This is a genomic window from Micromonospora craterilacus (genome assembly GCF_003236315.1).
Lineage (GTDB): Bacteria > Actinomycetota > Actinomycetes > Mycobacteriales > Micromonosporaceae > Micromonospora > Micromonospora craterilacus.
Genome location: NZ_POTY01000007.1, coordinates 1 through 57671 on the forward strand (window position 1 = coordinate 1; position 57671 = coordinate 57671).

The 57671-nt window shown below is 68.8% G+C and carries 51 protein-coding genes and 3 pseudogenes (1 of these 54 running past the window's edge); 32 read left to right on the forward strand and 22 right to left on the reverse strand.

Annotated features, from left to right (window positions below; translation table 11 throughout):
- The 9 genes and pseudogenes from C1I95_RS02485 to C1I95_RS02530 form a co-directional block, all read right to left on the reverse strand.
- Positions 1 to 220, reverse strand: a pseudogene (locus C1I95_RS02485) (hypothetical protein); the annotation flags it as partial.
- A gap of 25 nt (positions 221 to 245) precedes the next feature.
- Positions 246 to 3440: a family 43 glycosylhydrolase gene (locus C1I95_RS02490; RefSeq protein ID WP_438941273.1), complete on the reverse strand. Its 3195-nt coding sequence runs from the start codon at positions 3438 to 3440 to the stop codon at positions 246 to 248.
- A gap of 75 nt (positions 3441 to 3515) precedes the next feature.
- Entirely contained in the window at positions 3516 to 8252 is a 4737-nt protein-coding gene (locus tag C1I95_RS02495; RefSeq protein ID WP_233513329.1) for a galactose-binding domain-containing protein, read from the reverse strand.
- A 176-nt stretch (positions 8253 to 8428) separates the two neighbouring features.
- Positions 8429 to 10351, reverse strand: a complete 1923-nt coding sequence (locus C1I95_RS02500; RefSeq protein WP_111212110.1) for a glycoside hydrolase family 127 protein — start codon at positions 10349 to 10351, stop codon at positions 8429 to 8431.
- 2 nt (positions 10352 to 10353) lie between these two features.
- The gene (locus C1I95_RS02505; RefSeq protein WP_111212111.1) at positions 10354 to 11268 is read right to left on the reverse strand and encodes a carbohydrate ABC transporter permease; all 915 of its coding nucleotides are present in this window, start codon (positions 11266 to 11268) and stop codon (positions 10354 to 10356) included.
- Positions 11269 to 11272: 4 nt separating this feature from the next.
- A complete protein-coding gene (locus C1I95_RS02510) occupies positions 11273 to 12190 on the reverse strand; it encodes a carbohydrate ABC transporter permease (RefSeq protein ID WP_111212112.1) in 918 nt (305 codons plus the stop codon).
- A gap of 108 nt (positions 12191 to 12298) precedes the next feature.
- Complete coding sequence (locus C1I95_RS02515; RefSeq protein WP_233513330.1) at positions 12299 to 13585, reverse strand: ABC transporter substrate-binding protein; 1287 nt, start codon at positions 13583 to 13585, stop codon at positions 12299 to 12301.
- Between the two features lie 118 nt (positions 13586 to 13703).
- Entirely contained in the window at positions 13704 to 15212 is a 1509-nt protein-coding gene (araA, locus tag C1I95_RS02520) for an L-arabinose isomerase (protein WP_111212160.1), read from the reverse strand.
- A gap of 465 nt (positions 15213 to 15677) precedes the next feature.
- Positions 15678 to 16706, reverse strand: a complete 1029-nt coding sequence (locus tag C1I95_RS02530) for a LacI family DNA-binding transcriptional regulator (protein ID WP_267900685.1) — start codon at positions 16704 to 16706, stop codon at positions 15678 to 15680.
- A 565-nt stretch (positions 16707 to 17271) separates the two neighbouring features.
- Between C1I95_RS02530 and C1I95_RS02535 the strand changes: the two genes are divergently transcribed.
- The 3 genes from C1I95_RS02535 (at position 17272) to C1I95_RS02550 (ending at position 20027) form a co-directional block, all read left to right on the forward strand.
- Positions 17272 to 18219 (forward strand): NADP-dependent oxidoreductase, encoded by a 948-nt coding sequence (locus C1I95_RS02535; protein WP_111212116.1) that lies wholly within the window; start codon positions 17272 to 17274, stop codon positions 18217 to 18219.
- Positions 18220 to 18475: 256 nt separating this feature from the next.
- Positions 18476 to 19003: a CGNR zinc finger domain-containing protein gene (locus tag C1I95_RS02545; RefSeq protein ID WP_111212118.1), complete on the forward strand. Its 528-nt coding sequence runs from the start codon at positions 18476 to 18478 to the stop codon at positions 19001 to 19003.
- A 76-nt stretch (positions 19004 to 19079) separates the two neighbouring features.
- Complete coding sequence (locus tag C1I95_RS02550; RefSeq protein ID WP_233513332.1) at positions 19080 to 20027, forward strand: aminoglycoside phosphotransferase family protein; 948 nt, start codon at positions 19080 to 19082, stop codon at positions 20025 to 20027.
- A 34-nt stretch (positions 20028 to 20061) separates the two neighbouring features.
- Here the strand turns inward: C1I95_RS02550 and C1I95_RS02555 are convergent, their stop codons facing one another.
- Entirely contained in the window at positions 20062 to 21438 is a 1377-nt protein-coding gene (locus C1I95_RS02555; RefSeq protein WP_111212119.1) for a transaminase, read from the reverse strand.
- Between the two features lie 191 nt (positions 21439 to 21629).
- Between C1I95_RS02555 and C1I95_RS02560 the strand changes: the two genes are divergently transcribed.
- Positions 21630 to 22091, forward strand: coding sequence for a hypothetical protein (locus C1I95_RS02560; RefSeq protein WP_111212120.1), 462 nt, complete (start codon positions 21630 to 21632; stop codon positions 22089 to 22091).
- On the opposite strand, the gene C1I95_RS02565 is transcribed toward C1I95_RS02560, so the two are convergent.
- Complete coding sequence (locus tag C1I95_RS02565) at positions 22088 to 22867, reverse strand: phosphodiesterase (RefSeq protein ID WP_111212162.1); 780 nt, start codon at positions 22865 to 22867, stop codon at positions 22088 to 22090. The genes C1I95_RS02560 and C1I95_RS02565 overlap by 4 nt on opposite strands.
- Positions 22868 to 22977: 110 nt before the next feature.
- Here C1I95_RS02565 and C1I95_RS02570 point away from each other — a divergent pair, with 110 nt between their 5' ends.
- Complete coding sequence (locus C1I95_RS02570) at positions 22978 to 23559, forward strand: hypothetical protein (RefSeq protein WP_146605616.1); 582 nt, start codon at positions 22978 to 22980, stop codon at positions 23557 to 23559.
- A 370-nt stretch (positions 23560 to 23929) separates the two neighbouring features.
- A complete protein-coding gene (locus tag C1I95_RS34715) occupies positions 23930 to 24439 on the forward strand; it encodes a hypothetical protein (RefSeq protein ID WP_146605617.1) in 510 nt (169 codons plus the stop codon).
- Positions 24440 to 24631: 192 nt separating this feature from the next.
- Here C1I95_RS34715 and C1I95_RS02580 read toward each other — a convergent pair whose 3' ends face one another.
- A complete protein-coding gene (locus tag C1I95_RS02580; RefSeq protein WP_111212123.1) occupies positions 24632 to 25231 on the reverse strand; it encodes a hypothetical protein in 600 nt (199 codons plus the stop codon).
- 186 nt (positions 25232 to 25417) lie between these two features.
- Here C1I95_RS02580 and C1I95_RS02585 point away from each other — a divergent pair, with 186 nt between their 5' ends.
- Positions 25418 to 26644 carry a trypsin-like serine peptidase gene (locus C1I95_RS02585; RefSeq protein WP_111212124.1) on the forward strand — a complete coding sequence of 409 codons (1227 nt, stop codon included), beginning with the start codon at positions 25418 to 25420 and terminating at the stop codon, positions 26642 to 26644.
- Between the two features lie 202 nt (positions 26645 to 26846).
- On the opposite strand, the gene C1I95_RS02590 is transcribed toward C1I95_RS02585, so the two are convergent.
- Positions 26847 to 27416 (reverse strand): TetR/AcrR family transcriptional regulator, encoded by a 570-nt coding sequence (locus tag C1I95_RS02590; RefSeq protein WP_199523574.1) that lies wholly within the window; start codon positions 27414 to 27416, stop codon positions 26847 to 26849.
- A gap of 111 nt (positions 27417 to 27527) precedes the next feature.
- Here C1I95_RS02590 and C1I95_RS02595 point away from each other — a divergent pair, with 111 nt between their 5' ends.
- Positions 27528 to 28457 carry an SDR family NAD(P)-dependent oxidoreductase gene (locus C1I95_RS02595; protein WP_111212126.1) on the forward strand — a complete coding sequence of 310 codons (930 nt, stop codon included), beginning with the start codon at positions 27528 to 27530 and terminating at the stop codon, positions 28455 to 28457.
- On the opposite strand, the gene C1I95_RS02600 is transcribed toward C1I95_RS02595, so the two are convergent.
- Positions 28449 to 29054 carry a YdeI/OmpD-associated family protein gene (locus tag C1I95_RS02600; protein ID WP_111212127.1) on the reverse strand — a complete coding sequence of 202 codons (606 nt, stop codon included), beginning with the start codon at positions 29052 to 29054 and terminating at the stop codon, positions 28449 to 28451. The genes C1I95_RS02595 and C1I95_RS02600 overlap by 9 nt on opposite strands.
- A gap of 509 nt (positions 29055 to 29563) precedes the next feature.
- On the opposite strand from C1I95_RS02600, the gene C1I95_RS02605 reads away from it, so the two are divergent.
- Together C1I95_RS02605 and cpt are read left to right on the forward strand one after the other, a co-directional pair.
- A complete protein-coding gene (locus C1I95_RS02605; RefSeq protein WP_111212128.1) occupies positions 29564 to 29851 on the forward strand; it encodes a hypothetical protein in 288 nt (95 codons plus the stop codon).
- A gap of 272 nt (positions 29852 to 30123) precedes the next feature.
- Positions 30124 to 30651: a chloramphenicol phosphotransferase CPT gene (gene cpt / locus C1I95_RS02610; protein ID WP_199523575.1), complete on the forward strand. Its 528-nt coding sequence runs from the start codon at positions 30124 to 30126 to the stop codon at positions 30649 to 30651.
- A 194-nt stretch (positions 30652 to 30845) separates the two neighbouring features.
- Here cpt and C1I95_RS02615 read toward each other — a convergent pair whose 3' ends face one another.
- Both C1I95_RS02615 and C1I95_RS02620 read right to left on the reverse strand, forming a co-directional pair.
- Positions 30846 to 31073, reverse strand: coding sequence for a hypothetical protein (locus C1I95_RS02615; RefSeq protein WP_111212129.1), 228 nt, complete (start codon positions 31071 to 31073; stop codon positions 30846 to 30848).
- 208 nt (positions 31074 to 31281) lie between these two features.
- A complete protein-coding gene (locus tag C1I95_RS02620; protein WP_111212130.1) occupies positions 31282 to 31965 on the reverse strand; it encodes an alpha/beta fold hydrolase in 684 nt (227 codons plus the stop codon).
- Between the two features lie 149 nt (positions 31966 to 32114).
- Here C1I95_RS02620 and C1I95_RS02625 point away from each other — a divergent pair.
- The 4 genes and pseudogenes from C1I95_RS02625 to C1I95_RS02640 all read left to right on the forward strand — a co-directional run.
- Positions 32115 to 32336, forward strand: a pseudogene (locus C1I95_RS02625) (mycothiol transferase); the annotation flags it as partial.
- Positions 32337 to 32412: 76 nt separating this feature from the next.
- Positions 32413 to 33396: a hypothetical protein gene (locus C1I95_RS02630; protein ID WP_146605618.1), complete on the forward strand. Its 984-nt coding sequence runs from the start codon at positions 32413 to 32415 to the stop codon at positions 33394 to 33396.
- A 105-nt stretch (positions 33397 to 33501) separates the two neighbouring features.
- Complete coding sequence (locus C1I95_RS02635; protein WP_111212164.1) at positions 33502 to 34146, forward strand: DNA alkylation repair protein; 645 nt, start codon at positions 33502 to 33504, stop codon at positions 34144 to 34146.
- Positions 34147 to 34322: 176 nt separating this feature from the next.
- A complete protein-coding gene (locus C1I95_RS02640) occupies positions 34323 to 35423 on the forward strand; it encodes a hypothetical protein (RefSeq protein WP_146605619.1) in 1101 nt (366 codons plus the stop codon).
- Between the two features lie 204 nt (positions 35424 to 35627).
- Here the strand turns inward: C1I95_RS02640 and C1I95_RS02645 are convergent, their stop codons facing one another.
- Positions 35628 to 36626 (reverse strand): hypothetical protein, encoded by a 999-nt coding sequence (locus C1I95_RS02645; protein ID WP_111212133.1) that lies wholly within the window; start codon positions 36624 to 36626, stop codon positions 35628 to 35630.
- Positions 36627 to 37052: 426 nt separating this feature from the next.
- On the opposite strand from C1I95_RS02645, the gene C1I95_RS02650 reads away from it, so the two are divergent.
- Positions 37053 to 37520 carry a cyclic-phosphate processing receiver domain-containing protein gene (locus tag C1I95_RS02650; protein ID WP_438941274.1) on the forward strand — a complete coding sequence of 156 codons (468 nt, stop codon included), beginning with the start codon at positions 37053 to 37055 and terminating at the stop codon, positions 37518 to 37520.
- A gap of 309 nt (positions 37521 to 37829) precedes the next feature.
- A complete protein-coding gene (locus tag C1I95_RS02655) occupies positions 37830 to 38270 on the forward strand; it encodes a hypothetical protein (RefSeq protein WP_111212134.1) in 441 nt (146 codons plus the stop codon).
- Between the two features lie 191 nt (positions 38271 to 38461).
- Here C1I95_RS02655 and C1I95_RS02660 read toward each other — a convergent pair whose 3' ends face one another.
- On the reverse strand, positions 38462 to 38713 hold the full coding sequence (locus tag C1I95_RS02660) for a hypothetical protein (RefSeq protein ID WP_199523576.1): 252 nt from the start codon (positions 38711 to 38713) through the stop codon (positions 38462 to 38464).
- Between the two features lie 99 nt (positions 38714 to 38812).
- On the opposite strand from C1I95_RS02660, the gene C1I95_RS36875 reads away from it, so the two are divergent.
- Positions 38813 to 38938 carry a hypothetical protein gene (locus tag C1I95_RS36875; protein ID WP_267900686.1) on the forward strand — a complete coding sequence of 42 codons (126 nt, stop codon included), beginning with the start codon at positions 38813 to 38815 and terminating at the stop codon, positions 38936 to 38938.
- Between the two features lie 9 nt (positions 38939 to 38947).
- Positions 38948 to 39556, forward strand: coding sequence for a class I SAM-dependent methyltransferase (locus C1I95_RS02665; protein ID WP_199523577.1), 609 nt, complete (start codon positions 38948 to 38950; stop codon positions 39554 to 39556).
- 110 nt (positions 39557 to 39666) lie between these two features.
- Here C1I95_RS02665 and C1I95_RS02670 read toward each other — a convergent pair whose 3' ends face one another.
- Positions 39667 to 40746, reverse strand: coding sequence for an epoxide hydrolase family protein (locus C1I95_RS02670; protein WP_111212136.1), 1080 nt, complete (start codon positions 40744 to 40746; stop codon positions 39667 to 39669).
- A gap of 113 nt (positions 40747 to 40859) precedes the next feature.
- Here C1I95_RS02670 and C1I95_RS02675 point away from each other — a divergent pair, with 113 nt between their 5' ends.
- Positions 40860 to 41327, forward strand: coding sequence for a MarR family winged helix-turn-helix transcriptional regulator (locus C1I95_RS02675; RefSeq protein WP_111212137.1), 468 nt, complete (start codon positions 40860 to 40862; stop codon positions 41325 to 41327).
- A gap of 386 nt (positions 41328 to 41713) precedes the next feature.
- Here C1I95_RS02675 and C1I95_RS02680 read toward each other — a convergent pair whose 3' ends face one another.
- Entirely contained in the window at positions 41714 to 42919 is a 1206-nt protein-coding gene (locus tag C1I95_RS02680) for a DUF2786 domain-containing protein (protein ID WP_111212138.1), read from the reverse strand.
- Between the two features lie 557 nt (positions 42920 to 43476).
- On the opposite strand from C1I95_RS02680, the gene C1I95_RS02685 reads away from it, so the two are divergent.
- The 12 genes and pseudogenes from C1I95_RS02685 (at position 43477) to C1I95_RS02740 (ending at position 54348) form a co-directional block, all read left to right on the forward strand.
- Positions 43477 to 44271, forward strand: a complete 795-nt coding sequence (locus tag C1I95_RS02685; RefSeq protein ID WP_199523578.1) for a TetR/AcrR family transcriptional regulator — start codon at positions 43477 to 43479, stop codon at positions 44269 to 44271.
- Positions 44268 to 45041 carry an SDR family NAD(P)-dependent oxidoreductase gene (locus tag C1I95_RS02690; RefSeq protein WP_111212140.1) on the forward strand — a complete coding sequence of 258 codons (774 nt, stop codon included), beginning with the start codon at positions 44268 to 44270 and terminating at the stop codon, positions 45039 to 45041. The genes C1I95_RS02685 and C1I95_RS02690 overlap by 4 nt, the downstream gene beginning before the upstream one ends.
- On the forward strand, positions 45038 to 45916 hold the full coding sequence (locus C1I95_RS02695; protein ID WP_111212141.1) for an ABC transporter ATP-binding protein: 879 nt from the start codon (positions 45038 to 45040) through the stop codon (positions 45914 to 45916). The genes C1I95_RS02690 and C1I95_RS02695 overlap by 4 nt, the downstream gene beginning before the upstream one ends.
- A 16-nt stretch (positions 45917 to 45932) precedes the next feature.
- A complete protein-coding gene (locus tag C1I95_RS02700) occupies positions 45933 to 46673 on the forward strand; it encodes an ABC transporter permease (RefSeq protein ID WP_111212142.1) in 741 nt (246 codons plus the stop codon).
- A gap of 1251 nt (positions 46674 to 47924) precedes the next feature.
- Positions 47925 to 49298 (forward strand): hypothetical protein, encoded by a 1374-nt coding sequence (locus C1I95_RS02705; protein ID WP_146605620.1) that lies wholly within the window; start codon positions 47925 to 47927, stop codon positions 49296 to 49298.
- Positions 49299 to 49567: 269 nt separating this feature from the next.
- Positions 49568 to 49680: pseudogene (locus tag C1I95_RS02710) on the forward strand (VOC family protein); the annotation flags it as partial.
- A gap of 51 nt (positions 49681 to 49731) precedes the next feature.
- Positions 49732 to 50502, forward strand: coding sequence for a VOC family protein (locus C1I95_RS02715; RefSeq protein ID WP_111212144.1), 771 nt, complete (start codon positions 49732 to 49734; stop codon positions 50500 to 50502).
- Positions 50503 to 50956: 454 nt separating this feature from the next.
- A complete protein-coding gene (locus C1I95_RS02720) occupies positions 50957 to 51598 on the forward strand; it encodes a DUF4291 domain-containing protein (RefSeq protein WP_111212145.1) in 642 nt (213 codons plus the stop codon).
- Between the two features lie 191 nt (positions 51599 to 51789).
- The gene (locus C1I95_RS02725) at positions 51790 to 52239 is read left to right on the forward strand and encodes a hypothetical protein (protein ID WP_233513334.1); all 450 of its coding nucleotides are present in this window, start codon (positions 51790 to 51792) and stop codon (positions 52237 to 52239) included.
- A 126-nt stretch (positions 52240 to 52365) separates the two neighbouring features.
- On the forward strand, positions 52366 to 52956 hold the full coding sequence (locus C1I95_RS02730) for a DinB family protein (protein ID WP_111212146.1): 591 nt from the start codon (positions 52366 to 52368) through the stop codon (positions 52954 to 52956).
- A gap of 193 nt (positions 52957 to 53149) precedes the next feature.
- Positions 53150 to 53905, forward strand: a complete 756-nt coding sequence (locus C1I95_RS02735) for a metallophosphoesterase (protein WP_111212147.1) — start codon at positions 53150 to 53152, stop codon at positions 53903 to 53905.
- Positions 53906 to 54009: 104 nt separating this feature from the next.
- The gene (locus C1I95_RS02740) at positions 54010 to 54348 is read left to right on the forward strand and encodes an Imm51 family immunity protein (protein ID WP_233513335.1); all 339 of its coding nucleotides are present in this window, start codon (positions 54010 to 54012) and stop codon (positions 54346 to 54348) included.
- Between the two features lie 279 nt (positions 54349 to 54627).
- On the opposite strand, the gene C1I95_RS02745 is transcribed toward C1I95_RS02740, so the two are convergent.
- Both C1I95_RS02745 and C1I95_RS02750 read right to left on the reverse strand, forming a co-directional pair.
- A complete protein-coding gene (locus C1I95_RS02745) occupies positions 54628 to 55683 on the reverse strand; it encodes a hypothetical protein (protein ID WP_111212149.1) in 1056 nt (351 codons plus the stop codon).
- A 234-nt stretch (positions 55684 to 55917) separates the two neighbouring features.
- Positions 55918 to 56910 carry a hypothetical protein gene (locus C1I95_RS02750; RefSeq protein WP_111212150.1) on the reverse strand — a complete coding sequence of 331 codons (993 nt, stop codon included), beginning with the start codon at positions 56908 to 56910 and terminating at the stop codon, positions 55918 to 55920.
- A 328-nt stretch (positions 56911 to 57238) separates the two neighbouring features.
- On the opposite strand from C1I95_RS02750, the gene C1I95_RS02755 reads away from it, so the two are divergent.
- Positions 57239 to 57671, forward strand: the 5' portion of a protein-coding gene (locus tag C1I95_RS02755; RefSeq protein ID WP_146605621.1) for a hypothetical protein. It continues 284 nt past the right edge of the window; only the first 433 of its 717 coding nucleotides appear in the window; the start codon lies at positions 57239 to 57241; its stop codon lies off the right edge, out of view.

A 57671-nucleotide genomic window follows, 5' to 3' on the forward strand; every position in this document is an offset into this window, starting at 1 on the left:
CCAGCAGGGTCGAGCCGTCCTCGGCCAGCGCGACCGAGTCACCGGCGATCGACATCGCCAACACACCCGGCTCCCTGATCGGCTCGATATCCACCGTCACCCGCACATCCGACTCGTCACCAGGCTCCGCCAACGCCGGCGACCCGATCGCCACCGAACCGGCCAACATGGCACCCGCGGCACCCGCCGCGAACAGCCGCTTACGATTCCACACGTTCATCTCGATGCTCCGTTATCACTCGTGGTTACTGGGCTTGACGGGGGTCGGCGGCGCAGTCGACGCCGGAGTACTGCTCGGTGACGACAGTCGTCACGTCCTTGCCGTTGACGGCACCGGTGACCTGGACGGTCGCCGAACCGGCCGGCACCGAGCCCGCCCGGGTGGCGAACTGCTGGAAGGCGTTCCCACCCGGCGCCACGTTCGCGACGGAACGCTCGCCGTACGCGGTCTCCAGCGTGATGCCCACCGCCGCGGTGTGGTCGTTGCGCGCCTGCACCGCGACGTACGCCTTACCGGCGACGCACCGCGCCTGCACGGTCACCGTGACCGGCAACTTGGGCTGGACACCCGGGTCGTCGGCGAAGACCCGCCAGTCCGTGATCGCAACTGCGGAGTAGGTGGTGCCGTTGCCGTTGGCCCGGATCGTGGCCCGCACCCGCGAGGTGGTGACGGGGTCGAAGGTGACGCTGTTGAACGCGGTCGTGCTCGTGCCGTAGTTGGACGCGCCGGTCACGTCCCGCCAGGCCGAGCCGGCCTCGTCCCAGTACTGCAGCACCCACCCGTCGGGCTGGGCGACACCATCGCCGGAACCCTGGTTGGAGTCCCGCCAGAACTTCAGCTCCGTGCCGACGATCCGCACCGGGCGGGCCCAGTCGTACTGGACCCACTGGGTGGCCGGCCGGGTGCCGGACCAGGTGCCCCAGATCTGCGCCTGGCTCGGGCTCGCCGGGTCGGCGCCGTCGTTGAGCGCGGTGATGCTGTTCCAGCTCGCCGTGTAGGAGGCGGTCGGGGTCGCGATGGGCGCGATGTTGCCCGTGAGCGGCCCGGACAGGTCCGCCGGGAGGACGACCGACTTGGCGGTCTCCAGGTTCCCGGCCACGTCGAGCGCCCGGAACGACACGGTGTGCCGGTTCGAGTCGGGTGCCGTGATGGCACCGCTGTACGTGGTCCACGCACCGGTGCCGATGGCGTACTCGATCCGGGCGACGCCGGAGGTGGCGTCGGTCGCGGTCACCGTGACCGAACGGTTGGTGCTGTTCACGGTGCCCGTGCTGACCGGTGCGGTGGCGTCGATGCGTACGGCGAGGTTCGCCGGCACCGAGACGTTGCCCGCACGGTCGGTCGCGGTCGCCGTGACGGTGTGCTGCCCGTCCCCGGAGACGTTGACGTCGACGAACCGCACGTCGTTGGCGACGGTCGGCTGGCCGTTGTTCACCCGCGAGGAGATGCTCAGCCGGCCACCACGGTCGTCGACACCGGCGACCCGCACCCGCACCGCCGACCGGAACCAGCCGGCGCTACCGGCGCTGCCACTGGGCGTGAGCGTCACCGTCGGGGCGGTCTCGTCGCCCTCGGTGTCGTCCGGAGAGATCACCGTGACCTGCGCGGAGACCCGCCCGGCGGCGTAGCCGAGCACGGTGCCCTGGATGGTGAACGTCCGAGGCGCCGCGACATCCTCCGGCTTGACCGCGTCCCAGTAGACCGGCACCCGCAGCGTCTCGCTGCCGAACGACACCGGAAGGGTGTCGGGCAGGTCGGTCTCGCCCACCTCGACCGTCAACGCGGGTGCGGTGACGGCGGTGCTCGGCTGCGCGGCGAGGATCTTCCACTCCTCGACCGCCACCGCCGAGTAGGTGCTGCCGTTGGTCGACGCGTCGAACACCGCGCGGACCTGCGTGGTGGTCACCGGGTCGAAGGTGGTGTTCTGGAAGCCCTGCGTGCTGGTCGGGAAGCCGCTCGGGTTCGGCACGTCGGCCCACTGGCCGGTGTCGAGGTTCCAGTACTGGATGCGCCAGCGGGCCGGCGCGGCCACACCGACTCCGCTGCCCTGCGGCTGGTCGTTCCAGAAGTCGATCTGCGAACCGGAGATCCGCATCGGCTGGTCCCAGGTGTACTGCACCCACTGCTGGGGCGGGTTGTTGCCGGTCCAGGTGCCCCACATGTCCGGCGGCAGCGGGTTCGACCGGACGATCTCGTCGTTGAGCGCCTTCACCCAGTACTGGGTGGGTACCGGCTCGTTGGAGACGGTGACCCTGGCCTCCTGGGCGATGTTCGGCCGGGGGGTGAGGTCGCGTCCCTTGGCCGGCGTCGGCGTGACGAGCTTCATCCGCGGCGGGGTCTGCGTGTCGTCCCACTCGACCGGGTCGATCGCCACCGAACGACGGAAGTGGCCGCCGCCGACCGCGTCGGCGGTGTGGTACGCGAGGTACCACTTGCCGTTGAACTCCAGGATGCCCGGGTGGCTCGTGGTCGAGGAGACCGGCCGGAGCATGGTCCCCCGGTAGGTCCACGGCCCCTCGGGCGACGACGCCGTCCCGTACGCGATGCAGGCGTGGTAGTTCGCCGGGGTGCACTGCGAGGTCGGGCCGGCGTTGTTGCCGGCGTACGCCATGTAGTAGGTGTTGTTGCGCTTGAAGATCCAGGCGCCCTCGAAGAAGCCGGTCAGTCCCGTGACGGTGCGCGGGCTGCCGATCGTGGTCTTCATGTCCTGCTGGAGTTCGAGCATGCGCAGGTTGCTGAACGAGCCCCACCAGATGTACACCCGCTGGTTGGGGGCCTGCCCGTCGATGAGGATCGTCGGGTCGATGTTGTGGATGGTGTTGGCCGTGGGCACCCGCTGGGAGATGATCGGCCCGCCTGCGTGGTCGGTCCACGGGCCGGTCGGGCTGTCCGAGACGGCCACGCCGATCGCGAACTTGTCGGACGCCGGGCTGTTGCGCTCGTGGATCGGGACGTACCAGTAGTAGCGCCCGTCAATGCCCTGGACCACCTGACCCGCGTACGCCCGTCCCGCCGTGGCCCAGGCGAAGACCGTTTCCGGACGCATCAGCGACGGGAAGTGGGTCCACTCGCCGGCTTCGACGTCGGTGGTCCGGAACGCACCCCACTCGTTCATGATGAAGTCGTTGGTGGACGGTCCGGCCTGGTCGTGGCCGGTGTAGATGTAGAGCTGGTCCTTGCCGGTGTCGTTGCCCGGCGCGCCGGCCTTCACGACGACCGGTGCCGGGTCGGCCGAGTAGTAGCTGCCGTCGCCGAGGATGGGATTGACGGTGTTGGTGAAGGTGCGCGACTCGGGTTCGGCCGCCGAGGCCGGGGCAGCGACCCCGACCAGACCGCCGGCGACGAGCCCGGCGACCGCGGCCACGGAGAGCATCCGGCGGAACCGGCCCGACGGCCGAAGGGATAGTGGGGCGGCGCCGCGTCCCACGGTGGTGTTCACGGTGTCGATCTCCTCACTGTTGCGCAGGGGGGAGGGGTGGTGGCGGCGCCGGGAAGGCGCCGCCACCACAAAGGGTCAGCCGCAGCTGAGCGCGCCGAACGGCGCCGGGATCTCGATGGTCGTCGGCACGCCGTTGAACGTCCCGGTGACCTTCACCGTCGCGGTTGCGGCCTGCACCGTCTTGGCCCGGGAGTTGAACGACTGGAAGACGGACTTCCCGGGAGCGACGTCGGCCACCTTGCGCGACCCGTACGGCGTGACCAGCTCGATGGTGAGCGGCACGTCCTCCGCGTTGCGCGCGTTGACCGAGACGTAGACGTTGGCGCCGGTGCACTGGGTGCGCGCCTGCACCTCGACGTCCCAGGTCGGGACCGCCGGAGGGTTGCCAACGGTGAGGGTCAGCGTGGTCCGCGTGGCGCCGGCTTCGCTGACGTAGTCGGGCAGGATCAGGTCACCGATGATGGTGTAGCGACCCTCGGTGTTGACGATGTTCGGGTCGAACCTCCAGTTGACGCCGATGGCCTGGTTGTCCCGCGAACCGTCGTTGTAGGAGACCTCGATCTTGTTGGGCAGGTAGGGCTGCTCGCCCACCTCGACCTTCTGCTCGAAGGACTCGGCGCCCTGGATCGAGATGCCGCCGGTGGACATTTCCGGCCGCACGTACACGCGGGCCTCGGCGATCAGGCCGTACGCGTCGTTGGTGCCGTAGACCACGAACGGGTCGACGTTGGTCTCCGCGACCATCTCAGGCGTGATCGTCTGCCAGTTGAACGCGACGTTGCCGCGAGCGCCACTGGCGTAGACCGCGTCGAGCGTGCTCGGCAGGGTCGGCACCTGGCCCACACCGGTACGGATCAGCACCGGCGAGCGCACCGAGTCGACGGTCTCGCCGTTGGCGCGCCAGCGCAGCACGCCCGTGCCCGCACCGCTGCCCTGCACGCCCCAGATGCGGATGCGCAGGTAGCTGGTCGTGATCGGTTCGAAGTTGAACTTGTTGTAGGTGTTGGTGGCCAGCCCACCGGCGTACGTCGACCCACCGGTGAGGGTGACCGGCGTCCAGGTGGTGCCGTTCGTGGAGCTCTCGATGGCGTAGGTGGTCGCGTTCGGCCGACGGGTGCCACCGTTGTCGTCGTACCAGTAGATGTCGGTCGAGGAGAGGCGCACCGGTGCGCTCCACCGGTACTGGATCCACGCCGTGTTCGCGACGCTGGTGCCGTTGGCCGGCTGACCCCAGTTACCCCAACCGTTCCCGGCACCCGGGTTCGAGTTGGCCGGGTTGCTGGCCTCGTTGACCCGCGAGTGGTTCTCCCACGACGCGGTGCCGCTGGTGCTGACCGTCGCCGAGGAGCCGAACTCCGCGGAGACCTCCCGCTTGGCGAGGGTCACCGCCACGGTCACCTCGGACCGCTTCTCCCCGTCGTTGGCGAAGAACCGGAACACGTAGTCACCGGCGACCGTGCCGGTCACCCGGGTGGCGAGCGCCTTCGAGTCGGCGAAGATGACGCCCGCGCCCTGCGGCGCCGAGACGGTCTCCCAGCCGAAGGTGAGCTCGCTGTCGTACGGGATGCCGTCGTCGGTCGCCGTGCCGACCAGGCGGGTGGACAGGTTGCCGTCCGCCGAGCCGTCCCGGGTGGCGGTGACGACCGGTGCCTGGTTCGAGACCTCCGGTACGTCACGCCCCGAGTCGAACACCTGGATCTCGGAGATCGCGGTGAAGAAGGTCGGGTTGTTGGTGAACGCGATCCGCACCTTGTTCGAGGTCACCTTGTTGAAGAGCGCCTCGTTGAACTTCGCCGACGGGACGGTCGGGCTCTTGAACTGGCCCGGCACCTCCTTCCAGCCACCGCTGCCGTTGGGCACCTGGATCCACCAGCGCGACGGCTCACGGTAGCCACCGGCCTGCCGGTCGCTGACGAAGGTCACCTTCACGTTGTCGAACGACTTCGCCGAGCCCAGGTCGAGCTCGATGTAGCCGTTGCGGTCGGTCGTGCCGTAGTTGCCCCAGTACGGCTCGTTGGCGGTGATGCCGTCGGTCACGGCGGCCAGCGACACCGGCCGCTCGGTCTCCTTGATCGCGCCCGGCGTGTAGTTCATCGAGGTGGTGCTCCAGCCCGGCGTGTGGAACTGCCGCCACGGCGTCGGCCGCACGCCCTGCTGGGTGTACGACGAGCTCAGGGTGGCGCCCTTGGCCAGGTTCGGCGCGTTCTCGGTGAGGTCGATGCCGGCCGTCTTGAGGTAGCTGACGACGCGGTCGTCCTCGATCTGGGTGTTCACCGCGCTCGGGAAGGTACTTCCGGTCGCCGCGGTGAAGGTGACGGTCAGACCGTCCTCGGCCTGCACCTGGTTGGTGTTCGGGTCGTAGGTGAACTTGCCGAGCTTGTCGGTGCTGACCTTCTTCTCGCCGTTGAGGAACAGGCTGTAGCCGGCGCCCAGGCCGTACTTGCTGCCGTCCGGGTCCCAGACGATGGTCACGTCCTGCCCGTGGTAGCGCAGGTTGTTGGCCATGAAGTGGTCGTAGCCGAACTTGATCGGCCACAGCTCGATCTTGTCATCGGAACGCGGCTGGATGCCCGCCATGTCCTCGATGAAGATGTAGTTCATGTTGCCGAGCATGATGTGGTTCGGGTTGTTGCGGTTGTAGGTCTTCGCGGTCGCGTTCCAGTTGGAGTAGTACTCCGCCTGGTTCGCCACGCGCATGTCCGCACTCGGGTAGATGCTCCACGCCATCCAGTCCAGCAGCCGCTTGGCGTAGGTCGGGGTGACGTACTTCTGCTCCGGGTCGTAGTGGCGCAGCGCCGACCGGACACCGCGGTACTGCACGGTGAAGTTGATGTTGGAGAAGTTGTTCGAGCCGCCGATCCCGTAGGCCGCCCGGTCGTACTGGTTGGCCGTGTAGAACGGGAAGATCGGGAAGTTGTCGCCGTAGGTCAGGAAGCGGAAACCGTCGACGTACTTCTGCCACTGGTCGGTCGGGATGAGGTTCTCGGCGTAGATGTCGTAGAGGTTCGACTCCTTGGCCGGGATCAGGTTACGAGCCGAGGCCGGCAGCGGGTTGTTCCGGCCGTTGGAGCTGGCCGCGCTGGTGGCGCCGTGCGACGTGCCGGCCAGGAACATCCGCATGTCCGGGCTCCACAGCCGGTTGAGGATCGCGTCGCGGATCTCGTCGGCCTTGGTCCCCATCTCGTTGACCTTGGCCTGGTCCGCGTCGGAGATCTGGTAGAGCTGCCGGGCCGCGTCCAAGGCGCCCCACACGTACGCCGACTCCGGACGCTCGATCGTCCGCGCGCCGGGTGCGCTGGCGTTGCTCTTCGGGTAGCCGAACGTGATCGCGTCGGCGTCGTTGCCCGGCATGTAGTTGGTGTCGTAGGCGATCAGCTTGTCGTTGTTGCCGTCGTAGTGCTCAAGCTGACCGACGCCGTCGCCCTCGAAGTACTTGGCGAACTTGCGGGCGATGTCCTTGCCACCACCGTGCACGTTGTAGGCCTCGAGCCCGGCCGTGCCGATGTACTGCGAGTAGTGGTTGTTCCAGCTCGTGTGACCGGGGCTGTCCAGGAACGCCGAGGAGCCGGACAGTTCACCGATGTTGAGGATCTGCCCGTACGGCAGGTACGGCGTACGCAGCCACTTGGTGTCCTGCAGGTGCATCGGCTGGGTCAGCGCGACGGCGTTCTGGTAGAGGTTCACCCCCTCGATCGTCGTCGGGTACTGGTAGACGTGGCCGGACGCGTTGGCGTCGAGGCTGTTGTAACGCTCGCCCCACCAGCGGTAGACGATCGCCTTCTCCAGCGCGGGGTCCGGCACGTTGATGTACGGGACGTCCTGCGCCCAGCGGCGGTTGAACTCGGTGATGCCGGAGCGCACGGCCTCGGCCGGCGACTTGCCGGCGTACTCCTGGTAGCTCTGCACCGTCTTCGGCAGGGTGGCCGAGGAGACGGCACCGACGACCGACAGCGACACCGAGCCGCCGGCCGGCACGGTGATCTCGCGGTCGAGATTGCTGCCGCTTCGGGTGAAGCCGGCACCGCTGAGGTCGATCTTGATCGAGTCCCACGCGGTGTCGACGAGCCCGTTGTTGGAGCCGCTGGTGATGTTGCGGCTGCCGGTGAGCGAGTTCGTGCCCGGTCCGGCCTGGGTGGCCAGCGGCGAGGCGGCGCGGACCGTGAAGGTCGCCGCCGAGGTGCCCGGGTTGGTGAAGTCGATGGCGGTGACCGCGACGTTGTCGTAGGTCATGAACTTGGTCAGATCGGCGCTGACACCGGTGGTGCCGATCGTGTAGCGGCTCTTGGCGTGGCTCGGCGCGTTGAACCGGTTGGCGTTGACCTCGGTGACGGTCTGCCCGGGCACGGTGACCGTGTACAGGTTGCCGAGGTTGTTCGGGCCACCGACGTACGCGCTGCCGGCGAAGCCCATGATGGTGAAGTTGTTGTTGCTCGCACCACGCATGTACAGGGAACGGCCTCGGGTCATCAGCACCGCTGACCCGAGGGTTCCCTGGACGCCCAGAATCCGGTCGAGGTAGTAGTCCGTGCCGCCGGCGGCCAGGTCCTTCTCGAAGATCGACTGGTGCATGTTCCCCGCGCTGAACGGCACACCGGGCCGCAGCTGGTTGGCGACGTCGCCAACGTTGCTGTAGACCGGGTCGCCGATCTCCATGACGTGGTTCTGCCCGTTGGTGTAGACACCAACGTCACCCTCGTTGCCGGGCAGGATCGGGCTGGCGGCGTGGGCCGGGGACGGTACGCCGACTCCTCCCACCACTAGCGCGGCTAGGGCCGCCCAGAGGGGCGCCCTCCTCACGCGTCTACGGCTCATCTTTCTTTCCTCCTTGTAATCGGTACGGCTCGGTGACGACGGCGACGTCACCAGCACCGCACCTTGGTGGTGATATCGAGCGGCATGTGGCTGTCGTCCCTGGAGGGCGCGCCGGACATTCCGGCCACCGACGTGAGCGTTAACATCAAGCCCGCCCTCCAGGGCATTTCGGGTGATCAGTTGGTAGTGGGGAGCCAGACGCGCATCGTCGACGGCCCGCGGTTGGCCCACGCGTGGTACGCCACCAGCGGCACCTGGTCGAGCTGCTCCCCCGCGACGGGCGCCGAGTCGGCCGAGTCGGTCCGGTACGGCCAGTCGTGGTCGTGCGGACGCCCACGCCGGCAGCGCACGGTGACCCGGCCGTCGAACAGGCGGGGCGGCTGGCTGGTGTCGACGCAAAGCTCGTCGACGGTTTCGACGCCCGGGACGTCCACGGACTCCAGGGCGAACACGAGCGGACCGCGCTCCACCGCGACACAGCCGCGGACCGCGTCGATACGCGCGTCCGGGTAGCTGAACCGGGGTGCCATCGGCAGCGACAGGACGACCTCGTCGCCGCGCCGCCACGTCCGCCGCTCGGTGACCACGCCCGGGCCGACCGGCCGGGTGTCGCCGTCGACGGTCAGCGTCGCGCCCTGGGCCGCCCACCCGGGCACTCGCAACGACAGCGCCCAGGGGCGTTCGTCGTCGCTGTCGATCCGCACCCGGATCTCGCCGTCGTGCGGGTACTCGGTCGCGACGGTCACGCACAGCGCACGCCCGTCGGCGAGGCGGTGCTCGACCGTGCCGGGCAGGTACTGGTGCAGCTGGAGACCCTCGTCGTCGGAGGTCGCCACGTACGCCGCCAGACTGGCCAGGGTGCGGGCCACGTTGGTCGGGCAGCAGGAGACCTCGAACCAGGGCGCCCGCAGCGAGGCCGCCGCGCGCAGGCTGGGCCGGTCGGCGTCGGGAACGGTGCCGAGCTCACGGCGGTGCAGGGTGTTTGTGTAGAAGAAGCTCCGCCCGTCCGCCGACGGTGAGGTCGCCACGACGTTGAAGAGCGTCCGCTCGATGAGGTCGGCGTACCGGGGGTCGCCGTCGGCGAGCAGCAGCCGCCAGGCCAGCATCACCGAACCGATCCCGGCGCAGGTCTCCGAGTAGGCGCGGTCGGGGGGCAGCACGAAGTCCCCGCCGAACGCCTCGTCCTGGTGGCGGGAGCCCTGCCCACCGGTGACGTAGGTACGCCGCGCCACCGCGTTCTTCCACTGGTTGCGTACCGACTCCAGCAGGCTGGCGTCCTTCAGTTCGACCGCGACGTCGACGACGCCGGCGGCGAGGTAGTTCGCCCGGACCGCGTGCCCACGCAGCACCGTCGCCTCCCGGACCGGAGTCTCGTCCTGGAAGTACTCCCGTCCGAATTCCACGTCGCTGAGCCGGCCGTGGCCCCGCCGGTCGACGAAGAGCGCGGCCTGGGCGAGGTAGCGGTCGTCACCGGTGACCCGGGCGAACTCCACCAGCGCGGGCTCGATCTCCGCGTGCCCGCAGAGCCCGTCGATGCCGTCGGGTCCGAACGTCTCGCAGATGTTGTCGGCGGCCCGGCGGGCGACCTCGACCAGCCCGTCGTCCGCGCCCGGACGGGTCCGGGCGCGGGCCACCGCGGCCTGCAGGAGGTGACCGATGCAGTAGATCTCGTGGCCCCATTCGAGGTCGGACCAGCGCGGTGCCTGCCCGCGCCGACCGAACTTGGTGTTCAGGTAGCCGTCGGGCTCCTGTGCCGCGGCCACCCGCCGCACCACGGCGCGGAACCGCGACTCGAGTTCCGGGTCGTCGGTCCGGCCGATCTCCCACGCCATCGCTTCGAGGAACTTGTAGATCTCCGAGTCGGAGAACTCGCGTCCGCGGCGGTCACGGGCGAGGTCGCCCTGCACGGCCAGGTCGAAGTTCCGGATCCAGCCCTCACGCTCAAGCCAGTACTCGATGTGCTCGAGGGTCGCGAGAGCGTTGACCGACTGACGCTCGGCCCAGAATCCGCCCGTGATGCGGATTTCGTCCAACCCGAGCGGCCGGAGCTGGCCACGGATCGGCAGAACCGGCGCGACCGTAGGTGCGGTGCCGCTCATGCTCATCCTTTCAATGCGCCGGACATGAAGCCGCGCACGTAGTGACGTTGAAGCAGTAGGAACAGGACGATGCACGGGAGGGCGAGAACGACGACGCCCGCTTCGGTGGCCCCGTAGTCGACGACACCTTGGACCTGGCCGCGCAGGTTGGACACGGCGAGCGGCAGGGTCATCCGCTCGCTGTCGTTGATGAGGATCAGCGGCGCCATGAAGTCGTTCCAGGCGGCGAGGAACGCGAACAGCCCGACGGTGATCAGGCCCGGCTTCACCGCGGGCAACAGCACCCGCCAGAGCGCGCCGAACGACGAGCATCCGTCGACCATCGCGGCCTCGTCGAGTTGGCGCGGCACCGCTTCGAACGAGATGCGCATCAGGAAGGTGGCGAAGGGCAACTGGAACATCGCGAGTACCAGCGCCACCCCGACCAGGGAGTTCTGCAGCCCCACCTGGTTGAGCAACACGTAGAGCGGGATCAGCAACGTCGCGTACGGGACCATGAGAATGGCGAGCGTGACCAGGAACAGGATGTTCTTGCCGGGGAACTTGAACCGGGCGAACGCGTAACCGCCGAGGAAGGAGATCACCAGCGTCAGGGCGACGGTGAGCAGCGAGACGAACGCCGAGTTGGCGAGGTAACGCCAGACGCCGGCCTGATAGCCGCCCAGCGTCTCGTAGTTGCCGAACCCCCAGCCGTCCACCTGGTTCGTGCCGGCCTGCGGGGAGACCGAGGCGACCGCCGTCCAGAGCAGCGGTGCCAGGAAGATCAACCCGACCGCTCCGGTGAACACCCAGTACGGCGTGCGCAGCGCGATGCCGGCGATGGTGATCCCGTCCGACTTCTTCGGGCCGGCCGGGGCCGCGGCGGACGGCGGAGCCGAGCCGCCGGCGGTCGGGGTGGAGGTGGAATCGATGGCCATCGGGTCAGCTCTCCTCGGACCGGAAGGCGCGCAGTTGCAGCGCGTTGATGAGGACCAGGGCCACCAGCACGATGACCGAGAGGGCCGCCGCCACACCGAGGTCGTTCTGACCTTGGAACGCCACCATGTAGATGAGCTGGACGACGGTGATCGTGCTGTTGTCCGGGCCGCCCTTGGTGAGGATGTAGAACTGCTCGAAGGCGAGCAGGGAGCCGGTCACGCAGAGCACGGTCGTCAGTGCCAGCGTCGGGCGCAGCAGCGGCAGGGTGACCTTCCGGAAGGTCTGCCAACGGCTGGCGCCGTCCGAGCGGGCGGCTTCGTACACGTCCGCCGGGATGCCTTGCAGACCGACGAGCATGAGCACCATGTAGAAGCCGGCGTAGCGCCACACGATGAGGAAGGTCGTCGAGAACAGCGCCGCGTTCGGTGAGCCGAGGAAGGTGATGCCGAGGTGGTCCATCACGGGTGCCAGCGGGCTCGCGTACGGCGAGTAGAGCACGTAGAACAGCAGCGACGCCGAGGCCAACCCGAGGGCACTGGGAATCAGGAACGACGCCCGGAGCAGGTTGTTCCACCGGCTCGACTCCTGCACCAGCAGGGCCAGCCCCAACCCCAGGGCCAGCAGCAGTACGGTCGCCAGCACGGTGTACTTGACGGTGAACACCACCGAGTCGGTGAAGAAGCGGTGGTTGATCGCCTTCACGAAGTTGTCGGGAGCGTTGATTCCCTGGTCGCCGGTGAGCAGCGGCCACTTCGACACCGACATCTTGATGACGAGCAGCAGCGGAACCGCGAACAGCGCCACCACGAAGACCGCCGTCGGCGTCGCGTAGATCCAGCCGAGCAGGGCCTGACGGCCACGGGGGCGGGCGCGGCCCCGTTTCGCCGCGCTTGGCGGGCGAGACGGTGCGGTGACTGTCATGGGAACCTCTCGTTCGTTCGGCGGCAGGCTGGTCGTTGACGCGTCCGGTGCCGCAGGCGTGTGCCGGCCCGATAACCGGTCGGTCGGCACACGCCTGCGACGGTGGCGCTACTGCTTGAGCACGGCGGTGATCTCGCCGTTGTCCTTCTGCAGGTCGCCGCTACCGTTGAGCACCTGGTTGCGGATGAGGGTCAGCCACGGGCTGTTCGGGGCGTTGAACGCCTGCTGGAAGTTCAGCGCGACCGGGGTGTCGCCCTTGCCGGCCACCTCGTTGATGGTGACCAGTCGCGGGTCCTCGGCGGCGTACTTGTTGTTCGCGAGGTCGGAACGCGACACCACGTCCTTGTTCTTCGCCAGCACCTCGACCTGGGCGTCCTCGGACATCATCCAGCTGAGGAAGTTCCAGGCCTGCGCCGCCTTCTTCGAGTCCTTCGAGACACCGATGCCGTCGCCACCGACGAAGGTGGAGGCACCGCCGGTGGGGCCGGGGATGCCGGCGACACCGACGTCGAACGGGGTCGAGGAGAGCAGCGTCGCCGGGTAGAACATCAGACCGACCTTGCCCTCGGTGAAGCCGGCGGTCCAGGTCGGACCGGTCTCGCCCGCCGAGGAGGGCAGCACGGCGCCGGACTTCCACAGGTCGGCCCAGGTGCTGTAGACCTTCTGGGCGGTCTCGTCGGCGAGCTTGGACTCGGTGCCGTCCGGGCTCATCACCTGACCGCCGCTGGCCCAGATCGACGGGAACCAGGTGAAGACCAGGCAGCCGCCGCAGTTCAGACCGGCCGCCGTGCCGTAGACGCCGTCCTTCTTCAGCGCCTGGACGGCCTTGGCGGCGGCGGCGTACTCCTCGAGGTTCGCCGGCGCCTTCTCCGGGTCCAGCCCGGCCTCCCGGAACAGATCCTTGTTCCAGAACAGCATCGACAGGTCCAGCACGAACGGCAGCACGTGCGGCTTGCCGTCAACCGTGCCGGCCGAGAGGTGCCCCTTGTTGATGGTGTCCTTGAAGCTGAGGCCGTTGATGTTCGAGCTGAGGTCCTGGAACAGTCCCTGGCTCACCCAGTTCGGCACGTAGACGATGTCCGCGGCGAACAGGTCCGGGAGGCCGCTCGAACCGGCCGCCGCGCCGACCTTCGCGACGTAGTCGTCGTTGGGAACGACGGTCAGCTTGACCGTGTTCTCGTGGCTGGCGTTGTAGGCGTCGACGAGGAGCTTCGCCTGCTTCTCCAGCGGGGCGCGGGTCCACAGGGTGAGCTCGCTGCCGTCGTCGATGCCGTTGGGGCCGGCCTCGGCCGCGTTCGAGCCGCTCGGTTCGTCGCTGCTGCACGCTGCGCCGCTGAGGGCCAGCGTCGCCACCAGCACGCCGGCCAGCGAACGCAGGACTGGGCGCCTGCCCAAGGTTCTTCTCATTGTTCCTTCTCCTAGGGGGTTCGTCGTTCGGCGGGAGCCGCTGTGCGGTCCCAGCGAGCCGAGGATTCTCCGGTCGTTGGTGCGGTTCTGCTGCGAGACGGCGGCGTTACAGCCGCTGCGCCAGCCGGTAGTAGGCGTTGTTCCAGCGGATGTGATTGGCGAACGACCGCTGGTCGGAGGCGGCGTCGATCATCGCCAGCTCGACGCCCGCCATGTCGGCGAAGTCGGCGAGCGGTTCCCGGCCGACTGCGGTACTGAGTACGGTGTGGTGCGGCCCGCCGGCGAGCAGCCAGCACTCGGCCGACGTGGCGAGGTCGGGGCGGGGCTTCCAGACCGCCCGGGCGACCGGCAGCCGCGGCAGCGGCTCGTCCGGCTCCACCAGGTCGATCTCGTTGGCGGTCAGCCGGAGCCGGCCACCCAGATCCGCGAGGCCGACGACGAGACCCGGGCCGGGCGCGGCGGTGAAGACCAGGCGGACCGGGTCTTCGCGACCGCCGATCGACAGCGGGTGGATCTGGAGGCTTGGCCGGCCGGCCGCGATGCTCGGGCAGACCTCGAGCATGTGCGCGCCGAGGATCTTCGGCTCGCCCGGCCCCAGGTGGTAGGTGTAGTCCTCCATGAACGAGGTGCCGCCGGGCGCGTCGCCGGCCATCACCTTCATGATCCGCAGCAGTGCCGCCGTCTTCCAGTCGCCCTCACCACCGAACCCGTAGCCGTCGGCCATCAGGTTCTGCACGGCGAGGCCGGGAAGTTGCCGCAGACCTCCCAGGTCCTCGAAGTTCGTGGTGAAGGCGTCGAAGCCGCCGGCTTCGAGGAACTGGCGGAGCCCGATCTCGATCCGGGCGCCGTACCGCAGCGAGTCGTGCCGCTCGCCACCGCGACGCAGCTCGGCTGCCACGTCGTAGCGCTCCTCGTACTCGACGACGAGCTTGTCCACGTCGGCGTCCGCGACCTCGTCGACCGCCGCGACGAGCGCGTTCACCCCGTAGCCGTTGACCGAGACGCCCAGGGTCGCCTGGGCACCGACCTTGTCGCCCTCGGTCACGGCCACGTCCCGCATGTTGTCGCCGAAGCGGGCCAGCCGGAGTGACCGGGCGGCCCGCCAGCCCGTCGCCGCCCGCGCCCAGTCGTCGATCCGGGCCAGCACCGCCGGATCGCCGGCGAAGCCCGCGACGGTCTTCCGGGCCACGCCTAGCCGCGACTGCACGTACCCGAACTCACGGTCGCCGTGCGCGGCCTGGTTGAGGTTCATGAAGTCCATGTCCAACTCGGCCCACGGCAGTGCCCGGTTGGCCTGGGTGTGCAGGTGCAGCATCGGCTTGCCGAGCGCGGTCAGACCGGCGATCCACGCCTTCGCCGGCGAGAACGTGTGCATCCAGGTGATGACGCCGACCACCGCATCGTTCGCGGTGGCGTCCAGGCAGGTCCGGCGGATCGCGTCGGCGGTCGTGAGCACCGGCTTCCACACCACCCGTGGACCCGAGCGCAGCCCGCTGGCGACCAGCTGGCACACCTCGCGGGACTGCGCCGCGACCTGTTCAAGCACCTGTTCGCCGTACAGCGCCTGGCTACCCGTCAGGAACCAGATCTCTCCGGTTTCGTCCAATGTCGACACGAGTGTCACTCCGTTCCAACGGGCCGGCCGGGCTGGCCGTACGTGTTCGGGTGGCCGTGGAGCGCGGCGCGGGCCGCGGTGGAGATCGCCGCGCCGCCCGCGGGTGCGTGGGTGGCACCCGCGACGCGCGGCAGTCGCTCACCGGTAGCGGCCAGGAACTCGCCCGTGACACGATGCGCGTACTTGTGGACAGCGGAGCCAACCACCGCACCATCGGAGACGCGGACCATGACGGCCCTGCCCGACAGCGCACCACAGTCGACACCCACCAGGTATCGATGGGAGTGAGCGATAACAGTGGGGGACCGCATCGTGGCTCCTCCAAGCAAGCGGGCGCGAGGCCAAAGAGGGATTCCGCCCTGTTGTGAGCGGAGTCACGCACGATGTTAGCGTTAACTAGAGCGCCGTCAAGACTTGGCGAAGAGATTGTTTCCGGAAGGTTGCGTAGGGGCCCCTGCGGACGTGCTACGGGCGCCGACTGGACGTACTGTTACGAATTACCAGCTCAGGGGGGATAACGGACGAAACGCCGCCCGCCTCGCCGCCCTCGACCTCGCCCAGCAGGAACTCGATGCTGCGCCGCCCGACCTCGCGGAACGGCTGGCTGACGGTGGTCAGCGGCGGCGTCACGAACGCCCCCTCGGGGATGTCGTCGAAGCCCACCACGCTGACGTCCTCCGGCACCCGCACCCCGGCGTCGAGCAGCGCCCGCAGCACGCCCAGGGCCATCGAGTCGTTCGCCGCGAACACCGCCGTCGCCCGGCGATCCCGGGCCAGCTTCTGACCGGCCAGGTAGCCGGACTTGGCGCTCCAGTCACCGACGAGTTCCCGAGGCACCATCCGGCCGCTCTCCTCGAGTGCGGCCACCCACCCGTCGACGCGCCCGTTCGCCTCGCTCCAGTCCGACGGACCCCGCACGTGGTGAACGGTCTCGTGGCCGAGGGACAGCAGGTACTCGGTGACCATCCGGGCACCCAGCACCTGGTCGACCGAGACACTCGTGACACTCGGCAGCGCGTTCTCGACGGCGATCACCGGGATGTCGGTGGGCAGCGCCCGGACGAACGCCATCGCCTCGGCGGCCTGCGGCGCGATCAGGACCAGCCCCTCCACCGACTGGTGGACGAGGCGCTGCACCGCCTGGGTCGCCGCCGCGGCGGTGGGCCGGCGCAGGCTCGCCACGCTGACCGCGTACCCCGCTTCCTCGGTGGCCTGCACGATGCCGTTGAGCATCGACGCCGGCCCGTACAGCGTGGTGTCGAAACAGACCACGCCGAGCGTCTGCGAACGCCGGGTGACCAGGCTCCGCGCGGCGCTGTTACGCCGGTAACCGAGCTGCTTGATGGCCAGCAGGACCCGCTCGCGGGTTTCCGGGCGCACCGACTCGGGCTCGTTGAGGACGCGGGACACGGTCATGTGCGACACGCCCGCCAGCCGCGCGACATCCCCCATGACCGGCAAACGCCGACTCTTTGCCACGCTCACGTCGACCATGCTTCCCCTCGTCCCGGGCGGACCAGGACCTGGGGCCCTTCCCGCACCGCCGCCGCATTCGCCTCGCCCGCCCTGGCCAGCGGAAACGGTGCCGGCACCAGCGGGGTCACGTAGTTCTGCCGGCACGCGGCCAATTCGATCGCACGAGGGAGAACCTCGCCCATCCGCCGGGACCCTACCAGCGTTGATACCGCCCGGCGGGCCAGGCGAGCGGTGGTGGTCGTCCGGTCGCTGCCGACATCGGCGACCGAGCGGAGCGGGCGAGAGCGCAACGCCACCCTCACGGTCGACTCGACCACTGAACTCCTCCAGCTCATGCGTCCGGTAACGCTAACATACGAACTGGGGACTGCGATGCTTGGCTTTGTGTGGTAATGACCGTCTGCGGCGCCCATCGAGCGCCCTGGAAGGGTTGTTTCCCGCCCCCGGGCACCGAGAGGTGCACGCCAAGGCGGGCCGCACCGGATCAGACCCCGGCATCACCGGCAATCTGGGATTATCCAGGCAGCGCCTTTCCGCTGCGCGGCACCACACCGCTGCCGCCGCCACCTCCTGAAGGAGTGTCATGCGTGCTCTGCATGTCCCGGCCGCTGGTGAACAGCCCCGGCTGGCCGAGCTGCCGGTTCCGGCACCCGGTGAGGGTCAGGTGCTGGTCCGGGTCCAGGCCGCCGGCCTCAACGCCATCGACACCAGCATCGCCAGCGGAACGATGGCGCAGATGATGCCGCACGCGTACCCCCTGATCCTGGGTCGCGACGCAGCCGGCGTGGTCGAGGCTGTCGGCGCGGGGGTCGACGACCTGACTCCTGGCCAGGAGGTGTTCGGGCATGTCCTGCTGGCCCCACCGATCCAGGCCGGCACCCTGGCCGACGACGCGCTGCTGTCCGCGGCCGCCGTCTCACCCCGGCCGGCCGGGCTCGATGTCGTCACCGCCGCCGCGCTGCCCCTCGCCGGTGCCGCCGCCAGCGCGGCCGTCGACGCGGTCAAGCCGCAGCCGAGAGAGACCGTGCTGGTCGTCGGCGCCAGCGGCGGCGTCGGCTCGTTCGCCGTCCAGATGCTGGCCTCGCGCGGAGTCACGGTGCTGGCCACCGGCACCGCGGCCGACACCGAGCGGTTGACCGGTCTCGGCGCGGCCACCGTGATCGACTACACCCCGGCGTCGGTGGTCGACCAGATTCGAGCCGCCTACCCCGACGGCATCGACGCCGTGATCGACCTGGTCGCCCGCGGCACGGACCAACTCCCCCTGTCGGTGCTCCGCAGCGGCGGCCGGGTGGCCAGTTCGCTCGGCGCGGTCGACGACGATGCCCTCGGCGCCGCCGGCCTGACCGGTACCAACATCAAGGCCAGGCCGACCCGCGAGGTGTTGTCCGCCCTCGCCGAGCAGGCGCTCGCCGGCACCCTCACGGTCGACATCGACACCGTCGTGCCGCTGGAGCAGGCCGCCGACGGCCTGAACACCCTTGCCAACCGGCACACCAGCGGCAAGATCGTCGTCAAGGTCAGCGACTGACGACCCGGCGGCGCGGATCCCTCCCGCTGCCGCCCGAGGACGACGCCGATCATCGGCTCAGTGAACCGGTGCGGTTCCGGTGTCGGTGGGGCCGGTCTCGACCAGGGTTCCGGCGGTTCGACCGGCGCGGATCCGCCACCGGCCGCAGTGGCAGGACTGATAGTGCAGGGTTCCTTCGCTCGTCCGATGCCGGGACCGGGTCCGCCAGACGTGCCCATCGCTGTCGCTCATGTCCACAGCCTGCTGTAATGGCATTGTGCATCTCAACCCTTACGGCGCGGACCCGGTACGGCTCGCCGTCGACCTGGCCAACGACCCGCCCCGGTCGGTGGCGGAGCTGGCCCGCCGGTGCCAGGCCGCCGGGGTGGTGATGGACATGCCGGTACGAGACGACGACCTCCCGGTCACCCGCCGGCTGATCGAGGAGTGGTCGGAGATCGTCGACGCCGCCTCGGCGAACGAGCGGGCGGGGCTGCTCAACCGGATGCTGGCCAGCGCGTCGACGTACCCCCGGCTCACCGATCACGCGGACGGACACTGGCACCTGCACTACCGCGACGACGGTGTGTCGTTGTCGGCGGTGCTCCGCGCGCTGGTCAGCGTCGGCACCGCGCTGCACCTGACCAACCGGGGGATGGACCGGCTGGGCCGGTGTGCCCTGGACGGGTGCCGGACGATCTACGCCGACCTGTCCCGCAACGGCCGGCAGCGCTACTGCTCTCCCCCGTGCGCCAACCGCGACGCGGTACGCCGGCACCGCGCCCGCAGCAGCCCGAAGCGTTGAGCCAGGCACCGGAAGAGGCTTGCGCGTGCACGCCTCGACGACGGCACGGGGAAGCACTGGGCCGGCGGAAAATGCGATGCGATCCCGTACCGGGGCGGTCGATGCTCACCCGGTGGTGACGATGCACTCCAACCAGCTCGACGTGACGGTTGACGTGGTGAGGGCCCTGGTGGCCGAGCAGTTTCCCGCCTGGGCGGATCTGCCGGTCGAGGCGGTGGCCGCGCACGGAACGGTCAACGCGCTGTTCCGCCTCGGCGACCGGCTGGCAGCCCGGTTCCCGCTCGAACCAGGAGAGGTGGCGGGGAAACGGCGGTGGCTGGAAACCGAAGCGGCGGCGGCCCGCGAGTTGTTCGGGCGGACCCGGTTCCCGACTCCCGAACCCCTCGCCCTGGGGGAGCCCGGCCACGGATATCCGCTCCCCTGGTCGGTCCAGACCTGGCTGCCGGGCACGGTGGCCACGGAGGCAGACCCGGGTGGGTCACGGTCCTTCGCTGGTGATCTTGCCGAGTTCATCGGCGATGTACGGGCCATCGCCACCCGTGGCCGTGCCTTCGCCGGATCAGGCCGCGGCGGCGAGCTGACCGCCCACGACGAGTGGGTGGAGGTCTGCTTCTCGCGCAGCGAGCGACTGTTGGACGTGCCACGACTGCGGCGGATGTGGACAGTCCTGCGGGCAACGCCCCGACCCGACCGCCGGGACGTGATGACCCACGGCGACCTGATCCCGGGCAACGTCCTCGTTGCCGACGGGCGGCTGGCCGGGGTGATCGATGTCGGCGGGCTCGGACCGGCCGATCCCGCACTGGACCTGGTCGGCGCCTGGCACCTGCTCGAAGCCGGCCCGAGACAGGTGTTCCGCGAGCAGTTGGGATGCGACGACCACGAATGGGAACGCGGCAAGGGCTGGGCTTTCGTCCAGGCGATGGGGGTGGTCTGGTACTACGTCGAGAGCAACCCGGTGATGGCCACCGTCGGACGCCGCACGCTGGACCGCCTGCTGGAAGCGGTGGCCGCGACCCGCTGAGGGCCACGCCGGCGTGGCCCTCACGGCGCGCCGCTCAGCCCAGCAGCTCGCCGAGCGCGTCGGCGAAGACCTCGTGGTGCCGGGCGACGTCCTCGACGGTGGTCTGCGGGCACATCAACGCCATGTTGTGGAACGGCGTCATCAGGATGCCCCGGTTGATCAGGTAGACGTGCAGATAATCCTCCAGGCCGGCGTCGGCGCAGCGGGCTGACTCGGTACCGGTGCGCGGCGCCGGAGCGGCGAAGCGGTACTCCACCCGCGCGCCGAGCTGGCTCACCGACCACGGCAGCGCGTACTCCTCGAAGACCTTGCCGATGCCGTCGGCGAAGACGGTCGCCACGTCGATCATGCCGGCGAACGCGTCGTCGGTGAGCACCTCCTGCAGGGTGGCCCGGGTGGCCGCGATCGACACCGGGTTGCCGGCGAGGGTGCCTCCCACCCCGCCCATGTCGACCAGGTCGAGGTCCGTTCGACCGGTCAACGCGCCGGCCAGGTCGGCGGACAGCCCGTACGCGCCGACCGGGATCCCACCGCCGATGGCCTTGCCGATGGTGACCACGTCCGGCGCCAGGCCCCACGCGGCGGTCGCGCCGCCCGGCCCGGCGGAGAACGTGTGAGTCTCGTCGTTGATGAGGTACGTGCCGTGCTGCCGGGTGAGCGTGCGGACCCCGTCGAGGTAACCGGGTTCGGGCAGCACGATGCCGATGTTGGTCAGGGCCGGTTCCATCAGCACCGCGGCGACATCGCCGTGGGCGAGTTCGCGGGCCAGCCCGTCGAGGTCGTTGAACTCGGCGACCCGGCTGGTCACGGTCACGTCGCAGGGGGCGCCGACGTTGCCCTCCCGGCTTCGCGGGCGGCCGTCCGGCCCGACCACGATCAGGGATTCGTCCACCGAGCCGTGGTAGCAGTAGCTGTTGACCAGGATGCGCGGACGGCCGGTGACGGCGCGCAGCAACCGGATCGCCCACCGGTTGGCGTCGGTGGCGGTGAGCGTGAAACTCCAGGCGGGAAGCCCGAAGCGGCGGCTCAGCTCGGCCCCGACCGTCGCCGCCTCCTCGGTGGGCAGCATGGTGGCCGCTCCGCCGAGGTCGGCCAGCCGCCGGGTGACCGCGGCGACCACCGGAGCCGGGGAGTGCCCGGCCATCGCCCCGGTGTCACCGAGGCAGAAGTCGAGGTAGTCGTTTCCGTCGATGTCGGTGAGCCGGGCCCCACGGGCCCGGTCCACGTACACCGGGAAACCGGCCGCGTTCTTGTTCATCCAGGTCATCGGCACCTTGCCGAACAGGTGCCCGGCGCCGGCGTACGCGGCGGCCGACCGGGGGTGCCGGTCGACGAACGCAGCCCGCTCCCGGTCCAGCAGCCCGGCAAGGCGGGAGCGGTCGATGCTGTCAGCTTCGAAATCCGTCGACATCGGGCGACAGTACCAACGAGATGAGCGTCCAACTAGTGGCTGCGCGACTGATTCCTGCCCGGTAGGCGGCTGCGCCTTCAGCTCTCGCGGCTTCGCGCGGCAGCCCCCGACCAGTGCCGACCGGGCCCGACGAGCCGGGAGTGCCGCGGCCCCGGAGCCCGTGCGGACCGAGGGGCGGTAGCGTCGGCGTCGTGACGTTCTGGGTTCACTACGTGGTGCCGCCCGGCGCGGCTCACGACGGAATGGCCTTGCCCACCGGAGACGAGGTCATCGGTTTCGCACAGACCGTCGACACCGGTGCGGGTGATCGAACCGTCGACTTCTCCATCCTCGCGGTCGGCAACGGGTACCAGATCGCCACGGATATCGACTGCACCGCACTGCTGCGCGGACACGCCGAAGAGGTCGCCGCCGCCCAGGCAGTGGATGCTTGGGTTCTCGATCTCGCCTCCCGCGCGATCCGAATCCACGAGCTGCTGCTACACCGGTGGCACGACGTCTGTTCGGAGTCCCATCGGTCGTCCACCGAGGTGCTGGAACGATGGCTGACAGCTCATGACCCGGCCGGAGATTACTGGGCGTCGCTCGGCCAGACCTCGAAGCCGGACAGGAGGCAGGTTCCGGCCGAATCGCTCGGGTCCCCTCCGGCCTAGAAACCGCCGAGCACTCCGGCGGCGTGGCTGGCGGGCATGGAGTGTGTGATGCAGCTGCCGTCCAAAAGTTGGTGCAGCAGATAACCGGTGGGCTCAGCGAGATAACCGGGCGGCTGCGCGTCATGCAGGCGAAGCGCGCTTTGGCGGTAGGTGCTCGGTGCGATGGTCACCGTGGTCCCGGCGAAGGGCACGAAGATCACCCGATGGACGTGACCGGCCAGGACCCGGGCGACGTGCCGGTGCCGCGAGATGACTTCGGCCAGGGCAGCCCCATCGTCGAGGCGCATGCCGTCGAGAAACGGGATGCCCACGGGAACCGGAGGATGGTGCAGGCAGACGAACGCGGGCACGTCGGACCGGCGGGCCAGCATGCCGTCCAGCCACCCAAGCTGCTCGTCACCGAGCAGCCCCGCCGGGCTGTCGGAGCGGCGCGAGTCGAGCACGATGATGGACGCCGCGGGGTAGTCGACGCGGTATCTGGTTGCGGCGGTGCCACCAAGAAACGGCGAGCCGCCGAAGGTCGCCAGCAGGGCCTCAGGGTCGTCGTGGTTGCCGGTCGTCAGGTGGATCGGTATGGGGAAGCCTTCGGTGAGGGTACGAAGATCCGGATAGGCGCCGGCGTGCCCGTACTCGCACAAGTCACCGGTGATGACCACGCAGTCCGGTCGCGGTTGCCGGGCAATGATCCACGCCAACACGTGATGCAGGTTGGCAGCCGGCTCACCCGCCAACGGGCCGGTACGGATATGAGGGTCGCTCACATGGGCGATGAGCATGGCCACTCCCTTCCACCTTGGACAAGGCAGCCTTTCCGGCGTTGCCGCGTGCTGGAACGATGACGCGATGGGCAGCCGTCGTCGCCGGCGGGGTGCGAGAGGAGCCCGTAATGATCGATCTGTCGGCGGATCCGCCGCCACCCAGCTCGGAGACGCCACGAATGCCGCGGCGGCAAATGCTGCTCGCCGCCCTTTGCGGACTAATCGGAGGCGCGGGCGGCGCCTGGACGATCGTGTCGCTCGCCGGACCCGCCGGCCGGAACCAGGCCGCAGACAGCATCGCAGCGGTCGAGCCGGCTGACGGGTCCGGGGCGTTCGTCGACCTGGCAACGGTCGGGCCAACCGTGACGGTGTCCATCGGCCGGTCCGGGCGCTATGCCGTCACCGTCGGGGCCACCATCGCCTACGGTTCATCGGACGACGGCGTCCTGTCACAGGGGGGAGCCATGTCGTTCGAAGCGACCGGCGCCAACCAGATTCCGCCCAGCCTCGACCGCGCGGCCAGGTCGTTTCTGTCGCTCAGCGGCATAGACGTCCCGTTCAGCGTGACGCAACCCTTTGCCTCCACGACCGTGCTCGCCGATCTTCGTCCGGGCCGGACGACGTTCACGGCGAAGTATCGCGCCGAGGGCGGCTCGCCCGTGCCGGTCTTCTTCAGCGATCGCACCATCCTCGTCACGCCGCTCGCCTGACGGCCGCCGGCCAGGTCACGGATCTCGAGCGGCTGGCCGGCGCCATCGCCCGCCGTCCCGGCCGGCGCGGGCCAGCCCACCCTGTTCACGACCCGACCCAACGCGCGAGCCGTCGCCGGAGGTAGACCTACCCGAGCCAGAGGCTCCTGCCGCCTTCTGGCTGCCTCGCTGCCTGACGTCTCGCTGACAAGCTCCAACCGGGGCTACGCGTCAGGCAGCTGGCGCGTTCGGGATCGTTCGGAACCGTTCGGAATCGTTGCCCGGATGACCACCCCTGCTCATGATGAGTGAGTTCGCGGACAAGGTAGCTCTGACGTCCTGGCGAACCTATTTGATTCACCCGATTGCGATGATGTAGGCGGAGGTGCCAGTGAAGAGAGCGATTGCCATCGCTGCGGTAGTTCTCACCATTCTCGTGGGCGGGCAAAGTCAAGCCCTGGCCGCGACTTTCGCAAGGCCCTTCGAGGACAATATAGCCACCTTCACCTATGATTCAGGCGGCGACGCCTGTTCAGAGGCCTGGGCTCTCGTTCCGACCATTGGATGGGTCATGACCGCCAAGGGCTGCTTCAACAAGTACGGCGACATCTGGCGAATTCAAGACGGCTTCGCAGATGGAAGCCAGACCTTCATCTACTGGGAAAACTGGCTGAAAGACGGCTCCACGTGGAGGCCATACCGTCACGGCGAGTGCAACAACAACCTGGGTGCCCCCAGCTGGGGCAGCTGCAACAAGGATTACTACGAGTCCTCCAGCACCAACTACTACGGCGACAAAGGCAGCAGAATTCGCTTCCAAACTTGTCGTCGGGCGCCGCTGGACAACGTATGCACCCCTGGCAGCATCGACGCGGCGCCCTGGATCCACAACAACGCCTGATCCTCGATCCAGGCCTGTCCCGCTTTCGGCTCTGTCTCCATCCCTATTGGAGGCAGAGCCGCCGGCGACTACGCTGACCGAATGGCGGCTATCTCGCCCGCCTCCGCAGCCGCCAGCGAGGCATGGCACGAGAATCCCGAACCGGGAAGTGGCCTTTCACCCTCAGTCGCATGAGCATGAACTGAGGAAGGTCTAGCCGGCCCGGACGCATGATTGATCCCACCGAGTGTGCTTGAGCGCCACGGGGAACGACACCTGACCGAACCGATCGTCAGCGGTTTGAATCAATATCCGAAGCCCAACGGGTCCGGCAGGGACGCCCGTGGCACAGTCCAAAGTCGCCGTGACGTCGACCGTCAACCACTCGCCGGGCTTGATCCACCGCTGATTCTCTAGCGCCCGCAGGGTGACCCCCTGCTCATCCCCCTTCAAGTCCTGGACGTTGACCAACCGCGGGCCCGTGTTCACGACCGTCATCTGCCCGTCGACACGCAACCGCTGTCCTTCAACGACAGCCGTCATCGGACCTACCGTGTCGGCGAGCACCAACACCGACGCGGTCGATGTCTCCGCCCGCTCATGCTGCGTGAGGTCCCAGTTGCGCATACCGACGCCACCAATCACGCCGCCCAGGAGCAACACGCCCAGCGCGGCCAGGGCCAGCACCCGGGCGGATACATCAAACCGCCGCCACCAGTACCGCCGCCACCAGTACCGCGGTCGATCGCCGGACCGGGGCGGGCGCTCGCCGATCATGCCCAGGTCGATCAGCGGCTCCTTGTGCGCTTCCACCCGAGCACTGTAGCGATTCACGACGCCCTCAACCGCTTCGGCGACTCCCGCACCGCAAGCGGTGGTGCAACGCGGCGCCGCCGGCGTCCGCCGCACGACAGACATTGATTGTCTTGCATGTCTCGTTCGGGTTCGTGTATGAAGACTTAGGACTCGTTAAGTTCTGGTTCCTGGGGAGGAGCGACGATGAAACATGCCCTGCGGCGCCTGCGAACGGTGGCGGTCACGCTCGGCGCCTGCACACTTGGGCTGAGCCTGCTGTCGGCGCCCGCCGAGGCGTACTCGGTTCAACCTCTCGCGCCGCACTCCGACCGGGCACCCGAGTCGGATCAGTTCACGGCCGAGGGCGTGACGACAGTCGGTGAACTTCGCACCGTCGACGGCTCGTTGTCGTACGCCCGCAACAGCCGGACCCAGATCATCCGTCACCCTGGCGCCACCTACGTCAAGGTTCACTTCAGCTCGCTGCGGCTGGCCCCCGGCGAGTACGTCACCGTGTCGAGCCCGGACGGCCGGGAGAGCCACCGGTACGACCGCAACCTGAACAGGGCGACCGGCTCGGACTACACCACCGACGGCCAGCCGGGCTTCTGGGCGATGTCGGTGGAGGGCGACACCGCAGTGGTGACGCTGCACAGCAGCCGCCTCTCCCGTGGCAGCGCCGCGACCATCGACCGGTTCTGGCGCGGCTACGACCGCACGGAGATCACGCAGCACAACTTCTCCACGCAGTCGGTCTGTAGCACGGACGCCCGCCGCGACGTGGTCTGCTACCAGAGCAGCCACCCCACCGAATTCGCCCGCAGCAACGCGGTGGCGCGGCTGCTGATCAGCGGCGGCGGCATGTGCACCACCTGGCGGGTCGGCAACACCAACCGCATGCTGACCAACAAGCACTGCTTCTCGACGCAGGCTGCGGTCAGCGGCAGCGAGATGCAGTTCAACTACCAGTGCGCCACCTGCGGCGGCGCGAACCCCGGTCCCGGCACCAAGGTGAGCGGTGCCACGCTCTACCGGGTGAGCAGTGGTGGCTCCAACCAACTGGACTACACCCTGTACTCGGTGAACAACTTCGCCGCCATCCAGGGATTCGGCACGCTCTACCTGGCGACGACCGCCACCACCACCGGCGCGCAGATGTACATCCCCGGGCACGGCGACGGCAACCCGAAGCGCTTGTCGATCTTCGAAGACTCCCAGAACGGCGCGAGATGCACCGTACGGAACGCGAACTACAACACCTGGAACATCAGCTACAGCTGTGACACCTCCGGCGGCAACTCGGGCTCGCCGGTGCTGAACAGCAGCCACCGGGTGATCGCCCTGCACCACCTTGGCGGCTGCCCGTCCAACCAGGGCGCGAAGGCGCACCTCATCTACAACGAGATCGCCAGTCTGATCGACAACGGCTGACGACGACGGGCCGGGTGGGGGCGTGCTCCGCGTCCCCACCCAGACGATGAGTTCAGCTGTCGAGCAGGGACAGCTGACCTCCCCCCGGCAACCGGTGCGCCAGGCGACAACCTCGCCTGACTGCGGCTACTGAGGATGCTGGCTGCGGTCATCGGACGGATGGAGCGACAGGCGCCGAGTCGACGCCGTGCGCCACCAGCCGCTAGGCGCGCAGTCCACGCAGCAGGATGTCGATATACCGGTCGGTGCCGGTGCCGCCACCGACCCGGACCGTGTGCTGCAACCCGCAGAACAGCGCCTGGAGGTTCCCGGCGGTGATCTCCGGGCGGATCACTCCGGTGGCACGGGCCCGCTCCAGCAGCCGCTCCACGGCGGCGGTCAGTGCCTCACCCAGTTCCCTGGTTTCCGGCCGGGCGGCATCGGGCTCGGCCAGCACGGCGGCGAGCGCCGGGTCAGCGCGCTGGTGTTCCAGTGCCGCCCGGAGCAGTCTGGCCAACTCGGCGGCGACATCCGGCCCGACGGCCGCCCGCTCGGCCACATCGACCAGCAGGGCGAACCGCTCGGCGGCCAACGCCTCCAGCAGCGCCTGCCGGCTGGGGAAGTGCCGGTAGACGGTGCCGACGCCGACCCCGGCCGCCTTGGCGATGGCGTTCATCGGCAGCTCCAGGTCACCGGCGGCCAACCGCTCCCGGGCTGCCCGCAGCATCCGGGCACGCACCCGGGCCGAGTCCGCGCGCAGGGGCTCGGCGTTGGTGGGGGGCACGGTGGGCACAGCACGAGGATAATCCATCCGCCCGCGAGCGGATATTCTATCCGCTCGCCTGCTAAGGTCGATCCACCCACAGCGGATAGGCTATCCGCTCCGGCTCACCGGAGGTGTCCCATGCCTGTTTCCTGGACGTTCGACGAGATCCCCGACCAGAGCGGCCGTACGGCTGTCGTCACCGGCGCGAGCAGCGGGCTCGGCCTGATCGCGGCCGAACAGCTCGCCGCCCGGGGCGCGACCGTGATCATGGCCGTCCGTGACCTGGCCAAGGGCGAGCGGGCCCGCGCCGGAATGGCCGGCGACTTGACGGTACGCCGGCTCGACCTGGCCGACCTCGACTCGGTCCGCGAGTTCGCCGCCGAGTTGCGCGCCGAGGGCCGGCAGGTCGACCTGCTGCTCAACAACGCCGGGGTCGGGAAGGGGCACGGGCACTCCGCCCAGGGGTACGAGCCCGTCTTCGCCACCAATCACCTAGGCCCGTTCGCCCTGACCGGCCTGCTGTTGGAGCTCTTCCGGCCCGAGCGGGACCCGAGGGTGGTCACCGTCGGCTCCGGCTTCTACCGACTGCTACGCGGCGGCCCCGACCTGGACAACCTGGCCGGCGGCCCGACCAGTGCCCCAGGCGTGCCGTACATCCGGTCGAAGCAGGCCAACGCCCTCTTCGGCGCCGAGCTGGATCGCCGGCTACGCCGCGCCGGCAGCCCGGTACGCAGCTTCCTCGCGCACCCCGGCATGGCCCGGACACCGATGAACCGGCGGTACGACACTGCGGCGGAGTGGGCGGTGACCCGAATCGGTGGTCTCCTGCTCGCCCGCAGTCCCCAGCGCGGGACCATCCCGCTCCTCTACGCCGCCACCGCCCCGACCGCCGAAACCGGCGTCTTCCTCGGCCCGTCCCTGCTCAGGTGGGAGAGCCGGGTGTACGCCCGCCCGATCGTCGCCCCCGCCGACGATCGGGCTCTCGCGGGGCGGCTCTGGCAGGTCTCCGAGGCCGCGACCGGCGTGCGCTACCTCGGCGATACGCCGGCCGAATCCCGGTTACGGTGAGTTCGGAGGCTGGGCCTTCTGCGGGTAGATCGTCTCGTGGCGGGCCAGCATGGCAACGAACTCGCTGATCTTCCGCTCGCGGGTCTGTGTCCGTTTGACGGCGTTGACGCGGTGGATCAGGGCGAACCTGTTGGTCTTGGTGAGTACGTCGAACATGGCCTGGGCGGCGGGGTCGGCGGTGATGGCGGCGAGGAGGTCGGCCGGCACCTCGGCTTCCGAGGGTGGGGCGTAGGCGGCAGCCCACCGCCCGTCCGCCTTCGCGGCTTCCACCGCGGCGCGGCCTGGGGGCAGCATTCGCCCCTCCGCCTCCAGCCGGGCCACGTGCGTGACGTTGCGCTGTGACCAGGAACTGCGGGGCCTGCGAGGGGTGAACCGGATCCAGGAGGTTTCCTGATCCCGTTTGCGGGCCTGCCCGTCGATCCAGCCGAAGCACAGGCCCTCGTCGACCGCATGCTGCCAGGTCAGGGTCGTGACTGTGCCGCCCTTTCTGGTCAGGGCGAGCCAGACGCCGGGCGACGTGGCGTGGTTGGCCGACAACCATTCGCGCAGCGCCTCCGCGTCCGCGACGATCAACTCATCCAGTTCGGCGTTCGCCATGACAGCAGGCTAACCGCTGCGTCGTAGCCGCTGCCTCTGCCTGTTGGCCAGCCCCGACTCGCCGGGCTGCCGGCGCGCCGATCGTTCGGCGTCAGGGGCAGAACCTCGATCCTCGGGGCGATCTCGCCGTCAGGGCGGCATGTCGGACTCCTGGTGCCCGTGCCGCGTGCGGCGAGCGTCGTCCACGACCACGGGTCCCTCTCGGTGACTCGGCCGGCACCGTGGGTCGGCGGACGTGGTCGAGGCCGACAGCGAGTGACACGCCGTGCTGCGGGCCGGGTCGGCCAGCATGGCCATCCGAGATCGCCCCGGGCGCAGCTCCCACCCGGGTACGCGGAGGTCCACCTGTCGGAGGACGCGGGCGGCCGGACTCACCCGCCTGGTGTACGCGGCGGTCAGGTCGTGGGCCGACGACCAGAGCCCGTCCTCGGCGCAGCATGTAACGCATCGATCATCGACGGACGCCCACGGCCGGACACCCGGCCCGGGGCGCGTGGGAGGAGAACCCGATGCGCAAACAATCGCTGCGGCAGCGACTGGCCCGGACAGTCGTGGTGGTCACCCTGGTGGCCAGTGGCCTGGGCACGACGGCCGGGGCTGCCCACGCCGCCCCCGTTCCCGCCGTCAGCGCGGCGGTGAGTGCCGCGCCGGTCACGCTGGCCGCAGCGGGTGGCTGGGGACTCCAAGGTGTCTTCCCCGACCCGATCACCTGCCACATCGCCGGAATCGCCTCCGGGCGGGAGTACGTCTGCGTCTGGTACGTCCTCGCCTGGGCCCTGAACGTCTGGCAGGACTAGTGAGCCCCGCGTCGTCGCTTCCCTCGAACAGAGAGCCCGGGTCCCGGCCCGCGATCACGGGGTCGAGACACGGACATCAACGGTGTGCTGCGCCACCTGATCGAGCGCCGACGCCTCGGGCTGCTATGGACGACGAGAACTGACCCAACCCGCAAGCCAGTGTCGCCCGGTCCGCGATGGCGGACCGGGCGACACCCGTCAGCCGTACCGAGGACCCTCGCCGCCGCAGATACCCAGGAACACTTGCAGGTCCCGGGCCGTACCGTGACCACATGCCCACGCAAGTGATCGTGCTCAACGGCGGGGCGAGCGCAGGAAAGTCGGGAATCGTCCGCTGTCTGCAGGCGATCCTGCCGGATCCGTGGCTTGCCACTGGGGTCGACCGGCTTATCGAGGCGATGCCCGCAACCATGCGTTCGCCGGAGAGCATCGACTTCGCAGCAGACGGCACCGTCATCGTCGGGCCGGAGTTCGGCCAGCTCCAGGACGCTTGGATGGCCGGGGTCGCGGTGACTGCTGGGGCCGGTGCCCGGGTCATCATCGATGACGTCTTCCTCGGCGGCGCTGGATCTCAGCAGCGGTGGCGGGCCGTACTCGAAGGCCTGGACGTGGTGTGGGTCGGCGTCCGCTGCGATGCGGAGGTCGCCGCCGGTCGGGAGATCGCCCGTGGCGACCGGGTTCGAGGGATGGCCGCCGCCCAGGCCGAAATGGTCCACCGGGGCGTGGTGTACGACGTGGAGGTCGACACCACGTACACCGAGTCGATCGTGTGCGCCCAAGCAATCGCGGCGCGGCTGTAGAGGGCCGAACGTGCCGTGCAGGGCAGCCGTCGTCGATGCATGGACGAGAAAGGACGGCTGAAACGCCGGTCGCTGTTCACCTGCGTCTCCCCCGGCCAGTGTCCATTGCCTTCGCGAGGTCGGTCCATGGTTCGGCGAGGACTCACGCGTACGACGATGACCATCGGCATCTGGCACCGCCGACAAGGCGCGCTCTACCGGCGCCGATTGCGGGGATGCTTCTTCGCCGTCCGCTCGTTGCCGTGTTTGTAGTTGCCGGTGATGCGCGCCATCAACTCCTGAGGATCTCCGCTGCCCACGTCGATCAGGAACCGGGCCGCAGCGGCGCCCCGAAGCACAGCGGCAGGGCGGCCGTGATGGAGCACCTCCACGTCCCCATTCTTGCGGAGGCGATAGGTGAATCCCTCAGGTGCACCGGACATCGCCGTATCGTCCTCGCGGGCGGATCCGCACGCGACCGATTTACGCCGCGTGCCGGGCCGCCTCGGTCGTAGCACCGGACGGCGGCGGCATCCTCAGCTGGCCGCTCGGTCGCGCTGTGGCTGGTCGAAGCGGCGGGTTGGCGCGGCACGATCTCAGCGAGTTGGCCCGGCTTCCTGACCGCGCGAGTTTCAGCCTGGGCGAGGTACCTCAGCCCCGGGCGTACCGCCGCAGGATGTCCGCCAGTTCCTTCGGGCGGCTGAGCGCGACGCAATGACCCGCGACGATCTCGTCGGCGGTGATGCCCAGGCGCTCGACCACCTGCCGACGCATGAAGTCCGGCGGGAAGAAGCGGTCCTGCGTGCACAGCACGAACCGGGTCGGCACGTCCGGCAACGCATTGAGCGGCCATGGCGCCTGCATGGCCGCGGCCGACGGGTGGTTTCGCTCCTTGCTCATCGCCTCTTCGGCCAACGCCCGCGGCACATCGTGATAGAAGGACGCGTACGGGTCGTCGTTGCCGGTCAGGCCGCCGTCACGGGCCGCCTGTTCCCGTACCGCAGTGCGGTAGTCGGTGTTGGCCCACCAGTCGTCGGGTGTCTCGCCCGGCGCCGGGATCATCCCGGCCACGAAGACCAACGCGTCAACCGGAAGCCGGTCGGCGACCAGCGGTGCGGTGAACCCGCCGAACGACTGCCCCGCCACGACCAGGTTCGTCCGGTCGCCGACGGCCGCCACCACCGCGTCGGCGTAGTCGGTCAGCTGCGCTGTATCGTCGTCGGCTGGCAGGTCGGGAGCCACCACGTCGTGCCCGTGCGCTCGCAGTTCGGCCGCCACCAGGTGCCAGTACCAGCCGACGTCACCCGCTCCATGTATCAGCACGAAGGTACTCATCAGCCGGAGTCTAGGCACCGGCCGGCCGAAGACAGTGGCAGCCGTACCGTGAATGTCGCACCCTCGCCGGGCGCTGCGCACGCCGACCGTGCCGCCGTGCGCGGCCACGGCCGGCCCCAGGGCGGCGCCGGATCGGGTATTTCGGCGAGGTGTTCGACCGTCCCTTTCCCGAACCCGTCGCGGGCCTTGACGAAGACGCGGAGCCGAACAGGGACATGTGGGCCTCAGCCGACGAGTCCCGCGATGACATCATCGGCCGGTGGCACCGAGTGCGGGCACACGCCGACGCCACGATCGAAACGTTCCCGATCGACGCGCCCGGCTGGGTGCGGTGGTGGCAACACACGCCGGTGGCGCTGCATCTCGTGCTCGCGCTCGTGCTCGTGCTCGCCGAGATGAACTGGCACGCCGGGCACGCCGACATCGTGCGGCCCTACAGTGGGCATCGTGATCTTCGCCTGGTGGATGGTCGCTGTCCGGTACCGCCGTGCGATCTTCGTGCTGGCAGTGCTGGGCCTGGCAGCGGTCGTCGCTGTCGGCACGCTGTCGCCGAGGGAACCGACCGGCTTGATTCTCGGCCTGTTCGTCGCGATGGTGGTACTTCTCGTGCTGCTGATGCTGGTGGTCCGGGTCGCCCGGCGGCGTGTTCCCACCGGTCTGGAGGTCACCGGCGGCGCGTTCCGGTCCCCGCGGCCCTCCTTCTTCCTGGGCTTGGTCCTGCCGCACCTGTGCGCGATCGCTATTTTCGTTCTTCCGGGTTCGTGGACGGCACGGTACGAGCACGTCGTCGACCCCAATTGGCTGCTGGTCGTTGCACTGAGCGCCGCGCCGATCGGGCTCTACCTGCCAGGTCTCTGGCGCGGAGTCGGGGTGATCCTGACTCCGGACGGCATCCGCTCGGATCGCTACCTCGGCACGCTGACGATTCCCTGGGATGCCCTGGCCGACGTCCAGCCGGTCCAACCCGCTGACGCTCGGGGCGAGGTTCGGCTCACCTACACCCGTCCGGAGCTGCTCCGACGCACCGGCCTTCTGCCGCATCGGGACCGGATCTACTTCGAGGGCACCGACCGTGACCTGATCGCCGACGCCGTCGCTCATTACGCCGCGCATCCCGCCGCCCGTTCGACCATCGGCAGCCACACCGGCTACGAAAATCTCCAACAGCTACATGCCGACGCCACCCCGGCACGCCGGCATGCACCCGAGCCGATACCGTCCCGATGGAAGATCTCCGGATCGTTCCTCATCGCCGCCCTCGCCACCGTGGCGGCGGCCCGGCCGCCTGCGGCGCTGACCGGCTCCCGGATCATGATCGGTCTTATCGGCCTTCTCTGCTTCCTCGGCGCGGCCGCGAATCTGTACACGCGATCCACGACCCGAAAGCAGAGCAGGCGTCCGGTCCTGCCGAATAGCGGACAGTGGTCTTGACCATGCGCTTGCTGATCGCCTGGTTGACCGTGGTTTCCTCGTAGGCTGCATCTGGCACGTGATGGACAGGAGGCTGAGGTGACTGCGACGACGGTGGCCGAGGTGATGGCCGAGCTGGCCGCGCTCGAGGACCCGAAGACACGCGAGGTGAACGAGAAACTCGGTGACGATCACGGTGTGAACCTCAGCAAGCTGCGCGCGCTCGCGAAGCGGCTGAAGACGCAGCAGGAACTCGCGAGCCAGCTCTGGAAGACGGATGACGCCGCAGCGAGACTGCTGGCGATGCTGATCTGCCGCCCGAAGGCGTTCGAGCGTGACGAGTTGGACGCCATGCTGCGCGAGGCGCGCACACCTAAGCTGCACGACTGGCTGGTGAACTACGTGGTGAAAAAGAACCCGTACTCCGAAGAACTGCGCCTGGCCTGGTCCGCCGATTCGGATCCGGTGGTCGCGAGTGCCGGTTGGGCGCTGACCACCGAACGCGTGGCCAAGACGCCCGAGGGCCTCGATCTCGCAGGAGTGCTCGACGTCATCGAGGCGGAGATGAGAAACGCGCCGGATCGCCTGCAGTGGGCGATGAACCAATGCCTGGCTCAGATCGGGATCGACCACGCCGAGCATCGCGCCCGTGCAATTGACATCGGCGAGCGCCTGGAGGTGCTCAAGGACTACCCGACTTCCCCGGGCTGCACGTCTCCGTTCGCACCCATCTGGATCAACGAGATGGTGCGCCGACAGCACGACACGTAGGAAGGTGCGTGCCCGCGCTCGTGCTGCCACCCTGACGACCCGCCGATCGCGGCGGTGTTGCGAGATCCTGCGCCGGGCTGCGGCCTTTTGCGGGTGGCGTCTTTGAGGCAGAAGCCATCCGTGCTGAGGCCTTCGGGCTCGCCGAAGAGGTCACCGCGCTGTGGCAGGATGCGCGGGTGCCGATCATCCCTCGTCTTGTGGAGTCCTTCCGTGTGCCGGCGAACGCTCCTCGCGTAGCTGGTACCGCCAGCACCACGGACACCCCCGACGTCCAGCGGTGGCCGCACCGCCGGCTCGTCGTGATCCGCCGCGACGACGAACTGCTGGCGTACGACCTGGCCCGGATGACAGCCGGCGACGGCGCTCCCGCCGCCCGGTTTCCTGCGCCGTGGCCACGCGGAGCGGGCGGGATCGATGCGGTCAGCCCCACCCTCGACCTTGCCGTCTTCAGCGGTCAGCACGCGCTCCACGCGGTGGACGCGGCAGGCGCGCTGCGCTGGGAGGTGCGGCATGCGTGCTGGGCGCCTACCTGCCTGTCGCACCACGACTCCTACCAGGAGTACGCCGACTGCCGCGAGCACCGCTACCCCGATTCGGGCTCCTGCTGGATCAGTGCGGACGGCTCAACCGCATGGGTTCACGTGCGCACACCGCTGCCTGATGATCCCGAGTCGGAACTCGACGAGGAATGGCTCGTGCTCGACACCGCCGATGGCCGTGTCCTGGGACGGGCATCAACCGGCACCGCCGCCGCTGGCTCCTACCATGTCCCTCACCCAGCGCCCAGCCAGATGGGCCTCAGCGTCGGAGAGGGTCAGGACGGTGTGCCGCTGCTGTGGGGCCGATGGGACGGCACTCGACTCACCGTCACCCGCATCGGCGATGACGACCGGAGCCTGGTCGACGTCAGCCCCTGCGGGACGCAGTTCCTCACGATCACCCACTGGGGACAGGAGCCGGCGATCCATCGACTTCCCGATGGCGCGGTGACCCACGGCATCGCCGCCGACGCTTGGCCTCGAACGCCGCCAGACGCCGAGGAAGAGCTCTTCTGGGGCGATCAGTGCGGCTTCGTCAACAGTCACACGGTCATTGCGAGCACCATCGATAGCCAAGAGCAGTCACGACACTGGCTGATCGACACTGCGTCCGGGAACATCCTCGGCCAGGTGCAGTATCCGAAGCCTGTCTCGGAAGACCCGATGGCGCTCGGCGACGGCACCTGGCTCACCTGCAGCGAAGACCCCTTCCGACTCCTCATGTGGAGTCTCCAATGACCTGCTTCCGACCTCACGGTCAGGAGGGCCGAGGAGGATGACCATCGTCGACCCGGGAGCTTCGTCGGCTCGTGATGAGCCTCGCGGGGAGGTGCTTGCGACCCCTGCCTGGTGCGCGCCCATCCGCATGAGCGTGCGTGCATCCCGGGGCGAACTGAAGCCGCGGTTGGCATGTTTCTCAGACAGCCCGTGGGCCTGCTCGCTCTATGCCTCGTAAGGGTCCCAGTGGGTGCCGTAGCACAGCAGCGAGCGGGCCAGGTCCGGGTGCGCCGCGGCCCATCGGGTGTCGAAGAGGAACCACTGGTCGAACCCGAAGAAGCTGTCGATGTAGCGCGCTACCTGCGCGATGTGGGGGTCCCGCCGGGTCAGCGACTCGGCGGGCGGCTCCGGGAGCAGCAACTGCAGCATCTCGCGGTGGATCGTGCCGTGCTCGGGTACCCGGTCGATGCCGGCGGGCGACGGGGCATATCCGGGCAGCCGGGCGTAGCGCTCCAGTGCCAAGCCGATGTCGTCCTCCCCGGGGGCGACCAAGGCGCGCAGCAGCCGGGCGTCGTGCGGCCAGCGGTCGGCGCAGGGGGCGCCGATGCCACGCAGTCCGGCGGCGAGGTCCGGCAGGGTCAGACCGGGGAAGACGATGGCGCCGGCCAGGTCCAGGTTCCGGTAGGTGTCAGGCGATTCCCAGCACAGGCGGACCGAGAAGACGGACTCCGGCCCGGACGGGACCAGCCGGACAATACGGGCCGGTACTCCATGGTTGAAGACCGCATCGGTCGCGGCGACGTCGGTGGGTAGCGGCCACGTGTCGTGCAGCAGGAACGCAAGTCGGTCAGGCGACGCGGCAGCAGCGTCGTCGTCGACGAAGTAGTAGGCGAGGTCGACCTCGTCATCGTCGGTACGCACCCGCAGCGCGTGTTCACCGAGCCGGATGAAGGTGCCGTCGTCGTCACCCTCCACCCACAGATACTCGTTCAGCAGTTCACGGAGCTCGTCAACGGTCTGTGGCCGGGGCAGGTTCCGCTCCCGGGCCTCCTCGAAGATCGAATCCAAGCCGTAGACGTTGCCACCCAGCTCGCTGTCGATCCACTCGCACGGATCCTCGTGGTCCCAGCCGCGGCCGAACCAGTCCAGCACGGTCGCGTCGGGCACGGTAACCACCCGCTTGCTGAACGGCGACTCCTCCCGCCACCGGCACACAAAGTACACACCGCTGACTCTAAGCAAACCACCCGACAGAGTGCGTACCACAGCGACCGGTCACGACCAACCCGGGAGCTGGGCCGACAGCCGCCGCGTCCGCACGAGCCGGACCGTTCAGGTGTCCGGGCTCGCCGTTCGGCATCAGGCGGACGCATCCCGCATTTCCGCCCGGCACCTGCACGACACCCGAGACCATCGCATCGCGCGCCTCCGCAGCGGCCCCGCTCGTAAGTCCCCAGGCGATAACGTTGTGCGGCCGTCGTGCGTGAGTGGAACCACGTCGACCCAGGCGAACGGTGCCGAGCCACCGCCGGGCCGGCGCCGCAACTCGCCACTACCAGGATCTGGAGCACGGCGACCCGCTCGCCTGCGAAGCGCGATCGGCGGCAATCCGGATGGCGGATCATGAGGATGCCGGGACATGATCATCGCGTGGATGCTCCCCGAACGATCGTTCTGGTCGATGACCTCCGTTCGTTCTTGGATGGCCGCAACGCCGAGGTGGCCCGGACGAGCACTGCCGGAGTCGAGCTTCTCAATCGGTACCGGGACGGGCACCTGGACGAGCTGTGGCTGGACCACGACTTGGGCGGGGACGACACGATCTGGCCGATGGTAGAGATCCTGGAACAGGCCGCCTTCGAGAAGCACCCCTTCGACATCGGCGTCATCAATGTCCACTCCGCCAACCCAGTCGGCGCCGCGAAGATCGCCCAGGTCCTGCGGCACTGGGGCTATCGCGTCCACGTCGCGTCGGGCTCCACGGACGTCGGCTACCTCGACGGCCCCACAGTGAGGCTGACCGAATCGAACGACCGGGCGGGGCGGCCATCACGCTCGGACGGCGGCATGTCCGTACACTCGATCTTGGGCAGACCGATTGTCGAGATGACCAGTTGAGGGTCTCCAGTCAAGCGGTGTCAGGGGGCTGCCTCGTCGGCGTGAGGTGACCTGGGTGGTGTCAGTTTGGGGTGCTGGCTGACGGGACCGTCTGGTAGGTCGGTCAAGGTGGCCGCTGCCACGCCGCGGCGTGCGGTGAACGCCTGCGGCTCGGCGGCGACGAGCACGCCTAAGTACCGCACGCCTTCCGCAACTGCATCAAGGGTGGCGCCGGAGAGCGAATCTCCTGCACCCCCCTTCACCGGACTGGCGGCGCTCGTCGCGGCCGGGGCTGTCGTTCGCCGGGGGCTGACAGGCTAGTTTGCTCGGATGAGTCTCCTCGATGACGTCGCGAGGCGTGACAGCTGGCGATGCTGGGTGTGCGACGAGTTGGTCGACGCCGACATGTCGGTGAATGACCCGCGTGGTCCCAGCGTCGACAGCCGCACCGCCGACAAGAAGGCCAAGGTCGCGGAGCGGCTCGCGCATCGGGCCTGCAACACCCGCAAGGGCGCGGTCAAGGTGGTCATCGCGTGGCCGGACCGTCTGCACGTGGTGGAGCCGGCGCCGCTGATCGCCGTCGCCGAGCGGCTCGAACGCAAGGGTGGCCGCGAGTTGGTCGCCCGCTGTCCGAGCAAGAAGGACGCCCAGGAGGCGGCGGACTGGCTGGTCGATCGGTTCTCCCGGCTGGTGCCCGGACTGCCGGTGACCGCAAGCGTCGAAGCGGGCGGCGGACAGTACCTCGTCGCATTGGCCACCGGCCGCCGCTGACCGGTGGCCCTGGTCGGTGGGCCGCCGCCGACCCAGGGCAGCCCCGGACCCGAGCCACCACCAGATCCGCTCGCCACTCACGACCCCTGCCGCTCACAGTGCGTCGACGGCGGAGAGCGGCACGCGCGTTCTCAGCGGCAGAGTGCGCGCTTGACCTGCCCTAGATTCCGCCTGGCATCGTCGGTCTTCGCCTACCTGTTCGTCCGCAGCCAGCGGCGATGGGTGGCCCCGGCGATGCCGTGGACCAGCCGGGCCAGGTCCGCTGCTCCCTCGGCGTCGTCGGCGCAGCGCACCGTCGTGAGGATTGGCGCAACCTCGTCGAGTTCGACGCTCTCGCGCAGCAGCACGAATTGGAACACCAGGCCGAACAAACGTGCGTTGCCGTCGTCGTACGGGTGGTAGAACGCGACATCTAGGTAGGCCCGGGCCGCCCGTGCCGTCACCGGTGTATCTCGTTCGGCGGTCTGCCAGACATGAGGCGAACCGGTGCTCGGTGTCGGCGTGCAGCCCGTACCGTTCCCGGCCGTTCTTCGCGTGTGCCGGTGCCCGGCGGATCCGCGGGCGAGACCGGCGACACGATCGCGATGGCCGGTGCCGAGTCGACGCTGCGCGGAGGGCCACGACTCTGCGGAACCGTCGAAGACCACGAGGAGCAACGCCGGATCTAGGGTGTCGCTGTGAGCAATCAACCGGTACGCGATGCCTATTCGTCCATGTCAGAGCAGTACATCGCTCTGTTCGATGGTGGCTGGCAGGCCCACGTGGACGACACGGCCCTCGTCGGGGGCCACCTCGCCGCCCTGGAAGGCACGGTGCTCGATCTCGGTTGCGGCCCCGGCCATTGGACCGCCTACCTGCATTCGCTCGGCGTCGACGTGACCGGCATCGACCTGGTCCCTGAGTTCATCGACCACGCCCGAGCGAACTTCCCCGGGCCGGCGTTTCGGCTCGGCTCGATGACCGAACTGGACGTCCCCGACCATTCGGTGGCCGGCGTCCTCTCCTGGTACTCGACAATTCACCTGCCGCCCCAGGAATTGGACCACGTGCTCACCGAGTTCCGCCGGATGCTGACCCCGTCCGGGAGGTTGGTGATCGGCTTCTTCGACAGCGACGACGAGGTGGCCGAGTTCGACCACAAGATCCTCACGGCGTACCGCTGGCCGGTGGACGAGTTCTCCGCCCGCCTGGCGAAGGCCGGTTTCACCGAACTCCAGCGCCTGCAACAGCAGTTTCCGGACCGCCCGGACCGCAGGTACGCGGCGATCGCCGCAAGCGCCACCTGAGTCCGTTGCGCAGAGACCAGTATCTGGACGATGCTGGCGGTCCGGCCGGTCTCGATCATGGTCAAGGTATTCAAGGCGCGAGTCGAAAGTTCGACTAGCTAACGTTCGTGTCACTTGATGTGGGTACGGAAGAAGTCCCTGATGTCCTCGGCGAGCAGGTCCGGCACCTCCATCGCGGCGAAGTGGCCGCCGCGCTCGAACTCCGACCACTGCCTGATGTCGTACAGCCGCTCGGCCAGCGGTCGTACCGACAGTGTGATGTCGTGCGCGAACACCGCCACGCCGAGCGGCACCCGGCAGGGCTGCTGGCTCCCCCTGGGGGTGTCGTGGTGGAACCGGCCTGAGGAGGCTGCGGTCGCGGTCAGCCAGTACAGCGAGATGTCGGTGAGCATCCGATCGTCGCTGACCGGTGTGGCGGGGTCGGTCCACTGTGCGAAACGCTCGGCGATCCAGACCAACTGGCCGACCGGCGAGTCGGTCAACGCGTAGCCGATGGTCTGCGGGGTGAGCGCCGTCAGAGCCTGGTACGGCGGGCGGTTCGCCATCAGCTGCCTGACCTTGTCCAGTCGGGCCTCATCCGCTTCGGACACCTCGACGTCGGGGTCCGGCCGGGTCGGCAGGTAGTTGACGTGCACCCCGACAACGTGCTCGGGCGCGACCGCGCCGAGCCCGATGGAGATGCCCGCGCCGAAGTCGCCGCCCTGCGCGCCATAGCGCTCGTACCCGAGGCGGCGCATTAGCTCGGCCCAGGCCCGGGCGACCCGGACGGCGTCCCAGCCGCGCTCGTGGGTCGGCCCGGAGAACCCGAAGCCGGGGATGGACGGAATCACCAGGTGGAAGTCGCGCGACAGCGGCTCGATCACGTCGAGGAACTCCACGAACGAACCGGGCCAGCCGTGGGTGAGGATGAGCGCGAGCGCGTCCGGTTTCGAGGACCGGACGTGGACGAAGTGGATGTTCTGGCCGTCGATCTCGGTGGTGAAGTGCGGAAGCTCGTTGAGCTTGGCCTCGTGCTCGCGCCAGTCGTAGCCGGTGCGCCAGTATTCGGCCAGATCCTTGAGCCGCGCCAGCGGGAAGCCGTAGTCCCATCCGGCGTCTGCGACCTCGTTGGGCCAACGGGTGCGGGAGAGCCGGTCGGTCAGGTCGTCGAGGTCGGCCTGGGGGATGTCGATGCGGAACGGCTTGATCATGGTCTTGACTCCAGAGGGGCTCATTCGACACCCAATCGTTCGGGCAACCAACGTTTGATGTCCGAACGATATCGCAATCATTGGTGCTCCGAACGGTTCGTTAGACTTGTCACATGGAGAACCCACCCGAGAAGACGCCCGCGACCTGGGAAAGCCTGCCCACCTGGCTGCTCACCCAGACCGCCAGCCATGCGCAACGCCTGGTGGCCGAAGGGTTCTCGTCCGTCGGCGCCCGCGGCTACCACTACCGCCTGCTGGCGACGCTGGAGGAGTTCGGCCCGGCCAGCCAGGCCGCGCTGGGCCGCCGTAGCGGCATCCACCTCAGCGACATGGTGGCGGCGATCAACGAACTCACCGATCGCAAACTGGTCGAGCGTGCCCCGGACCCCGCCGATCGGCGGTGCAACATCATCTCGCTCACCGCCGCGGGCAAGCGGCAGCTGCGGCGACTGGAGAAGCGGCTGGCCGAAACCCAGGACGAACTGCTGGCTCCGCTGTCACCCGAGGAGCGACAGCGGCTGACCGAGCTGCTGTCCAGGCTGTTGGACCACCACAGCCGGCGAACCCGTACCCCCGAATAACCGCGGCGCTGACAGGGAAGCGCCCAAGAGTTCCTCGAAGGCCCGCGCGGGCCGCGAAGCCGTTGTCAGAGTTCTGGGTGGCCCACGTTCGCCCACTTCACCCGCAAGCCCTGTTCTCCCAGCCCAGGGCCATAGCTCAGAGCACACGAACCCCGCTTTGCGACCGGTGGTCGGCCACGGTGAACCACGCTGGCACCGGTTGACCCGGGTTAGCATCCGCTGGAGAGCGCACACCGCGCACATGATCCAGGATCATGAAACGCCGGGACTCAGCCGAGGTTCCAGATCAGCAGCAGGTACTGCACGGTCCATGCCTTGGGTACGGGCCACCGTCGGTGGCGCCTCTCGCGGACGGGTCGGAGCCGGGACGCCCGATCCGAGAGAAGTCAGCGACCCCGGCGTACCGGCCGGCGTGCCTGGGTGCCGACGTCGAGTGAGGCCCGGTCGGCGGCCGACGTGCCCGAGGTCCAGCCTTCGGCGTCGCGCGCCTGGAGCCGGTGCCGGGTGACACCGGGAAAGAGCTGGTCGACGCGCTCCCGGACGGCGTCCGAGCGGGCGGCGAGCACCGGGAGCAGCCGGTCGCCGCCGCGCTCCCCGGCCGCTTCCCGGCCCGCCTCCGCGGTCACCGCCTGCAGCCGCTCCCCGATTCGCACTGCGTACGCGTTGAGGAAGGACTCGTCGTAGCCCTTGGTCCGCCGGCCGCGGCCCGCGCGGCGCTCGCCCCGGCCACGCAGCATCGCCGCGGTGGCCTGCACCAGCAGCGAGGTGTGCAGCAGCTCGACCGCCGCCAGGTCGGCGGGGAAGCCGAGCACGGTGGCGAAGCCGAGGTCGTCGGACCAGACCGACTCGCACCGGTTCGCCGCCGCCACCTCCTGGATCAGCAGCGCCTTCGCCGCCGCGTACGGGGCGTCGGTGCCGAGCCGGAGGCCGCTGGGCCGATCCGGCCGCTCGGCGGTCGCGTCGAGCAGGGCGGCGTCGATGCTGTGCCGGGCCATCAGCTCCTGCGCCTTCCCGGTGAGCGCCTCCGCCTCGGCGGGGAAGGTGGTCGACTCGGCCTTGGCCAGCAGGGCGCGTACCCGGTCCAGCATCCGCGAGCCGGTGGCCGGCGCGGTGCTGCGCGGGGCGGCGGTCGGCCCGCCCGGCGGCGGGCGGAGCACCGCGATCGGCGGCAGCCCCTCGACCAGCCCGAGCGCGTCGACCGCGTCCCGCAACGCGGTGATCCGGTCGCCCCCGGCCCGGCGGTCCAGCCAGCCCGCGTCGCCGTCCCAGCCCGGGGCCAACTCGGCGAGCTGGTCGTCGAACCACTGCGGGACCGGGCCCGGCTGCGTCTGCCGCTGGGCGGCCAGCACGTCCCGGAGCATCCGCGCACCCCCGGTGGCCAGCCGCCGGGCCGCGATCCGGTCCAGGTCGACCGGCTGCCAGCCCCGCGGCCAGAGCCGCCCGACGCCCCGGAGCAGGCGGGCGAGCAGCGCCGCGTCCACCGCCAGTCCGTCGCTGACCACCAGCCGGTCGAGGGCGCGTTCGGCCGCCCTTACGTCGGTGCCGCGCGCCGCCGCGAGGGCGTCGGCGAGCAGCTGCTCGGCCTCCGGCACGGGGCCTCCTCTGCTCGGGGTGGTCCGGCGGGAGCGCCGTGATCCAGGCGGGTGCGATCGGTCGGGGCCTCGCCGCGGGCGGGTCAGCACAGGTCGCCGGCCCGGCGCGGCGGTGCTCGCACCCGAGGAGGAACAGTACCGGCGGGCCGGCTGCCGCCGCCCGTAAGCGCCCTCACCTCAGGCGGTCAAGGGCCCGGCCCCGCTGCGGTTCAGCGGGGAACGAGGCCCATGGGTTTCTTGGTGCCGCCGGTCACCACCTGACGGCGAGGGAGACCGACTGTGCCAGCAGCAGCCCGCGACCGCCCGAGTCGAGCGGGCTGGTCACGGGCGACGCACGGCCTGATATGGCCACTCGCCGTGGCCCGCGGCGGGCAGCCACCTCGATCCACCACCATCAGGTGGCTGCCCCACATCCGAGCAACTCACGACTCGGACCTTGCGCGCGCCGCCGCGAATACGCCGCAGCTGGGTCGCGTCGATCTCGTCGAGGGCCCGCTAGGCGGTGGTGTCCGAGGCGACCGGCCCGAACACCTCGTGCTAGCGGCGCAGGCACGCCGATGTCGCAGATTGCCTCGCCACCATCGGTGATCAGCCGCTTGAGGCCGGCCTCGGTCAGCTCGAACGTGCGGCGGCCGGGTCCGACGTGGCGCACGGCCATCCTGATCTGGCCGAGCTGGCAAGCCATTGGCAGAGGTGCTAAATTTTTGGCCATGGTGCCAAATACTGATCACGACGGCCAGTCACGCTCCTTCATCGAAGAGGCGCGGCGGGCCCAGATTGTGAACGCCGCCGTTGAGACCATCGCGGAGGTCGGCTACCACCGTGCGTCGATGGGCAGGATCGGCACCCGTGCGGGGATCAGCCGCGGACTGATCTCGTACCACTTCGCGGGGAAGTCCGAACTGATCGCCCAGGTCGTCACCACCGTCTACACCGATGCAGCAGCATTCATGACACCGATGATCGACGCCGAGACCACGCCGGCAGGCCAGCTGCGCGCCTACGTCAGCTCCAACCTGGAGTACATGCGCGCCCACCCGGCCCGGATGATCGCGCTCGTTGAGATTCTCACCGGCGGTGGCCTGGCTGACCTGCCCGACGCCGACCCAGCCGCATTCGACCGGCAAATGTTGTTGCCGCTGGAGCAACTGTTCGCGGCGGGGCAGGAATGCGGCGAATTCCGGGACTTCGACGTCACCGTCATGGCCCGGATCGTGCGCGGCGTGATCGACGCCGTACCCACCGCGCTGTCCCGCGATCCCGACCTCGACATCGACCGTTACCTGCGGGAAATCACCACCGCTATCGCCCACGCCACCCGGCCGGTCCCGTCCACCCCGGAGGAGACATGAGCCCCCTCGACGGCAAAGTCGCACTCGTCACCGGCGGAGCCAGCGGAATCGGTGCGGCCATCGCCCGCCGCTTCGCGTCTGGCGGCGCCCGCGTCGTCATCGCCGACGTCGATCCGGTTGGGGAGACGGTCGCCCGGGAGATTGCCGGCGCCTTCGTCCGTACCGACGTCGCCCGGCTGGCCGACAACATCGCCGCCGTCCGAACCGCGACCAAGCTCTTCGGCAGCCTCGACATCGCTGTGCTGAACGCCGGAATCGGTGAACAGGGCGGCTTCATCGAGGATTTCCGGCCCGAGCACTACCGCGACCTGGTCTCGGTCAATCTCGACGGGGTGGTCTACGGGCTGCACGCCGCACTGGAGATATTCACCGAACAGGGTTCCGGCGCGATCCTGGCCACCGCCAGCCTGGCCGGGTTGAGCGAGAGCCCGATGAACCCGCTCTACGCGGCCACCAAGCACGCCGTGATCGGGCTGGTCCGCTCGGTCGCACCGGTCGTGGCCGACCGGGGCGTCACCGTCAACGCGCTGTGTCCCACCTTCATCGACACCCCGATCCTGGGGGAGGCGATCCCGTTCATCAGCGACATGGGAGTGGCGGTCCTTTCGCCCGAACGGGTCGCCGAGGTCGCCGAACTGGTGCTGGCACGCGGCGGCACCGGACAGGCGTGGCCGGTCGTGCCGCACGGCGAGCCGGGCCCCTTTGCCTTCCCCGATATCCCGTCGATCATGTCCGACCCGAACCGACAGGTCCCGGAGGCCGCCTCATGACCCTCCTCGCCCGCGCACTCGACCTCACCCGCCGATACAACGACACGACCGCGCTGGACGGCGTGTCCCTGGATATCCCGGCCGGGCAGATCCTCGGATTGCTAGGCCCCAACGGTGCCGGAAAGTCCACACTGATCAACGTCATGACCGGCCTGCTGCGGCCCAGTTCCGGCAGTGTCGAACTGTGCGGCGGCGACCCGCGCAGCGAGTCGACGCGCAGCGTGATCGGCGTGACGCCGCAGGAGACCGGGCTTCCGGAGACCTGGCGGGTCGCCGAACTGGTGGACTTCGTCGCGGCGCACTTCCCCGATCCGGTGGACCGGGCCGAACTACTTGACCGCTTCGACCTCACCCCGCTGGCCGACCGGCAGGCCGGCGGCCTTTCCGGCGGACAACAGCGGCGGGTCGCGGTCGCGCTGGCCTTCGTCGGGCGGCCCCGGCTGGTGTTCCTGGACGAGCCCACCACCGGTCTCGACGTGGACGCCCGGCGGGCGCTGTGGGACGGCATCCGTTCCTTCCACGCCGACGGCGGAGCCGTCCTGCTGACCAGCCACTACATCGAGGAGGTGGAGGCGCTGGCCGACCGGGTCGTGGTGATGGACCACGGCCGGATCATCGCCGACGGCAGTGTCGCCGAGATCCGCAGCCAGGTCCGGCTCAAACGGGTCACACTGACCGACCCGATGCTGCCCGCGCTAAGCGGGGTCGCCTCGATCCAGCGAGACGCCGACCGCACCCATCTGCTCACCAACGACGCCACCGCGCTGGTCCGGGAACTGGTGACCTCCGGGGCCTCCTTTACCGACATCGAGATCGAATCCGCATCGCTGGAGGACGCCTTCCTGGCGATCACCGGCGCCCGGCGGACCACCTGACCCGAAGGGCCGTTCCATGTCCTCCTTGACCATGACCTACACCCGACGGAACCTCGCTGACACCATCCGGACGCCCACGATGTTCCTGACCGTGGCGCTGGTCCCGGTCGGAGTCATGGTGTTCTTCGTCGTACCGTTCATCGGGCAGGATGCGGTGGCGATCACCGCGGCCACCGCAACCCTGGTGGTGTTCGGGGTGCTCATGGCCTGCGTCGGCCACTTCAGCGTCGCGATCGCGGCGCAACGGGAATCGGTCTGGGGGCACTATCTGCGCACCCTGCCCGGCGGGATCGCGCCGCAGATGTTCGGCTACCTGCTGGTCGGGCTGACGGTCGTCGCCGCGGCGATCATCCCGATCCTGCTGGTGGCCGGACTGTTCACCGCCGCCTCGGCGCCGCCGTCACGGGTGCTGCTGGCGGCGGGGGCGCTGCTGATCACGGTGGTGACCTTCACCCTGCTGGGGCTGGCGATGGGCTACCTGATGTCGATGCGGGCGGCCGCCATCGCCAACAGCATCGGCTTCCTGCCGCTGGCGGTGGCCGGCGGAATGTTCTTCGACAAGGCGGAAACGCCGGAGATCATCGAGCAGATCGCACCCTTCGTACCCACCCGGGGCGCGACCGACCTGGTGCTGGTCGCGCTCACCGGGGAGTCCGTCGGGCCGCTGTCACTGGTGATGCTCGCAGTGTGGATCACGATCTTCGCCGGACTCACCGTCTGGGGCCACCGCCGCGATCAGGTCCGCCGGTTCGACTGAGGCCCCGCCCTCCCCCCTCGGGTGGAATGTCCCGCTGCGCGAGGCACAGTTCCAGCAGATCAGCGAAACCAAGCGAAGCTTCAGACCTCTTCAGACGGTGTCGGGCGAGTACGACCCGTCGGTCCTGTGACGGGATGCGCCCCATGACGAACCGCCGGTGCCGGTGTTGGAGATGCTGTGGGAGGCGCACGACCCGCACCACACGCTGAAGAGAATCTTCAGCAACCGATCACAGCAACGCCCCGCAGCGATCGGCACACGGGGTAGGACCGAAAAACCGCAGGCCATCGGCCCTGCGGACAAGGGCAGAGCAGGACGGTGGAGGTCGGCAAAGGGAAAAAGATCCTGTACGGCCGGCTTGACGTTAGTCTCGCCGCTTTTCGGCGACTACCTCCCGCCCCACGAAAAGTGGAGCGGCAACCGTTGCACTGGTTGGCATGGAAGGCGGCCACGGTGTCATGGAAGGAGACCAGCTCGTCTGACCGTGGATGAGGGGTGCCTGGTCGCCCAGCCGCGAGTGACGCTGCGACCAAACCACCTGCCTGAATCACCGCGGCTTGTCCCTCACGCCCCTGGTCCTCATTGCCGACAGACGTCCAGGCCGTGATGGACCACGAAAGCCGTCGACCACGCTCAACCTCTACACCCACCGGTCGGACGGACGAGATCGACGCATCCGCGACGCTTTCGCTGACTCATAGCTGACTCATGACCATGTCCGTCGATGCAGTCAGCAAGAGAGGCACCCTCTTCCGAGGGTGCCTCTGCTGCTTATTCGTGGTGGGCGATACTGGGATCGAACCAGTGACCTCTTCGGTGTGAAGCAGGACGCGGCACCGACTCTGACCTGCGGAAACACAAAGCCGCAGGTGGCGCCGGTGCCGTTGAGTGCTGTTCAGCGCCGTTGGACGCAGTTGACTGCCGTTCAGCGCACCCGTCTGCTCCCATCCCGCTCCCCGATCCCCCTGCCCACAGTGGCGTCAGATACGGATCACCGGGCGGCCAAGAGCCCGGTCGTCGAACGGTCGAACCCGACGGGCCAGTCGTAGCGGAACGCATCCGAGGGCTTCGTCACGGTGCCGCAGTACGAGTGATCGGTAGTGGCGTCGACTGGCCAGCGTGCGGGAAGCGGCATGAGAGTGAACACCTCGGACGTTAGGTCGACTACTTCGGCTTTCGCCGCCGGGCGGCCGTGCGGTTCACCGAGGACGAGGCCGTGGTGGAGTTGCCTGGTTCGTTGATGATGTATGGGTGTATCTGCGCCGTCCAGTCAGCTTCCGCGTGTTCGCGGTGGTTTTCGCGGCGTTGCTGGTGGGATTCGTCGGTTATCTGGTGAGCCTGCAGTTCACTGTCCGGGCCTCGGTGTCCGGGCGGCTGTGCACCGGCGTGATCTCGCTGATCGTCCTGCTCATGGTGGGCAGCTTTCTCTGGTACGGGTTGCAGCGGTTTCAGGTTGATGTCGACCGGGACGGCTGGACGGTGCGGATTGGCCGGTACCGACGTGATCTGCGGTGGGCCGAGATCTCAGCGGTGGTGATCGAGAACCGGGAGATTGAGGGGCGGGGTCATCGCCGGACGGTTCCCGCGCTCTACCTGGTACCAGACTCGGGCGTCAGCCTGGACGTTCCGAGTGACTTGCGGGCCACCGTGGACGGGCGACCGGCGGTGCGGCTGTTCGACCTGGCCGACCCGAAGATCGAGGAGAAGCAGTTCGTCAGCGACCTGGCGGGTCTGGCCGGTGACCGCCTTGAGGTTCGGGTCCACCGCCTCAACGTGATGCTGCTGAGCGAGGACGCCCGGCAACGGCTGAACGGTGGAAGAGCTCTCCCCGCCTTCCCGCCTGGAGCGGAGGGCGTGCGGACGCAGCGCTGGCTGAACCGGCGGCGCTTCCTGCTCTTCGTCGGCTGGTACCTGTTCGCCGTTGTCCCCGCGCTGCTGCTCACCGGCGTCACGGCCCGGCTGCACGAGCTGCTCGGCGCTGCGGTCGCGGTACTGGGCCTGTTCGCGGTCGTCGCCGCGTACGCCCAGTTCGTCACGCTGTTCAGCCATGCCATCGACCTCGTCGATGCCGAGGTGGCGATCGCCGGTACGGAGCTCGTTCGGGTGATCGGCGACCGCACTGACCGCGACGACATGCATGGCGGCAAAGTCGTGGTGCTGCCACCGGGGGCGAAACGCGGCTACGGCAAGGCGTGGCTGCTCGGGTTCCCGCACGCCGTGGCGCTACTCGGCGATCCGCGGACCGGACGGCTTCGCCACCACGACGACCTGCGCGCCCTGTCGGCAGTGCTACGCGAGTCGCCACATGCCACCGACCGGGCCGCCGCCCGGGACATCGACAGCCTCGCCGTGCAGTCGCAGGTCGGCGACCCGACGGAGCCAGACGGCGCCGAGAACGCCCGCCTGTGGATTTCGCTGACCAAAGCCGGCCGCATCCTGGCCTGGGCCGTCGTCGTGGGCTCCGTCCTGCTGGCCGGCGGCTGGATGCTCGAGAGCACCCACTACCTGGGCGGCGCGGTCATCCTCATCTGTGTGCCTCTGGCCACCGTGTGGGCGCTATACGCGCTGTACCGCATACTCTCGCTGCTCGGCGCAGCGTGGCAAGCAGTCCGGAAGAACCACTAACCAGCCCACCCCCGCAGTACCTCGGCGGCGAAGAGCTTCCCTTCGCTTGATCACGCTGGCGGGCGTTGCACCCGCAACCGCCCGCCAACTCGCCACGCCAGGGGCAGCAGCCAGCGACGCGGCCACCCGGCGCTGCGCCTTATAGGCGGCAGATCCGGCCGACGGTTCAGCTGACGATTCGCCCGATCAGCCCCGTACGACGCGCGAACGGTGCCACGATGCCGGCAGGGTGTGCCGGCGGTGGCCGCCCCCAGTCGAGAGGGGCCGACGTGAGCACCGTCCCGCCGGGCACGGCCTGCTGGGCCGACCTGGCCACCCCGGATCTCGCCGACGCACGGCGCTTCTACCCGGAGCTGTTCGGCTGGACCGGGCGAATCACGCTCGCCACCATCCCGCCGAGAGTTGCCCGAGCAGAGGAAGCGAAGACGAAGCCATGACAGATATTCCACCGGGGGCACCCGCCTGGGTCGACCTGGTCACCACCGACCTCCCCGGCGCGGCGCGCTTCTACGCGCCCTTGTTCGGCTGGGCCGTCGCCGAGGCGGACCGGCAACCCCCGGCTGACGGTCACCTCGTATTCCACCAGCAGGGCAAACCGGTGGCCGGTGCCGGGCTGGGAGCCGGCCCGCAACGGCCGCCTGCCTGGATGCCCTACCTGGCGACCGACGACGCCGAGAGGGCCTGCCAGCGAGTGACCGCCGCCGGCGGCCGGATCCTGACCGAGCCTTTCGACGTCCCCGGCTCCCGGCGGACGGCGCTCTTCGCCGATCCGGCCGGGGCGCCGTTCGGGGTATGGCAGTCGCTCGGCATGCCGGGGGCCGAGGTGTTCGACGTGCCCGGCTCGCTGACCTGGCCCGAGCTGACCACGCGGGAGTGGGACCGGGCGAAGGAGTTCTACGGGTCGGTGTTCGGCTGGACGGCGGACGACCAACCGATGGGCCCAATCACCTACACCACCTGGCAGCTGGATGGCCGCCCGGTCGCCGGGATGATGCCCATGATCGGCGAAGACTGGGGTGACCTCCCGTCGCACTGGATGGTCTACTTCGCGGTGTCGGACACCGACGCCGTCGCCGACGAGGCGCAACGGTTGGAGGGGGCGGTGTCCGTGCCGCCGACCGATCTGACGCGGGGCCGGTTCGCGGTGCTCACCGATCCACAGGGAGCGTTCTTCTCGATCCTCGGGGCTACCTTGCCAGCCTGACCAGACGCGGCTCCGGCCACACCGGCACCATCAGCGGCGTGGTCGCCGTCCACCACCCGCACGCCCGTCCGGTAGTGCTCGGCGATCAGATTCTCGGTGAATACCTCCCGGGTGGGCCCGCGGCGACCACCCGCCCGTCGAGCTGGTGGCTGGCTCCTACCAGCACAATCCACGCCACCGGCTGCTCACAGCGGCCGGATGGTTCCGGCTGCCGAGTGAGATTGAGGCGGCGCTACGAAGCCGCCTACGCGCCCGAGCCGAAGATCAGCCGGCGTGAGGAGGGCGCACTGTTCTCGGCTACTCCGGACGCCAGCGGCCGGCGCCGAGTCACGTTCGGTGACGAGCGCTTCGCGGCAGATGCGAATGCCGCCAGCAGGGTTCGGGTCGGCTTGGTGCTTGCGTTAGTGCGGAATCTGGGTGGAACGGTCGGGCTCTTATCGGTGAGGATCGGGGTGTGTCCGTTCCCGTCCGTCAGGTCCGTGCCCGCTACTCGGCCGACACCATCACCGTGTACCAGGCGTACCCGCCGCAGATCGCGTTGCCGGCGGTGTCAGCCGGCCGTTTCGTCGCCCCCTTCAAGCGGGATCGCATGACGTGGATCAAGCCCTCCTTCCTGTGGATGATGTACCGCTGCGGTTGGGCCACCAAGCCGGGGCAAGAACGAGTGCTGTCCATCGACATCACCCGGGAAGGGTTCGAGTGGGCGCTGGCGCGAGCCTGCCTGAGTCACTACGACCGGGACCTGCATGGCGACAAGACGACCTGGACGCGGCAGTTGAAGACCAGACCGGTCCGAGTGCAGTGGGACCCGGAGCGTTCACTGCGCATGCACGCGTTGCCCCACCGGTCGCTGCAGGTCGGCTTGTCCGCCGGGGCTGTCGACCGGTACGTAGATGACTGGATCGTCGCCGTCGAGGACATCACCCCCACAGTTCAGCGAGCCCGGGACCTGCTGCGCCGCGGTGACGAACAGGCAGCGGCAGCTCAGCTTCCCCTCGAGCACGCCTACCCGCTCCCGGAGCAGATCGTTGTCGGCCTCAACGCCAGCCCGGACCCCGCCACCGAGGAAGACCCCGAGCGACAACACAGAAAGTGACAGTCAATCGGAGAAGACGCGCTCCAGCCGCCATGTTTGCGGCAAATGAGCGCATTCATCGGCCGACTCGCCAGGGGCCGTCGGGTGCGTGCACCGGCCCTGACCGGGATTATGCATGCCGCGTGGCTGCTGTTCTTCTGCCCGATGTTCTTCGCGTGCCACCTCGAAGCCGTTTTGTCTACTCTGGTCGCATGGAAGCTCGGAAGATCAGCGTCTGGCGGAGCCGTTACAGCGTGACGGACCGAGGCCGAGAGATCACGGTGTGGGATCGCTCGGTGTGGAAGAGCGGTGGCGAGTTCGAGCTGGATGGGCAGCGTTTTCAGGTCCGCTCTAACGCCTGGGGCAACAAGTACACGATGGTCGACGACGCGGGGACTATGGTCGCCACAGCCGACCGGGTAGGCCGCAAGCGGTGGACCGTCGAGGCGGCCGGGCAGACCTACCATTTCCGGCGTAAGTCCTTCTGGGGCGAGGAGGAACTAATCCTCGGCGACACACGGGTGGGCTCGGTACGCAAGACCAGCTTCTGGCGCGGCGACGTCGCCATCGAACTGCCGGGCCTCGCGACAGCGTTGCAGCTCTTCGTGTTCGGTGTGGTCATCGGCATGTGGCACACGCAGGCCGCAGCGGCAGGAAGCTGAGCTGTTACATAGCGTGACAAGCGCTTCGCGGCTAGATGTGCGTATACCGGCCGGTCCAGCCGGGCGGTGATCTTGCAGGCAACGCCTCGCAGAAATGGCTCGGGCGCATAAGGAAGACTGGCAGGCATGGCTGATCTGGGCGACCCGAAGGCTGCGCTGCACCACTACCTCCAGGCGACTCGCGATAACCTGATCTGGAAGCTCGACGGGCTGAGCGAACGCGAGGCCAGACTGCCCCGCACCGCGACCGGCAACAACCTGCTGGGAGTCCTCAAGCACTGCCTCAATGTCGAAGCCGGCTACTTCGGGCCTGCCTTCGGGCGTGAGTTCCCGATGCCTGAGGAACTGGTCCCCATGCAGGCGTTCGAGGAGGACCCGCAGGCAGACTGGTACGCGCGGGAGGGCGAGACGAAGAATGGGCTGATCAACCTGTATCGCCGTGTCGGGGTGTTCGCGGATCAGACGATCGAACAGCTACCCCTTGACGCGCCAGGGCAGGTGCCGTGGTGGCGCCCAGGCGAAAGGGACGTGACGCTGCACAGGATCATCATCCACGTGACCACCGACCTCGCCCGTCACGCCGGTCACGCCGACATCATGCGCGAGCAGCACGACAGGGCGATCGGCTTGCGGCGGGAGAACTCTGGCGTCCCCCACGACTACGACTGGCCGGCGTACGTCACCAAGCTGACGAAGCTCGCTGACCGGTTCGGTTAGCCACCCCGGTCCCGTCGATACAGGCAGAGAGGCCAGTATCCGCTCATCGGCATGTCCGCAAGGGAACCGCACGGAGCCTGATCGACGCAGCGTGACCGGTGTGCCGAGGCCCCAGCGCGCGCGATCGGCGGCTAGATGAGCGCGTCCCGGTAGCGCGTCGTCGGCGGCTAGCATCGGGCGTGCGGAGGACGAGATGGCGAAGCTCGTGATCATTGGTGACGTCGGCGGATGTGTCGATCAACTGTCCCAGGCCGTGATGCCTGCGCTGGAGGATCCAGATGCCGTGGTGATTCAGGTCGGCGACCTGATCGATCGTGGCCCGGACAGCGCAGGCGTGCTCGCCTTCGTTCGGCACCGACTGGAGGACTCGCGGCGGTGGATCCAGCTCATCGGTAATCACGAGTCGCAGTACCTGGGTGCCGAGAAGTTCTGGCCACAGCGGCTGTCCGGCGAAGATGCCGCGCTCCTAAAGAACTGGTGGCTGCGGGATCGTCTGCGAGCCGCCGCCGCGATGCGCACCGGGGAAGGAGAGGAATTCCTGATCACCCACGCCGGTCTCACTGTCGATGCTTGGCGGAAGCTGGGTGAACCGGTCACCGCTGCCACCACTGCGGACCTGCTCAACACCCGCCCCGAGGACATCCTGTGGCACGAACGCGGACCGCTGTGGGCCGAAGCAGGCCCCGACCTGTACGACTCGTGGTTGCACTCCGCCGAACCACCGCCCTTCGGCCAGGTGCACGGACACTCCACCATCGTTGATTTCCGTCGCAGAGCGTGGCGGTGTGGCGAACGGATCCGCCAGCGAGCGGCAGTGGACTGGGACGCCCGCCACACGTTCACGCGGATCAGCATGAGCCGGTTCATCGGCGTCGACCCACAACACGGACGCGACGGCGCACCGCAATGGTCGCCGATGGTGTTCCATGACGCCACATTGCTCGTCTGACCTGCCGCCCACGAATCGTCCATCTCATAAGGCACCGTCGGGCATCCGCTCATCGGCTACGACCACGCGACCAGCGGCAGAGGCGGATGTGCCAGGATCGACCGGTGGACCCGATCGAGATCGAGACAACGGAGTCGGGCGGGTACAGCCTTTGGCTCGAGGCCGGCACCACCGACGTTGACGATGTGATCCGCGAACTCGGTCACGAGCCGAACGGCTACTTCTGGGAAGGCGTCGCCGAGCTGCTCGTTGCCTCTGAAGCAGCAAGCCTGGGAGGCCGATTCTCGTCCGATCCCGAAGCCGGGGCCTTCTGCGCCTATAGCGACGACCGCGCTGCGCTAGAGGACCTGGCGGCTCGGCTCCGCAAGGTCGCGACGGAGGAGACCCGAGTGCGGCAACTTGTTGATTTGGCGACTGCCACTGGCTTCGAGTTCGACGACTGATCACGCACAAAGGTCACCGGAGCGTCCTGCGGCTTTGAGTGGCTTCACGGATGTCGACCAGCCGAGCATGCGATCATCATTGGCCGGACAGGCGACGGCTGCCGAACCGGCGGGCGCGCACGACCGGCGGCAGATCAGTGCGCCTGATCTTGCATTTTGGCGCCCGGGTATCCATCGCCGATGGCACTGACGAGCGATGAACGCGAGCGTCTCCGTGGGTCAAACGCCCACGCGCGGACGAGGCCCGCCAGTCCCCACTGGGGGCCGCGCCGCGTCGAGTCAGTCCTCGTCGGCCAGCTGCCACAGGTGGAGGGTGGTCTGGTCCTTGGAGACCGTGTACCAGGCGCCCTGTCCTGCCGATCGGGGAGATCCCGAGACAGGAATGGGGTAGGTGATCCGGCCGCGTAGGGCCATCGTGCGTGGGTCGACAAGCCAGTGGCGGGGGACCTGCGCGTGGTACTCGGTGCCGACCACGGCGTTGTCGTCGTACGGGAACGCCGCCTCGTAGTCCCAGCAAACGCGGTCGTTGTCCTCGCTTGAGAGAGGCGGCACGGCTTCCTCGGCGTTCAGACGCCGCAGTTCCGTGCCGTCCTCGGCCCGGTGCAGGTAGAGGGACCACTGCCCGGGATCCGTGGTCAGGAAGTGCTCCCCGGACGGGTTCACGGCGAGGAGGACCTCCTCGTCGAACCGCTGGAAGGTGAGCTTCGCGCCATCGAAGTGTCCCCACAGCACGGGCGAGTCCTCTTCGCCCGCGAGGACAGTCAGTCCCATGTACGCCGGGTTCGGATGGGGGAAATGGATGGAGCCCGAGCCCACGGTCATCGTCTCGGCCCGGGTCAGCACCGTGCCGTCGGCGGGGTCGAGGATCAGCCATTCCTCCTCGACGTCGCGCCCCGCCCGATTACGGATGTGGGCCCACAGGAGCTTGCCGTCCGAGGAGAAGGCCACCGAGCCGCTGTCCGCGTGGGCGTGGTGGTAGTCGTCGGCATACTCGGAGAACGAGGCATGGGCCTCGGTGCACACGGCGGCGGACCAGCAACCGTGCCGGATCTCCCACCGTACGGCGCCGGTCGAATCCACGGCTCGTAACGCGTGGACGCCGGCGAACACGGCGAGATCACCCGTGGGAGAGACCGCCACCGAGCCGTACCGGTGTGGCCAGGGCGCGGGGAAGCGGACCCCTGTCCCCTCCCCGTCCAGGTCGCGGACGGCCAGCTCGGTGTCCCCACGCTGCACCAGCAGCCTGCGTCCGGGCCAGTGCAGCACCTGCGGGGCGTCCGCCGACCCGGGGTCGAGCGGAGCGGCCACGGTAGCGACAAGACGAGCAAAGGTCACGGAATCCTCCAGCGCGCGTGGGACGCGAAACAGGGAACCTGGAAGCGTCCACCATATGGGGAAAGACCGGCGGCATCGGGGGGCGACAACGCGACCGGGGGTCGACGGGCTCCGACCGGCTCCAGACGCGCTCACATCGGCAAGACCGTGTTTCGAGCACCACTGCACGAGCGTCACGCACGGTGACGCCTGGTCGGGGGCGCAGGCGATCAGTTTGGATGCCTGGGGGTAGACCTAGGCATCGATCTCATAGCGGTACCAACGCCGGCGATCGCCGTTTACCTGAAGCCAGAGCATCTCGTCACGGCCGACCTTTCCACGCGCCCAACCTGACGGTCGTCGGCCGTCTGGCAGCACCAGATGCTCGCGTTCCTTCTCGACCACGACCTCCCCGTCTCGGCGGGCTCGACGGATTTCCCAGCGGTACCGACCGCCCTCCCGGTGCTGGTCGAGGAAGGCGAAATCGGAGCCGGAGCCGGCCAGGCCAGCGCAGCGCGTGATGGTGTTCGGCGTAGCCGACCGAATACCATTCGCGTCGAGTTCGACCAGAGGAAAGTCAGGGTAGGGACAGGCATGAACGCGCTCCCGGCCGACGTTCAGCGCGTAGCAGTCGCACCAGGCCACTCCCGGGGTGTCGGATGACACCGTCCAGGGCTCGCCGCCCGTGCTGTCCCAGCGTGCCAGACCGAGCATGAACCCGTACGAGCGCGTGCCGTCTGGATTGGCGGACCAGTAGCTCGACTCGTCGAAGTAGCTGGTCCAGATGTTCCCGTGGGGATCGGTCACGAGTTGCTCGATGCCGTCGCCCGCATAGAACGATGCCCGGATCTGACCACGGCTGTCGAACACCCGAAGGTTCTCCGTGAGGTGAAGCTCATCCCGCTGCACCGGCTCCCCGTAGTGTTCATACGAGACACCCGGCGGATCGCAGCGGGCGGAGGCCAGCACGACACCGTCGCCGAGAGTGTCGATGTCGGAGAACCACAGATCAAGATCCTTCAGCGGGATCTCGTGAACCTCCGCGTCACCACAGATGAGGGCAGTCGCGTCGTAACGCGGCGGCGGACGAAGCTCGGAAAAGTGCGGGACAGGGACGAAACCTTGGCCGGGATCGGCGACCAGGGCGACGAGCCGGCCAAGATGATCGATGGTGGAGGCCAAGACCTCGAGATGGGCGTAACGGTCCGGAAGCATCGCGTCGAGCGCGAGCCGGCGGTCAGCGGCCATAAGCCTTTCTGGTTGTCATGCTCTGATGATCGCACATCGAATGCGTACCCCGGCGCGCCGATCGACAGCAGCCGGTATCCCCAAAGATCTGCCACCTTCAAGTGAACCACCGCCACCTCCGGGCTGGCGCCTGCCAGCACGACCACGCCCCGAGCGCCGCCGACCCTTCGTCCATACCGCGACGCCCGGTCATCGGCAGCTAGAGGGCAGCGGCCGGGCCGGGGTCACCTTCGGCGACAGGCGACTCGCGGCATGAGCGCACATCCGATCTTGCGGCCAGCCCCTCGCTGGGGCCGGAGGGCGCGTCGGTGCCCGCGATAATGTCCGCGTGTCAGGGAGCAAGGAGATCAACCGGTCGATCACGACGGCGGCCCGTTCTGCTTTACGTCCGCTTGGCCTTCGGCAGAAGGGGCGGTCGCGGGTGTGGTACGACGATCGTGCCTGGTGGTTGAGCATTGTGGAGTTTCAGCCGGGCCGTGGCCTGGGCACGTACCTCAACGTGGGTGCCATGTGGCTCTGGGCAAAGCGCGATCATTGGGCGTTTGATGAAGGCTCACGGTTGTACTGGCGCGATGACGGGTCCTTCGTCACCCGGCCGCCAGTCGGTGAACGTGGTTGGAGCCAACACGTCGACTTCTTGAAACCTGACCAGTTCTTCCGGGACGTCACCTTGACCGCTGGGGTTGCTGCCGGTCGGATCGTCGAACTCCGCGCGCAGTTTCCCCACGTCGGCGCCGTTGCCGAAAGCTTGACGTCCCGTG

Coding starts and splice junctions, on each gene's coding strand:
- C1I95_RS02495 (WP_233513329.1), bottom strand. CDS start 8,252: ATGAGCCGTAGACGCGTGAGGAGGGCGCCCCTCTGGGCGGCCCTAGCC.
- C1I95_RS02500 (WP_111212110.1), bottom strand. CDS start 10,351: ATGAGCGGCACCGCACCTACGGTCGCGCCGGTTCTGCCGATCCGTGGC.
- C1I95_RS02505 (WP_111212111.1), bottom strand. CDS start 11,268: ATGGCCATCGATTCCACCTCCACCCCGACCGCCGGCGGCTCGGCTCCG.
- C1I95_RS02510 (WP_111212112.1), bottom strand. CDS start 12,190: ATGACAGTCACCGCACCGTCTCGCCCGCCAAGCGCGGCGAAACGGGGC.
- C1I95_RS02530 (WP_267900685.1), bottom strand. CDS start 16,706: ATGGTCGACGTGAGCGTGGCAAAGAGTCGGCGTTTGCCGGTCATGGGG.
- C1I95_RS02535 (WP_111212116.1), top strand. CDS start 17,272: ATGCGTGCTCTGCATGTCCCGGCCGCTGGTGAACAGCCCCGGCTGGCC.
- C1I95_RS02550 (WP_233513332.1), top strand. CDS start 19,080: ATGCGATCCCGTACCGGGGCGGTCGATGCTCACCCGGTGGTGACGATG.
- C1I95_RS02555 (WP_111212119.1), bottom strand. CDS start 21,438: ATGTCGACGGATTTCGAAGCTGACAGCATCGACCGCTCCCGCCTTGCC.
- C1I95_RS02565 (WP_111212162.1), bottom strand. CDS start 22,867: ATGCTCATCGCCCATGTGAGCGACCCTCATATCCGTACCGGCCCGTTG.
- C1I95_RS02570 (WP_146605616.1), top strand. CDS start 22,978: ATGATCGATCTGTCGGCGGATCCGCCGCCACCCAGCTCGGAGACGCCA.
- C1I95_RS02585 (WP_111212124.1), top strand. CDS start 25,418: ATGAAACATGCCCTGCGGCGCCTGCGAACGGTGGCGGTCACGCTCGGC.
- C1I95_RS02595 (WP_111212126.1), top strand. CDS start 27,528: ATGCCTGTTTCCTGGACGTTCGACGAGATCCCCGACCAGAGCGGCCGT.
- C1I95_RS02600 (WP_111212127.1), bottom strand. CDS start 29,054: ATGGCGAACGCCGAACTGGATGAGTTGATCGTCGCGGACGCGGAGGCG.
- C1I95_RS02605 (WP_111212128.1), top strand. CDS start 29,564: ATGCGCAAACAATCGCTGCGGCAGCGACTGGCCCGGACAGTCGTGGTG.
- cpt (WP_199523575.1), top strand. CDS start 30,124: ATGCCCACGCAAGTGATCGTGCTCAACGGCGGGGCGAGCGCAGGAAAG.
- C1I95_RS02615 (WP_111212129.1), bottom strand. CDS start 31,073: ATGTCCGGTGCACCTGAGGGATTCACCTATCGCCTCCGCAAGAATGGG.
- C1I95_RS02620 (WP_111212130.1), bottom strand. CDS start 31,965: ATGAGTACCTTCGTGCTGATACATGGAGCGGGTGACGTCGGCTGGTAC.
- C1I95_RS02635 (WP_111212164.1), top strand. CDS start 33,502: ATGGCCGAGCTGGCCGCGCTCGAGGACCCGAAGACACGCGAGGTGAAC.
- C1I95_RS02655 (WP_111212134.1), top strand. CDS start 37,830: ATGAGTCTCCTCGATGACGTCGCGAGGCGTGACAGCTGGCGATGCTGG.
- C1I95_RS02670 (WP_111212136.1), bottom strand. CDS start 40,746: ATGATCAAGCCGTTCCGCATCGACATCCCCCAGGCCGACCTCGACGAC.
- C1I95_RS02675 (WP_111212137.1), top strand. CDS start 40,860: ATGGAGAACCCACCCGAGAAGACGCCCGCGACCTGGGAAAGCCTGCCC.
- C1I95_RS02685 (WP_199523578.1), top strand. CDS start 43,477: ATGTCGCAGATTGCCTCGCCACCATCGGTGATCAGCCGCTTGAGGCCG.
- C1I95_RS02690 (WP_111212140.1), top strand. CDS start 44,268: ATGAGCCCCCTCGACGGCAAAGTCGCACTCGTCACCGGCGGAGCCAGC.
- C1I95_RS02695 (WP_111212141.1), top strand. CDS start 45,038: ATGACCCTCCTCGCCCGCGCACTCGACCTCACCCGCCGATACAACGAC.
- C1I95_RS02700 (WP_111212142.1), top strand. CDS start 45,933: ATGTCCTCCTTGACCATGACCTACACCCGACGGAACCTCGCTGACACC.
- C1I95_RS02715 (WP_111212144.1), top strand. CDS start 49,732: ATGACAGATATTCCACCGGGGGCACCCGCCTGGGTCGACCTGGTCACC.
- C1I95_RS02725 (WP_233513334.1), top strand. CDS start 51,790: ATGGAAGCTCGGAAGATCAGCGTCTGGCGGAGCCGTTACAGCGTGACG.
- C1I95_RS02730 (WP_111212146.1), top strand. CDS start 52,366: ATGGCTGATCTGGGCGACCCGAAGGCTGCGCTGCACCACTACCTCCAG.
- C1I95_RS02735 (WP_111212147.1), top strand. CDS start 53,150: ATGGCGAAGCTCGTGATCATTGGTGACGTCGGCGGATGTGTCGATCAA.
- C1I95_RS02750 (WP_111212150.1), bottom strand. CDS start 56,910: ATGGCCGCTGACCGCCGGCTCGCGCTCGACGCGATGCTTCCGGACCGT.